Here is a 57,671-nt window from a genome sequence, read left to right on the forward strand (position 1 = left end):
GCGGAATCCTTCACCCCGATGATCGCCTGCGGGAAGGCGGCCTTCAGCCGGCCGATCAGGTCGATCGACAGCGGAACCGCGGTGACGGAGGGGATGTGGTACAGGATGATGCCGCGCGCTCGGTCGCCCAGCTTGGTGATCAGGCTGGAGAACCACGCGAACAGCCCGTCGTCCGACACGCCCTTGAAGTAGAAGGGCGGGGCGACCAGCAGGGCCCGTGCGTCGGCGTCGAGCAGCTGGTTGGCCTGATCGAGCGCGTCATGCAGCGACGCGGCGATGACGCCGCCGACCACATGGCTGCGGAAATCGATGCCGGCGCCCTTCAGCGCGCCGATCATCTGCTCGCGCGCCACCTGGCCGAGCAGCGGCCCCTCTCCCGTGGTGCCGAACAGGGTGACCGAGTCGCAGCCGCTGGCGAGGCACCAGGCGACATGCCGGGTCAGGCGGGCCAGATCCACACTGCCGTCCTCATGGTAGGGCGTGGTCAGCGCGCAGGACAGGCCGAAGCGGCCAGTAGATTGATTCACTTTATATTTCTCCCAGGAACGGCTGGACGAACGGCCGAGCGGCCACCGCGTTACTACTAACATGTTACTAGGATGTTTTTCGTTTGCAAGGGGGCTGCGCTGGATTTATACGTTGACCCAGCAATCAAATCGGTGGCGGTGCGGATCCGCGTCGCTCAAAGTGTCCGCCGGTCGAGGCCAATTCAGTCCAGGCAAGTCCGGGCGCCCAAGGCCCAGGCGATAACGGGGAGGAGTGCATGTCGATGTCGAACGGAATGTCTTTGTCGCGCCGCCGGCTTCTGGCGTCGGGCGCCACGGCCGGTGCGCTGGGCCTCAGCGGTATCAGCTTGCCGGCCTTCGCCCAGGCCAGTGGGGTCAACTGGCGCAAATATGCCGGCACCAAGATCGAGGTGAACCTGATCAAGAGCCCGCGCGGCGAGACGCTGACCAAGTATCAGAAGGAATTCGAGGAGCTGACCGGCATCACCGTGGTGTCGGAACAGACCCCGGAGCAGCAGCAGCGCCAGAAGGCGGTGATCGAGCTGACCTCCGGCCGGCCGAGCTTCGACGTCGTGCACATCAGCTATCACGTCCAGAAGCGCCAGTTCGAGAAGGGCAAGTGGCTTGCCGATCTGACGCCCTTCATCAAGGATCCGTCGCTGACCGATGCCGGATTCCTCGACGATTTCTCCGAAGCCGGCGTGACCTTCGCCCGCAGCCCGGAGGGCGGGATCGGCGCCTTGCCCTTCTCGGTCGATTACTGGATCGTCTATTGGAACAAGGATCTGTTCGCGAAGAAGAACCTGTCCTTCCCCAAGACCTTCGACGAGATGGTCGCCGCCGCAGCCGCGCTGACCGATCCGTCGAGCCAGACCTACGGCTTCGTCGCCCGCGGCATGAAGAACGCCAACACGCCGGTGTGGACCAGCCTGCTGCTGGGTTATGACCAGTACAGCGTCGATGCCAACCGCAACCTGCTGACCGACACGCCGGAAGCGATCGAGGCGGCCAAGCTCTACCAGACTCTGATTACCAAATCGGCGCCGCCGGGCGTCACCGGCTTCAACTGGGCGGAATGCCAGTCGGCTTTCCTCCAGGGCCGCGTCGGCATGTGGTTCGACGGCGTCGGCTTCGCCCCGCCGCTGGAGGATCCGGAGAAGTCGCGCGTCGTCGGCAAGGTCGGCTACGGCCTGATGCCGAAGGGGCCGAAGGCGCATGCGGCCGCCACCACCGGCGATGGTGTCGGCGTCACCGCGGCGTCGAAGAACAAGGAGGCTGCCTATCTCTATTGCCAATGGGCGACCGGCAAGCTGATGGGCGCCCGCCTTTTGCAGGCTGGGGCCGGCGTGCCGTTCCGCACCTCCGTCCTGTCGGATCCGGAGGTGCGCAAGGGCGTGAAGATGCCGGCCGCCTGGGTCGATGCCGTTGTTGAATCGGCGAAGATCAGTCGCCTCACCCTGCCGGTCATCATTCCGGTTACCGAGTTCCGCGACGTGCTGGGCGGGGCGCTGACCAACATGATCTCCGGCAGCGATCCAGCCGCGGAACTGAAGCGGGCGACCGCCGACTTCAAGCCGATCCTCGAGCGCAGCGAGAAGACGTGAGCATCCTGACCTCTTCCGACCGCGTGACCGGTGCCGCTTCCGTCGGCAGGACGAAGCGGCTTCGGCCCTCCTACTGGCCTTTTGTGGTGCCGGCGCTGATCGTCGTCGTCGGGGTCATCGTCTTTCCCTGGGTCTTCACCCTGTGGATGAGCGCCATGGAATGGCGCATCGGCGAGGAGCAGCGATTCGTCGGTTTGCAGAACTATGCCCGGCTGTTCACCGACGTGCGCTTCCTGGAGGCGATGGCCCACACGCTGGTCTATACCGCGCTGTCGGTCCTGGCACCGCTGGTGCTGGGCACCGCGGCGGCGCTGGCCTTCAACACCAAGCTGCCGGCCCGCGGCCTGCTGCGCGGCATCTTCGTCATGCCGATGATGGCGACCCCGGTCGCCATCGCGCTCGTGTGGACGATGATGTTCCACCCGCAACTGGGCGTGCTGAACTACCTGCTGTCGCTGGTCGGCATCGGGCCGCTGCAATGGGTCTATCACCCCAGCACGGTGATCCTGTCGCTGGTGCTGGTGGAGACCTGGCAGTGGACGCCACTTGTGATGCTGATCGTGCTGGGCGGTCTGGCGGCGCTGCCGACCGAGCCGTATGAGAGCGCGCAGATCGACGGCGCCACCGCCTGGCAGCGCTTCCGCTATCTGACACTGCCGATGATCAAGCCCTTCCTAATGGTGACGGTCATCATCCGCACCATCGACGCGCTGAAGAGCTTCGACATCCTCTACACCATCACCCAGGGCGGGCCGGGCACGGCGTCGGAGACGATCAACCTCTATCTCTACAGCGTCGCCTTCACCTACTACGACATCGGCTACGGCTCGGCCATCGCGGTGGTGTTCTTCGTGCTGATCATCCTGCTGTCGCTGATCCTGCTGCACCTGCGCCAGCGCAGCGCCTGGAATTCGGGAGACGGGAAATGAGCCGGCCGCTGAGAACGTTCTTGGACAAGATCGGCATGGCCGTCTGCGTCCTGCTGCTGGTCTCCCCGGCGCTGCTGTTCTTCCTGTGGATGCTGTCGCTATCGCTGAAGTTCGAGATCGACAACGGCGCCTATCCGCCGATCCTGATCCCGGACCGCTTCGCCTGGAAGAACTATACGACGATCTTCGAGGGCAACAGCTTCCTGCTGTATTTCTGGAACAGCCTGATCGTCACCGGGGCGGCCACCCTGTTCGCGTTGGTGGTGGGCGTGCCGGCCGGGTACGGCATCGCCCGGATGCGGGCGCACAAGTCGGCGGTGGTCATCATGATCGCCCGCATGACGCCCGGCCTGTCCTTCCTGATCCCGCTGTTCCTGCTGTTCCAGTGGCTGGGGCTGCTCGGCACGCTGTGGCCGCAGATCATCATCCATCTGGTCGTCACCGTGCCCATCGTGATCTGGATCATGATCGGCTATTTCGAGACGACACCGATGGAGCTGGAGGAAGCGGCGATGGTCGATGGCGCGACGCGCGGGCAGATCTTCGCCAAGGTGGCGCTGCCGATCGCCAAGCCCGGCATCGTCGTCGCCTTCATCCTGTCGGTGATCTTCTCCTGGAACAACTTCGTCTTCGGCATCGTGCTGGCAAGCCGCGAGACGCGGACCCTGCCGGTCGCCGTCTACAACATGCTGTCCTTCGAGCAGGTGAGCTGGGGGCCGCTGGCCGCCGCCGCGCTGGTGGTGACGCTGCCTGTGCTGATCCTGACCGTGGCCGCCCAGCGCCAGATCGTGGCCGGCCTGACCGCCGGCGCCGTCAAGGGCGGCTGATCCTTTTCAAGAAAGAGACGACCCCATGGCCTCCGTCAGCATTCGGAACGTCCGCAAATCCTACGGTCCGGTCGAGATCATCAAGGGCGTGTCGATCGACATCCAGGACGGCGAGTTCGTCATCCTGGTCGGCCCGTCGGGCTGCGGCAAATCCACCCTGCTGCGCATGATCGCCGGCCTGGAGGAGATCAGCGGCGGCACCATCGCGATCGACGACCGTGTCGTCAACGACATGCCGCCGAAGGACCGCGACATCGCGATGGTGTTCCAGAACTACGCGCTCTACCCGCACATGACCATTGCCGACAACATGAGCTTCGCGCTGCGGCTGAAGAACACCGCAAAGAGCGAGATCACGGCCAAGGTGGAGCGGGCGGCCGGCATCCTCGGCCTCGGGCCGCTGCTGGGCCGCTTCCCGCGCCAGCTCTCCGGCGGTCAGCGCCAGCGCGTCGCGATGGGCCGCGCCATCGTCCGCGACCCAAAGGTCTTCCTGTTCGACGAGCCGCTGTCAAACCTCGACGCCAAGCTGCGCGTGCAGATGCGCACCGAGATCAAGGAGATGCACCAGCGGCTGAAGACCACCACCGTCTATGTTACCCACGACCAGATCGAGGCCATGACCATGGCCGACAAGATCGTGGTCATGCATGACGGCATCATCGAGCAGATCGGCGCGCCGCTCGATCTCTACGACAACCCGGCCAACATGTTCGTTGCCGGCTTCATCGGTTCGCCCGCCATGAACTTCATCCCCGGCAGCATCGGCGGCGACGGCTTCACCACCGAGGCTGGCGACCGCCTGCCGCTGGGCGGGCGGGTGCCGTCGGCCTCGGACGGCAGTCCCGCCGTCTACGGCGTGCGGCCGGAGCATTTCCGCCTCGCCGACGAGGGGCTGGCGGCCGAGGTGGTGGTGGTGGAGCCGACCGGGTCGGAAACCCAGATGGTGCTGCGCCCGCTGGGGAAAGCCGGCCAAACGGGAACGGGCCGCGAGGATCGTCAGCGCGAACTGACCTGGGTCCTGCGCGAGCGCACCGGTGCCAAACCCGGCGAGGTGGTGCGGATCGCTCCGGACCCGGCGCTGGCCCACCTGTTCAACCCCGACACAGGGATGCGGCTGTGATGGCGCCGATAGCCGGACCATTGCCGACCAGATCCTTGGGCCGCACCGGCATTGCCGTCTCGGAAATCGGCTTCGGTGCCGCGCCGCTGGGTGACCTGTACGGCCATCTTGACGAGGCCACCGCCGTTGGCGCCGCGGTCGCCGCCCTGTCGTCTGGCGTCACGCTGCTCGACACCTCGCCGCTGTACGGCCATGGGCTGGCGGAGGCGCGCTGCGGTGCCGCCCTGCGTCAGGCCGGACGCGACGGCGTCGTGCTGTGCACCAAGGTCGGGCGCTGGATGGATCCGGCCAGCGGGAGGGGCGACGGCTCGGGCTATGCCGGCGGTTTTCCGCACCGGGCGGTGATCGACTATTCCTATGACGGCACGCTGCGGTCGGTAGAGCAGTCGCTGCTGCGGCTGGGCACCGACCACATCGACGTGCTGCTGATCCATGACGTCGACGTCTGGACCCACGGTGCCGACCGCATCGAGGCGCGCTTCGCCGAGGCGATGGACGGTGCCTATTGCGCGCTCGACCGGCTGCGCGCCGACAGCACGGTCAAGGCCATCGGCGTCGGCGTCAACGAAGCGGATATGTGCGTTCGCTTCGCCAAGGCCGGCGATTTCGATGCCATGCTGCTGGCGGGGCGCTATTCCCTGCTGGAGCAGCCGGCGCTGGACGAGTTCCTGCCGCTGGCGCAGGCCAAGGGCATCGGCGTGATGCTGGGGGGCGTGTTCAACTCCGGCATCCTCGCCAGCGGCGCAGTTCCCGGCGCCAAGTACAATTACGGCCCGGCCCCGACCCCTATCCTGGAGCGGGTGGCACGGATCGAGGAGGTCTGCCGCGCCCATGGCGTGCCGCTCGCCACCGCGGCGCTGCGTTTCTCGCTGGGGCATCCGGCGGTGTCGTCGGTGGTGCTGGGGGCGGTAACGGCCAAGGAGGTACGCCGCAACCTCGACGCGATGGCGGCGGAAATCCCGGCGGTGCTATGGTCCGACCTGAAGGGGGAAGGGCTGCTGGCGGCGGATGTGCCGGTGCCCGTCTGAGCGCCGGACGATGGCACAAACCAACAAAGGACAAGCGCCATGCTGAAAGGGCTCGACCCGCTTCTGTCTCCCGACCTGCTGTGGGTGCTGGCCGCCATGGGCCATGGCGATGATCTGGCGCTGGTCGACGCCAACCATCCGGCGGAGGCCATCGCCCGCGCCACCCTTTCCGGCCGTCTGATCGTGCTGCCGGGAGTGACGATGGCGCGTGCCGCCCGCGGCATCCTCAGCGTCTTCCCGCTTGACGGCTACGTACCCGACCCGGTTCGCCGGATGGAGGTGGTGGGCGATCCCGCCGCAATCCCCGCCGTCCAGGGTGAGGTGCAGGCCGAGATCGACCATGCCGAAGGCCGGCCGCTGCTCCTGCAGGGGATCGAGCGGTTCGCCTTCTATGATGCCGCACGCAAGGCTTTCGCCGTCGTGCAGGTCGGCGACCCGCGTCCCTATGGCTGCTTCCTGCTGCGCAAGGGCGTCATCGCCGGTGACGTGCCGTAACCCGACCCGACTTCAAACTCCGGATTCCGACATGACCCAGTTTCCTGTGGATGTGACCCGCACCCTTCCCACCGACGGTTATGCCGGCACCCTGGCCGGGCGCGTCTGGCGGCCGGGCATCGGCCCCTCGGTGGCGGCGGTGCGCGCCGACGGCGTGTACGACGTGACGGCAAGCTTCCCGACCATGAGCGAACTGGCCGCCCGGCCTGATCCGGCGGCGGACCTTGCCATGGCAACGGGGGAGCGCATCGGCGCGCTGGCCGACATCCTTGCCAACACGCCGCCGGACAGCCGTGATGCTGATTCCCCCTGGCTGCTGGCGCCGACCGACCTTCAGGTGTTGAAGGCCGCCGGCGTCACCTTCGCCGTGTCGATGCTGGAGCGGGTCATCGAGGAGCGCGCCCGCGGCAATCCCGACGCCGCCGAGGCGATCCGCGCCGAGGTACAGCGGCTGGTCGGCGACGATCTGGCGGCGCTGAAGCCCGGCTCCGAGGCGGCGATGAGCCTGAAGGAGGTGCTCATTGCCCAGGGCGCCTGGAGCCAGTATCTGGAGGTCGGCATCGGCCCCGACGCGGAGGTCTTCACCAAGGCGCCCGTCCTGTCGTCGGTCGGCACGCTGATGGATGCCGGGCTGCACCCGAAATCGACCTGGAACAATCCGGAGCCGGAGGTGGTGCTGATCGTCGCCCCCGACGGCCGCATCACCGGAGCGACGCTGGGCAACGACGTGAACCTGCGCGATTTCGAGGGGCGCTCGGCTCTGCTGCTGTCGAAGGCGAAGGACAACAACGCGTCCTGCGCCGTCGGTCCCTTCATCCGCTTCTTCGACAAGACCTTCACGCTGGACGATGTGCGGACCACCGATGTCGCGCTGACGGTGGAGGGGCCGGAGGGCTTCCAGCTGGCCGGCCTGTCCTCCATCTCGCGGATCAGCCGCGATCCGGAAGACCTCGTCGCCCAGACCATTGGCCCGGTCCATCAATATCCCGACGGTTTCGCCCTGTTCCTCGGCACCATGTTCGCGCCAACCCAGGACCGTGACAATCCCGGCGGCGGCTTTACCCACAAGGAGGGCGACATCGTCACCATCGCCGCGCCCAAGCTGGGCGCGCTGGTCAACCGCATGCGGCCGAGCGACGCCTGCGAGCCCTGGACCACCGGCATCGTCGAGCTGATGCGCTCGCTGGTCCGGCGGGGGGCGCTGAAGGGGTAAGTTGCGCCCCCCGGTTGAGCGCCGTCACATGACGGCGCCGATCTGCCAGGGCACGAACTCGTTGTCGCCGATGCCGTTTTCCTCGCTGCGGGTGCGGTGGCCCGACGCGGTGTCCAGCATCAGGCGGAACAGGGCGGCACCCGCCTCCGCCACGCTGGTGCCGCCGTCAAGCACGGCGCCGCCGTTGAAGTCCATGTCGTCGCCCATGCGGGCATAGAGCGCGCTGTTGGTGGCGATCTTCAGCGACGGTGTCGGCTTGCATCCGTAGGTTGAGCCGCGCCCGGTGGTGAAGGCGATCAGGTTGGCGCCGCCCGCCACCTGCCCGGTTGCCGACACCGGGTCGTAGCCCGGCGTGTCCATGAAGACGAGGCCGTGGTCGGTCACCGGCTCGGCATAATCGACCACCGCGTTCAGGCGGGTGCCGCCGCCCTTGGCGACCGCGCCCAGCGACTTTTCCAGGATGGTGGTGATGCCGCCGGCCTTGTTGCCGGGCGACGGGTTGTTGTTCATGTTGCCCTTGTGCATCCGGGTGTAGTCCTCCCACCAGCGGATGCGGTCCATCAGCTTGTCGGCGACGGCGGGGGAGGCGGCGCGGGCGGTCAGCAGATGCTCGGCGCCGTAGATTTCCGGCGTTTCCGACAGGATGGCGGTGCCGCCATGGGCGACCAGCAGATCGACGGCGGCGCCCAGCACCGGGTTGGCGGTGATGCCGGAATACCCGTCCGATCCGCCGCATTGCAGCCCGACCGTCAGGTAACTCGCCGGCACCGGCTCGCGTCGGACGTCGTTGGCGATGGGCAGCATGGCACGGACCAGGGCGACTCCGCGCTCGATGGTCTCGCGGGTACCGCCTTCCTCCTGGATGGTCAGGGTGGCGATCAGCCCGTCTGGACGCGGGGCCAGCGTCTGTGCGAGCGGAGCGATCTGGTTCATCTCGCAGCCGAGACCGATCAGCAGAAGCCCGGCGAAGTTGGCGTGGTCGGCATAGCCGCGCAGCGTGCGGCGCAGGATCGCCATCCCCTCGCCGGTGCCGTTCATGCCGCAGCCACTGCCGTGGACGATGGCGACCACCCCGTCAACGTTCGGGTAATCGGCCAGCGCAGTGCCATTGAAGGCGTCGGCGATGCGCTTGCAGACGGTGGCGGAGCAGTTCACGCTGGCGATGACGCCGATGTAGTTGCGGGTGGCGACCTGCCCCGACGGCCGGCGGATGCCGAGGAAGGTGGCCTGCTCGCTGCCGCGGTCGGCTTCGACGATGCTGGTGGAGCCATGGTCGAGCCGCGCCTCCCCCATGCCGAGATTGTGGACGTGGACATGCTGGCCGGGTTCGATCGGCTGGGTGGCGGTGCCGATCACCTGTCCGTACTTGACCACAGGTTCACCCGGCGCCACGGCGCGGATGGCGATCTTGTGGCCGCTGGGGATGGTGGCGGCGGCGGTTCCGGTGAAGCTGCCGACGCTGACCGGGCTGCCCGCCGGGATCTCGCGGGTGGCGACCGCGACGCTGTCCGACGGGTTCAGCAGGAGAAGTTCGGGAACGGAAGACGGCATCGCTTTTGTCCTTGAGGAAAATCGTTGATGGCGGACTGCGTCAGTCCAGCCGGTAGAAGGTGGCGGCATTGCCGCCGAACACGGCGTCATGCGCCTCTGTGGGGATCAGCAGGCGGCACATCTCCAGCCAGCCGGCATAGTCGCCGGCCAGCCGCAGGACCGGCCAGTCGCTGCCCCAGATCAGCCGGTCGGTGCCGAACTGCGTGATCAGCCGCTGCACATAGGGGCCGATGTCGTCGATGCCGGTGCGCTCGCCCGCTTCGGTCAGCAGGCCGGACAGCTTGCACCAGACATTCGGCAGGCCGCCGAGGGCGGCCATATCCTCCGCCCAGCCGGCGATGCCGCCGTCGGCGATCTCCGGCTTGGCGGCGTGGTCGATGACGATGGCCAGCGCCGGATGCCGCCGGGCGAAGCGCAGCAGCGACGGCAGATGACGCGGCAGGACCAGCGCGTCGAAGCTCATCCCCACCTCCGACATTGCCAATGCGGCCGGGTTGATGGCGGGATCGTCCAGCCAGTCGGAAGCCTCCGCCTGCACCATCGGCCGCAGCCCTTTCAGCTTGGGGCGGGCGGCGAGCGCGCGAACCCGCTGCGATGCGTCCGGCGCCTTCAGGTCGGTCCAGCCGACCACGCCACGGATGAAGCCATGCCGCGCCGCCAGATCGAGCATGAAGTCGGTGTCGGCTGCGCTCGACAGGGTCTGGACCAGGACAGTGCCGTCGATGCCGTTCTCCAGCAGCAGCGGCAGCAGATCAGGCGGCAGAAAATCGCGGTAAATCGGCACAAGCTCCGGCGGCGGCCATTCGCCCTGGCGGGCGGCCATCAGCCAGAAATGCTGGTGGGCATCGATGCGCATCGCTTATCCCTCCACCGGAACAGGCGCCGTTTCATCCAGCAGGCCGCGTGACTTCAATGCCTGCCAGAAGGCGGCGGGAATCGACGCCCGGGCCCAGGCGAGGTTGGTCGCCAGCTGGTCGGCGTTGCGCACACCGGTGACGCAGGATGCCACCGCCGGATGGGCCAGCGGGAATTGCAGGGCTGCGGCCGGAAGCTCCACGTCGAACTCGCGGCAGGCGGTGGCGAGTGCCTTGACCCGCGCCACCATCTCCGGCGGAGCGTCGGCATAGTTGAACTTGCCGTTGCCGGCGAGGATTCCGGAATTGAACACTCCGGCGGCGACGATCCGCGTGCCGGACGCGAGGCAGCGCTCCAGAAACGGCGACAGGCTGGTCTGTTCCAGCAGGGTGTAGCGGCCGGCCAGCATGGTGCAGTCGAGATTGACCTCGTCCATCGCGTCCAGCGCCACCTCCCATTCATTGACCCCGAGGCCGATGGCGGCCACCGCGCCGTCGCGCCGCAACTCCTCCAGCGCACGGAAGCCGCCGCCACGGGTCAGCGCGTTCCAGTGATGGGCATGGGCATCACCATGGGTGACCCGGCCGATGTCGTGGACATAGAGGATGTCGATGCGGGCAAGGCCGAGGCGTTGGAGCGAATCCTCCACCGAGCGCAGGATGCCGTCGCGCGAGTAATCATAGACCGGATGAAAGGGCAGGGGATCGGCCCAGCCGTTTGCATCGACGCCTTGCACGCGTGCGCCGTCGGCATTGGGGCGGATCAGCCGACCGACCTTGGTTGACAGCACGAACCCGTCGCGCGGCCGGTCGCACAATGCTGCGCCCAGCCTCCGCTCCGACCGGCCATAACCGTAATAGGGAGCGGTGTCGAAATAGCGGATGCCGGCGCCCCAGGCCGCTGTGACGAGCTGGTCGGCTTCGACCGGGTCGGTGGGGCGGTAGAGCCCGCCCAGTTGCGCGCAGCCCAGCCCGATCACCGGGAGCGACAGGCCGGAGCGCGGCAGGATGCGGCGGTCGGTCATGGTCATGGGGAGATTGCCTCGGCTGCGGAGAACTCGATGGTGAAGAAAGTGGCGTGCGCGGCGAGGGACCGGGCGTCGCGCACGCCCAAGGCCAGGAGAAGGAGCTATGCAACCGGTCGGTGGGAAACCGGATCAGTACAGGACGTTCTGGGCTTCCGGCGTCGCCAGATTGGCCTTGGTCACCAGCACCACGCCGGTGTCGATCGCCTTTTCGACCTTCTCGCGCTTGGTCAGCTTGACCGCCGTCTGCACGCCCAGATAACCCATCTGGTAGGAGCCCTGGACGGCGATGGCCTCCAGCGTGGCGTCCTTGACGAAGCCCTGGAGATCCTGGTTGCCGTCGAAGCCGACCGCGGTGATGTGGCCGGCCTTGCCGCTCTGGGCGAGCGCGCGGCCCATGCCGATGGCAGTCGGCTCGTTGGCGCCGAAGATGCCCTTCAGGTCGGGGTTGGCGGCCAGCACGTCGGTGGTCTGGTTCAGCGCCGTCGCCATCTGCGACTGGGAATAGAAGGGGCCGACGATCTCCAGCTTGGAATGGTCCTTGATGTATTTGGTGAAGCCGCCGACCCGGCCGATCTCCGATCCGGCACCGGCGACATAGGACATGACGGCGATCTTGCCGCTGGTGCCGACCTTGTCGATCAGCGCCTTGGCGCACAGCTCGCCCGCCTTGACGTTGTCGGTGGACAGCATAGCCTGATAATACTGCTTGCCGGCGTCGGAAATCGCGGAGTCGATCAGCACGACCGGGATCTTCGCCTCCCACGCCTTCTTCAGGGCCGGGACCAGCGCATCGGGGTCGGAGGGGGCGAGCACGATGCCGGCGACCTTCCGGTTCACCGCATTCTCGACCATGTTGACCTGATCGGCGATGGCCGATTCCGACGCCGGACCCTGGAAGGTCATGGTGTAGCCGTCCGCCTCCTTCTGGGCGGTGGCCGCACCCTTCTGCACATTCTGCCAGAAGGTGGAGTTCACGGTCTTCACCACCACCGCAATTTCCTTATCCGCTGCCAGAGCGGAACCGGCGGCGAGCGCGATGGCGGACGCCAGACAGGCCGAAACGAAGCGCTTCATGGTTTCACTCCCTATTTGGTTCGTTCTTGGGCAGACGTTTGCTGGTCGATAACGCCGGTCAGCGCCGGTTGCGGATCTGGTCGATCCAGACGGTCAGCAGGATGACCAGACCGATGATGATCTGCTGGGTGAAGGCCGATACGCCGTTCATGTTCAGACCATTGCGCAGGATGCCGATCACGAAGGCGCCGATGGCGGTGCCGGAGATCGTGCCCACCCCGCCGATCAGCGAGGTTCCGCCGATGACGGCGCTGGCGATGGCGTCCAACTCGTACATCACGCCCTCGTTCGGCTGGGCGGTGACGAGGCGGGACATCAGCACGCAGCCGGTCAGGCCGGCCAGTGTGCCGGACAGCACATAAGTGAACAGGGTGACGCCGGCGACGTTGACGCCGGACAGCCGGGCGGCTTCCGCATTCGACCCGACAGCGTATATGTGGCGGCCCAGCGTGGTGCGGCTCAGCATGATGGCCACGGCGATGGCGATCACCACCATCAGCACCACCGGATAGGGGATGCCGGGGAAGACCACGTCGGGAAAGCCGTCCTCGCCGATGCGGACGATGCGGAACATTGCGCCGTTGCCAAGTTCGCCGAAGGATTCGCCCAGGCCCGACACGGCGCGGGCACCGGTGATCTGCAACGCGACGCCGCGCGCCACCATCATCATGCCCAGCGTGGCGATGAAGGGCGGCAGCTTCAGCCGCGTGACGCACAGCCCGTTCAGCAGGCCGCAGAAGGCGCCGACCAGGATGCCCAGCCCCATGCCCAAGGGCACCGGCGCACCCGCCTTGACCGCCAGCGCCGCCACCACGCCGGCCAGCGCCAGGACGGAGCCCACCGACAGGTCGATTCCGCCGGTGATGATGACGCAGGTCGCCGCGATGCCGAGATAGGCGATGGAGGTCACCTGCAAGGCGATCGTCATGCCGTTGCCGACGCTGAGGAAGGCGTCGCTGGTCGTGGAGAAGACGGCTACCAGCACCAGGAGTCCGGCGAGTGCCGCGAATTTCTGGATCAGATCCTTGCGCCGGTCGTTCATCATCCGGCCGTTCATCGCTTGCGGGCCATCGCTCGTCGGCTGATGCGGGGAAACGGCTGTTTCAAGAACCTTCGTCGTAGGGTTGCTCATGTCGTTTCGGCTCCCGGTGCCACCGGGCGGCCGTGGCCCGAGGCGAAATGCATGATTTCTTCCTGGCTGGTTGCGCGCGTGTTCAGCACGGCGGTGATCCGGCCTTCGTGAAAGACGGCGACGCGGTCGGTCAGGCCGAGGATCTCCGGCAATTCGGAGCTGATCAGCACGACGCCGATCCCCTCGGCGGCCAGCCGGTCGAGAAGCTGGTAGATGGCGAACTTGGCGCCGACATCGATGCCGCGTGTCGGCTCGTCGAAGAACAGGATGCGCGACTGGCGGAACAGCCACTTGGCGATGACGATCTTCTGCTGGTTGCCGCCGGACAGCAGACGGGCCACCTGGTGCGGCGACGGCGTGCGGATCGACAGCATCTGGATGTAGCGCCACGCCGCCTGCTCTTCCGCCTTGCGGTCGATGAAGCCGAGCGCGTTCGACACCGCCTCCATGTTGGCCAGCGTCAGGTTCTGGGTGACCGACATTTTGACCGCCAGACCCTGGCTCTTGCGGTCTTCGGACAGGTAGGCGATGCCGTGGGCGATGGCGTCGCGCGGGGTCTTCACCTCGATCTCGCCGTCGCCCAGCCGGATGGTTCCGGCGTCCAGCGGGTCGGCGCCGAAGATCGCCCGCGCCACCTCGGTGCGGCCGGCGCCCATCAGCCCGGCGAAGCCGAGGATCTCGCCGCGCCGCAACTCGAACCCGACATCGTGGAAGACGCCGCGACGGGTCAGCCCGCGCACCTCCATCAGCACGTCGGCGGTGGGGACGGATGTCCGCTCCGGGAACTTGTCGTCGAGTGAGCGGCCGACCATCAGCGCTACGATCTCGTCGACGCAGGTGTCGGCGAAATTGCGGGTGTCGACGTAACGCCCGTCGCGCAGAACCGTGACGCGGTCGACGATCAGCGCCATCTCGTCCAACCTGTGCGAGATGTAGACGATCCCCACCCCTTGCTCCTTCAGTTCCCGGATCACCTGGAACAGCAGGGCGGTTTCGGATTCGGTGAGGGACGAGGTCGGCTCGTCCATGATGACGATCTCGGCGTTCAGCGACAGCGCCTTGGCGATTTCCACCATCTGGCACTGTGCGACCGACAGCGATTTCACCGGCGCGTCGGGACGGATGTCGACGCCGAGCCGGTCGAGACAGCACTGGGCCTGCCGGCGCAATGCGCTCCGGTCGATGAACCAGCCGCGTTTCGGCTCCCGTGCCAGGAAGATGTTCTCGGCCACGCTCAGATGCGGGACGAGGTTCAGTTCCTGGTGGATGATGGCAATGCCGGCCCGTTCGGCGTCGAGCGAGGAGGTGAAGCGCCGGATCTCGCCCTTGTAGGTGATGCCGCCCTCGTCCGGCTGATATTGGCCGCTGATGATCTTCATCAGCGTTGATTTGCCGGCGCCGTTCTCACCGCACAGCGCATGGACCTCGCCGCGCCGCAGGTCGAAGCCGACGCCAGCCAGCGCCAGCACGCCGGGGAACCGCTTGGTGATGTTGTCCAGCCTCAGCAGCTCGGTTCCCGCCCACGGATGGGGGAACCGCTCGGGGGCTGTGTCGAGCGACGCTTGCTGCATGGCTCCTTCCCATCCAGTGCGATTGGCACTGCCGTTTTTTGTCGTCCTTGCGGAGCAGCCGAACCGACCGGGGCCCGGTCAGGTGTTGGTCCAGCCGCCGTCGATGGCAATGGCCTGTCCGGTCATGAAGGAGGACTCGTCGGATGCAAGGTAGACGGCCAGCTTCGCCACCTCCTCCGCCGTGCCCAGCCGGCCCATCGGCTGGCGGGCGATGAAGGCGGCCCGCGCGGTGTCGTAATCCCCCAGCGCCCGCATGCGGTCATGCAGCGACGGGCTGTCCACAGTACCTGGGCAGATGGCGTTAACGCGGATACCGCGGGTGACGTAATCGGCGGCGACCGACTTGGTCAGGCCGATCACCGCGGCCTTGGTGGTGCCGTAGACGAAGCGGTTCGGCGCGCCGATGATCGAGGAGGCGACCGACGACATGTTGACGATGGACCCGCCGCCGGATTCCAGCATTCCTGGCAGGAAGGCCCGGATCATCCGGTACATCGACCGGACGTTCAGGGTCACGGCGAAATCGAAATCCTCCTCGGGGCAGTCGAGCACCGTACCGGCATGGACATAGCCGGCACAGTTGAACAGCACCGAAGGTGCCGGAACCTCTGCCGCGAAAGCGCGGATCGCCGCGGGATCGCAGACGTCCAGCCGGCGGATGGTGATACCGGGTGTGCCGTCCAGTTCGGCCAGCAGGCCGTCGTTGATGTCGGTCGCCACCACGCTGGCGCCCTCCTCCGCGAAGGCCAGTGCGGCAGCCCGGCCCATTCCCTGTGCCGCGGCGGTGACGATGGCGGTCTTGCCCTGCAGTCTGGCGGTCATGGCGGTGTGTTTCCCCCCAACTCGATGTCCGGTCTGTTTCGATTTCGCCGGGATCATCGTGGTTGCCACAATCCGTGCTGCGGATCGTCTGTTTTATATACACATCGCCATTGCGCCTGTAAATCTATCTGTCAGTCCAACGAAAAGATTTCCGATATACGCCGGGTGGCTTCGTCCAGCGCGGCCAGGATCTCTTCCGGCTCCTTCGGAACCTGCCGGGTGCGCAGATAGGGGCAGGTCAGGGCGGCAACCGCCCCCCCCTCCCGACGGTCGATCACCGGGCAGGACAGATCGACCACCGCCTCCGTGATTCCGCTTGGGCGGGCGACATGGCCGGCGGCGCGGATGGCGTCCAGGTTGCGGGTCAGCGCATCCAGGTCGATCCACGGATCCTCCCGCCGCAACTCTTCATACAGGGCATGGCGGCGCCGGGCGCTTGTGAAGGCCATCAGGCAATGGCCGGAGCCAGTGAGGACCAGCGGCTGGCGGTAGCCGATGCGAACAGTGAAGCCGATGTGGCTGGTGCTCTCCACCCGCGCCACCACGGCGATCTGGGTGCCCGACATCACGGCAAGATGACAGGAATAGCCGGTCTTCTCGGCAAAGGCGTTCATGAAGGGTAGGGCGATCTCGATCAGCGAGCGATTCACCGGCCGGTTCATGCCCAGCCGGAACAGCCGGTCGGTGACCCGGAAACGGTCGTCACCCTCCAGCCGCTCGATATAGCCGCGCTGCGCCAGCACCGAAACCATGCGGAAGATCTCGCCCTTGGTCCGGCCCACCCCGTCGCCGATCTGCTGCAACGACTGCGGATCGCGGCATTCGGATAGGAATTCCAGGATGTCCAACCCCTTTTCCAGTGCCGGGGCTGAATATCGCCGCTCCCGGTCCGGAGTTTCGGGCGTATCGGCAGACATGTCGGTCGGATCGGTATCGGTCCCGTTCACAATGGCGTCCCCTCTTTTGCCGATGCGGCTCCGTTTTACCTATGATTCTCCGGATTCACGGGAAAAACAATGGAGGACTGCCGGCATGCGGGTGAGGTTCTCCTCCAACCAGGGGAAGATCCGACGGATTTCAAAGAGGGCGGGGGAAAATACGGGCCGGCCGGGGCGCGGCGACCGAACGGCCGCGCCCCGATGGCGATCGGTCAGAATGTTTCGTAGGCCAGCTTGGAGTCGGTGGCGATGACCCGGCAGATTTCGCGCTGGCCGAACAGTTCGAACAGCAGTGGCGTGGTGAAGGTGTCGAGCAGGGTGGAACTGATCAGCCCGCCGAAGATCGCCACAGCCACCGGCTGAAGGATCTCGGTGCCGGCCCGGTCGTTGACGAACAGCAGCGGAATCAATGCCAATCCCGCCGCCATCGCGGTCATCAGCACCGGCGTCAGCCGTTCCGCACAGCCGCGCAGAATCAGCTCCCGCCCGATCGGCATGCCTTCATGCAGGTTGAGGTTGATGAAGTGGCTGACCTTCAGAAGGCTGTTGCGCACGGCGACACCCGTCACGGCGATGAAGCCGATCAGTGCCGCCAGACTCAAATCCTGCCCGGAAATCCACAGGGCGGCGATGCTGCCCGCCACCGCCAGCGGGATATTCCCCATGACGATCAGGCATAGCCGCCAGGACCGGAAGCGCTGGTGCAGAACCAGGAAGATCAGGGCGATGGAGATGGGCGTCAGGATCGCCATCATCATTCGGCCGGTTTCACCTTCGCGGAAACTGCCTTCCAGGCTGGTGCGATAGCCGACGGGCAGGGGGGTGGAGGCGATGAGCTCTCGCATCTCGGCGACGATCTTGGCAGTATCCGACCCGTCGGTGTTCGCCATCACCGCGATGCGCCGCACCGCATCCTCGCGCAGGATCAGGCTGGGGCCAGGCGTGACCGAGACGGTGGCGAAGGACGACAGCGCGACGGAGCCCGACGGTGTGTCGATCCGCAGCAGCCCCAGCTTTTCCGGGGCACGGTCGCCGTCGTTCAGGCGCATGACCACGTCATAGCGGCGCAGGCCGTCGATGATCTGCGACACTGTCCGCCCACCGGAGAAGCTCTCCAGCGCCTGGGTGATCACGGCCGGCGTGATGCCGAACATCTCCGCCCGCTCATAATCGACTGTAACGCGCAGCTGCGGTGTGAATTGCTGCTGCTCGACCAGAAGGTCGACCAGTCCCGGAATGTTGGAGAATTTCTCGCGGAACTTTTCCGCCAGCATCCGCAACGTGGTCAGATTCTGTCCGTAGATCTTCAGAATGATGGCGCCGCGGACACCGCTGTCCTCCGACTGCATGCGCTCGGTCAGAAACTGGGTCACAGACAGGTCGGCGGAGAAGATCGACAGCCGGCGGCGGATGTCGGCCATCACCTCCTGCCGGGTGCGGCCGTGATCCAGCACGATCTTGATCGGCATCTCGTTGTCGTTGACCGGATCGCCGTCGGCATCCTGCTCGTATCGGCCGGCACGGCGCGACATCGCCTTCACCTCCGGCACCTGCATGATGATCTGCTCGGCCATATGGCCGATCCGGTTGGACTCCTCCAATGAAGTTCCCGGGTTCAGCAGAAGGGTGACATAGATGTTGCCTTCATTGAAATCCGGCAGGAAGGAGCGCGGCAGCAGCGGGACCGAGGCCGCGGCCAGTGCCACGGTGATGCCGACCCCGATCAGTACCTGGCGCGGCCGGTCGAACACCCACATCAGGCCACGGCGGTTCAGCTGTTTCAGCCAGCAAATGAACCGGCCTTCATGCGAATGCTCAAGGCCGCGCATGCGCGGGAACAAGTAGGAGGCCAGCACCGGCGTGATCGTGATCGAGACCACCAGGCTGGCGAAGATCGACACGATGTAGGCCATCGCCAGCGGACCGAACATCCGGCCGGGTTGGCCCGGCATGGCGAACAGCGGGATGAAGACCAGCAGGATGATGGCGGTCGCATAGACGATGCCCGACCGCACCTCTTGCGAGGCGCGGGCGATGACGGTCATGACCGGCTCCGGCTTCGGCCGTTTCCGATTCTCGCCCAGCCGGCGCAGGATGTTCTCCACGTCGACCACCGAATCATCGACCAGTTCACCCAGTGCGATGGCGATGCCGCCCAGCGTCATGGTGTTCAGGGTCACGCCGATCATGTGGAAGACCAGCACGCTGACCACCAGCGAAATCGGAATGGCGAGCAGCGAGATCGCCGTCGAGCGGACATTCGCCAGGAATAGCATGAGCACGACCGCAACGATGATCATGCCGTCGCGCAGGATGTCGCCGACATTGCCGATCGCCTCGTTGATCATGTCGGCTTGGCTGTAGGAGATCTGGCCCAGCACGATTCCCGGTGGTGCCGTGGCCTGCATATCGGCCAGCAGTTGCCGGACCGCCGCATCCACCTGCACGGTGTTCGCCGACGGATGCTTGACGATGGCGACATTCACCGACGGAATGCCGTTGAAGGCGCCTTCGCCGCGCTTCAGCCTTGCCGAGAACTCCACGCTGCCGATCTGGCTCAGCAGCACCGGCGTGCCGTCGCGGTAGGCGACGACCAGCTTGCGCATGTCCTCCAGCCGGCTGGACTTGCCGATGTTGCGGATCGGGAATTCCTGGCCGCGCGCCTCGGCGAAGCCGCCGCTGCTGTTGGTGCCGAAGGCGGTCAGCGCCTGTTCCACCTGTTGCAGCGTGATGCCGAGGTCATTCATCGCGACCGGGTCGGGCGTGAAGCGGAAGGTCTTCACCTGACCGCCGATCAGGAAGGCCTGGGCCACGCCCTCCTGCGCCAGGATGCGGGGGCGGAGCACGAGCTCGACATAGTCCCGCAGCGCCATCGGGTCCGCCCCGCCGGTGACGCCCATATGCATGATCAGCCCGGTCGCCGCCGACATCGGCGCCAACTGCGGCTGAAGCCCGGCCGGCAGACGGTCGCGCACCTGCGCAAGGCGCTCCATCACCAGCTGGCGGTTCAGCTGCGGATTGGTTCCCCAGGCAAAAACCGCCAGCACCCGCGAGAAGGAGGCGCTGGAGGTGCTGCGCACGCGCGTCACCCCGGCGATACCGCTCAGCGCCGATTCGATGGGCAGGGTGACCAGCTGTTCCACCTCCTCCGCCGCGAGGCTGCCTGCTTCGGTGACGACGTTGACCGTCGGCTGGCGCAATTCCGGCAGCAGGTCGATGGGCACGTCCCGCGCGACGAACAATCCCCAGGCGACGAGGACGGCCGATGCGACGAGGACGAAGACGCGCTGGCGCAGGCTGAAGGCGACGATCGCCTGAAACATCGATGGGGCCTCAGCGGGTGGAGGGCGGAGCGGATGAGGTCAGGTGGCTTTGGCGAGCGGGATGGCGACCGCCGAGCGGCGGGCCCGCCGCTGCATCAGCAGAATCGTGACCGCCGACCCGATCAGGCCGGACACCAGCGCAATGGTCAGCAGGCGGCCGAAGCCTACGCCACGGACGGGCACCGGCGGTGCCGATTCCAGAACCAGCTTCGTCTTGGCTTCACAACTGCCGGCGGATGTGCCGACCGCCACGGTGAGGTTGTCCTCCCGCAGGCCGCGGCCGGGTTTGTAGGGTGCGGTGAACAGGCCGTCCGCCACTTTCTGCATCGCCAGCGGCGAGCGGCTGTGGGCGCGGGTGACGGTGATCACTGCATCTTCGGCCGGCGCATTGTCGGCGATCCGGTCGACATAGGCCTGCAGGCTGTCGTCGGCGACCACCAGGACGACGCCAAGGTCGCACATCTCCATAGCCGAGCGTGGGGCCCGGTTGGACGCCCCGTCGCCACCGTCGTCGGCAAGGGCCGGCGCGGCAAGGACAGTCAGGCCGCTTGTCAGCCCCCCGATGAGGGCGGCGGCTATGGCCTGTCGGAGGCGGCCCATCCTGCATCCGGTCTGGTGCATCGTTCGCATCCTCCCCTTATTGCAGCTGTGTCATGAGGCCGGTGCCGCGGACGACGATCCGGGCTCCCTCGGTCACGCCGTTCAGGACGAGGACGGTCTGGGCGTCGATGTCCTGTGTCTGCACCACGCGCGGAACGAACGTCTCAGGCTCGGTCTGTTCCCACACCTGCTGGATGCCGTCGCTTCCGACCGCGACGGCGGCGCGGCGGACCGGCATGCCGCGCGTGGCGGCCTGTTCGCCCGGCATCAGCACGGCAACCGGCCGGCCGACCCGCAGGCCCTTCGGCGGGTTGTCGATACGGAACAGCATCGGGATCGATTGCTGACGGACCGAAGGGCCGCTGCCCATGTAGGTGACGGCCATGCTCTGCCCTTCCGGGGTCCGTGCGCTTGCACGCGAACCGGGCGAGGCTTCGGCGGCGATGGTCGGATCGGGCACAGTGACCTCGACCCACAGTTGCTTCGGGTTCACGATGTCGAACACCATCTCTCCCGGCTGCGTGACGCGTCCGGTCACCGCGGTGGAGGACGCGATCACCCCGTCGACGGGTGCCCGCAGATATTCCTGGGTCTTCAGCAGCGGCAGCAACGCCTCGCGTTCCTGTCGCAGGCCCTGGAGGCGGGTTTCCAACTGGATCACCTTGCCTTCGCGGAAGGGTACGAAGCTGAACTGCTTGGTGATCTCCAAGCTTTCCGCGGTGATGCGGATCTCGTTGGTCAGGCGGGCGATCTCGCGCCGGACGCTGCTGCGGTCGACGACGCCGACCACCGGCACCACCATGCCGAGGATCTGGCCCTTGCGCACCTCGTCGCCGACGACCGGGATACCGGTTTCCGGCGCCTCGAACCGGCCGAGCAGCCCGGCTTCCACGCGGCCATGCGCCTTGGGATCGGGCACCACCCGGCCGTTCAGCTTGCGGACGGCGCGCACCTCCGAGACGGCGGCGCGTTCGGTGCGCACCTCGAACATGCGTTGCAGGCCCTTCGGAACGAAATAGGAGCCGTCGGCATTCCGGGCGGAGCGGTCATAGACCAGATTCGCCAGCAAGCCGGCCGGAATGGGTTGGAGTGGCGCACGCACCTGCTCCTCCGCCGGTTCAGGCGGCGGAGCCGCGGCGGTCTCCGCAGCGGAATCGGGTACGGCGGCCGTCTCCTGGGCTGGCGAGGCGGCGGTGGGCTGCGCCGTCTCCTGGACCGGCGCCGGCGCTGTCGTCGGGACCACGGGAGCCGCCGACTCCATGACGGGAGCCTGGGCGTGATCGGTCGCGGTGTCGACGAACTCCGGCCGCGGCAGGGGTGTCTTGTTGACACCCATCATGTAGGCGGTTTCGTAGAGTGCCTGCCCGATGCCGGTATAGGCCGACGACAGCATGTCGCCCGCCGACCACAGCAGCCCCGTGGAGCCTTGGTAGAGATAGCCGGCCGCGGCCCCTGCCGTCTGTGTGATCGATTCGAGCCCGCCGGCGGGTGTCGGCGGCTGTGCGGTCGGTTTGGCGGGGCCGGCGGCACCCGCGGCCGACGCGTTCGCCGTTGCCGCCTGCGGCTGCACTGCCTGCGGTTGTTCGGCGCCGCCGGCGTGCGCGGCAACGGGCGATGCCGCGGCAATCGCTATGGAAAGAGCGACAGCGGCCCGCTTCGAACGGCGGGCGAAACGGCGGGCCGGACGATTGATGACCATAAATGCGAACCCTCGGACACACTCTGAAAGAGAGTCTGTCAAAGGTTATAAAGAAATAGCAAGCGCGGCGATGCGGATTCGTCCGGCAATCGGTGCCGCTTCTGAGCGTGGATGACCGGGGCGCGATCGGGGCTGGCTGTGCCCCTGTAGCCTATGCCCTGCTGGAGCCCCTTCACCTCCGCGAAAAAGTATCCTTAGCGCCAACCGTGTCACCCACGGGGCACGGACGAGCAATCCCGACGCCTCCCCGGCGGTACGTCGCGAATGCGCCGGCGGCACCGGATGCGTCATCGACGCACCGGCGAGGCGGCCAAATTTATGGAGTCGTGCAACCCATCGAGGGAGATCGCGAGATGCCCATCCGGCCGATCGGGCAAGGCGTGGCGGCTGTCATGGCCGCCAGCATGATCATCGCGGCATCGGTGGCGGCCTCGCCGGCATTGGCCGCCGCGGCTGCCGGTTCCGGCAGCGGGAACGGTTCCTGGCCGGCGCTCGCGGAGATCGCCACACCATCAGGGGAGCGGGAGGTCGCCGAACGGCAGGCCGCAGGCTGTGCGCTGCTCGGACTGGGGGTCACCGGTCTGGCGGTTGCATCCGGGGCGCTGACGGCGGCGGGAACCGGCGGTGCCGGGGCGGCGCCGGTCGGGGCAGCTCTGGGGGAGGTGGTCGCGTATTTTGGGGCGGGCTGCACCATCGGCGCTTTCCTCTCCGCCCTCCCGCTATTCGGATATGCGCCGGCGGATGCGTCGGGTGAATCGGGTACGGCGGTGAAAGGCGGTCCGCCGCCGCGGCTGGACGGGGATCGGATCCTGACCGATGCACAGCCCGCCGCACTGCGATGACGCTCACGTCCGGGCGATCGGGGCGAATGGCGGTGGCCGCATTTTCGTGGTAGCTTGGTACCGGTTCCCCAATGTCCGGAGTAGATCCCATGCGCATGCTGTCGCCAATGGTGTTCGCCGCGTTCCTGGCAATCGCGCCGTTGAGCGCGGGTGCTCAGACGGTTCCGGCCCCTGTCCCTGTCCCCCCGCCCGCGTCGTCGACGATTCTCGGCATGTCGCCCAATCAGGCGCTGGCGATCGGTGTCGGCATGATCGCCGGCGGCGTGGGCATGAGCGCGCTGGCGGAAGGGCCGTTCACGACGGTGGTCGGCAGCATTGCCGGCGCCCTGATCGGCAACTGGTGGTATGCGACGCAGCCGATGCCTTCGCGTGCCACGCCGATGCGCTATCAGACGTCGGTCGCCGAAGCCAACTGAGGGTGCGCCTGGGTGGTTTCCAAAGCGGACGGCTCTGCTCGCCACATCGTTTTCTCATAATCCTTTTTCAGGCTCCTTGTGCCGGCCGCCCATAGCGTCCGGCCTAGGCGCCAATCCCGTTATTGCGCTTCCTGCACATGGATGGTCGCACCCTTGCGTGCGCTGGGCCAGCGGGGGACCCGTGCGACCACATGTGCAATCAATGGCTTGGCCGATTGCGGCGGCACGACGGCGGCCATTCGAGGATTGCCAAATATAATCAGACGTTGTGCTGCAAATGGTGACGAAGTCCGGGATCGAAACGTCCCCGTCATGCAGGCGATCATTCCGGCGTGACTGGCCGTACGCTGCTGAAAGTGAGGAAGTCCTTTCGGTTAGAGAGCGTAGAGGGCTTTCTCAAGCCCCTCTTTTGAGGTACCTTTGCGGTATATGGCCTTCAGATTATCTCCGTGGCCAACCCTATGAATTTCAGCAGAACCCTTTGGTGTCTGGCGGCCCTGCCGCCGGAACCATCGATTGAAACTGAAGGTGATCGCCAGCCGTCACCGCCATGTCAGGGAATCGGAACATGACGACCAGCAATCTGGCCGGCGAACAGGATGTCGCCAATCCGCCGCCGCATCTGTCGCAGTCGGCGGATAGGGCCCCTCCATCCGCGGCGGGCTCTGCGGGCGGGCAAGGTGCTGCGGTGGCATTCCAGGACCCACCGGGCCGCGGTTCGGGCAAGACCATGCCCATCCTGGCCGCGGTCGTCGGCATCGCGGCGATCGGCGGCGTGCTGCTGTCCTTGCAGTCACATGGCACGGCGCTGAAGGATTTGTCTGCCCGCATCGATTCATTGGAACGCAGGCTGGATACGGCAGCCGCCGCCACGGCTCCGTTGCCCGACCGGATCGCCGGGATCGAGAAGGCGGTTGCCGGGCTGGAGGGGCGCGTTGCCCAGGCTGCGAAGGCATCGTCCGACCTGTCCGGCATCTCCCCGGTCATCCACGTGATGGCGGCGAGGCAGTTGCGCGCCGCCTTGTCGCGCCCTACGCCATTCCATGCCGAACTGGCGCTGGCGCGTCTGGCGGGCATCGTGGATGGGGAATTGGCGAAGCTTTTGGACGGGTTGGCGCCGCGCGCCGTGGAGGGCGTGCCGACGCGTGACGATCTGGTGGCGCGCTTCGCCCTTCTGGTGCCCTCCGTGCTCGGATCCGAGCTGGGCGGTGGGCCGAGCGGTGTCGGGAACGCGATGTGGGGCTGGGTCACCGGCGTGACGACGGTGCTGCGACCGCCGGCCGAAGAGGCGACCGGCGATGAGAACCGTCCGTCCGCGCTGTTGGCCCGGGCCGGCATCCTGCTGGAGGCCGGCGACCTTCCCGGCGCCGCCGAGCGCATCGCCCTGCTGGAGGGTGCGCAGGCGGAAGCCGCGGCGCCGTGGCTGACCGATGCGCGGGCACGCGTGGCCGCCGACCAGGCATCGCTGCAACTGACCCGCCGCATGGATGAACTGCTTACGGCGGAAAAGCGCTGAAAAGAAACGGGAAACTCGGAGGGGGCGAGAAGCATGGATTTCGGATTGTTATCGCTTCCGGTGCTCGCCTTGTCGGCGCTTCTCGGCTACGCGGTCGTCTTCGACACCAGCGCGGTGATGTTCCACGATATCGGGGTTCCCAACGCCATCGAATCCCAGGGATACACGCCAAAGGTCATGGCGGCCCGCCTTGCAAACGAGGTGCGCTCGATCGATCAGAAGGCGCGTACCGTCAAGGACATCCGTGACTTCTCGCTGCCCGACGACGATTCCGCGGTCAATGCGCTGAGCGACTATTTCCAGTTCGCCGAACCGGTCCGCGCGACGCAGGAAATGCTGGGGCTGATCCGTTTCACCTTCAACGGTGACATGGTCACCCGCGGCGACGACCTGCAACTGTCGGTGCGCGGCTACGGCTACAATGGCCGCAAGCCGTTCAATCGCAGCATTTCCGGCAAGGATCCCGACCAGATCCTGCACGAAATGGCGGTCGATATCGTCCGCTTCATCGATCCGTACGTCGTCGCCTCCTACATGTACGAGACGACGCGCGACGCCAATTCGAAGGATTTTGCCAGCACGATTCGTGAGGTGCGCTATTGCATGGTCCATCTGCCGAAGAGCGACCTGCATTGGGCGTACAACCTGCATGGCCTGGTTCTGACCCAGCAGGGCAAGCCGCAGGAGGCCATCGAGCGCTTCAACGAGGCTTTGAAGCTGAAGCCCGATTTCCTGCTGCCGGTCTACAACACCGGCAACGCGCTGCTTGACATGAAGCAGTACGATCAGGCCATCGCCAAGTTCAAGGAAGTGCTGAACCGTGATGTAAAGGGCGACATCCGTACGCCGCATGCTTACACCCAATGGGGTGTAGCGTTGATGCGGCAGGGCCGGATGGACGAGGCCGCGCAGATGATGCGGAAGGCGATCGCGGTCGATCCGATGTATGCCGACGCCTACTACCAGCTCGGTCAGCTTCTTCGGCAGCAGGGCAAAGCCGAGGAAGGGCGGGAGATGATTCAGCGCGCCATCGACCGGGCTCCGCAGCGTATGCTCTATGCTGCGGAGCTGAATCAGGTGCTGACCAACTGACCCGGCTTCGGCGCGATCGACATAAAGAGGCCCCCACTTTCGGGGGCTTTTTTTTGGATCACTGTTTTTAGGCTTATTGGGCAGTGCCGAGAGTGCCTGCAATCAAGGCACCGGCCATCGGTGAGACGATCCCCGACAGTTCCTGGTGGTATCGGTTCAGCGCGCTATGCGCCTCTTCCTCCAGTGCTTCGCGCTCGGTCGATTCCCAAAGCTTGAGCGCTACCAACTCGATAGCCAGACCGGCACCCAGCACCGTCGCTCCGGCTGCCGCGCTGATCAGGAAGGGCGCGGTTTCCGCCAGCGACACCGGAGCCACCGCCAGGACTGTCGGCTCGACGACGACACCAACACCGCGCCGCGCTGCCTGTCGGCCCGCCATGACCAGCGCCTCACGCTGCCCCAGCCAACCGACCTCGTCATTGGGGTCTGACACCGGCAGCGCCGGACGGACGGAAGACATGGGAGGGAGGCCGAGTGCGTCGGCCTCGGACACCATGACGGCGACCGGCGCGCCGGTTGATGCCCCGCCGCGCTCTTGAGCCAGCCGGTCCAGCGCGATCCGGCGTTCGGCGATGAAGGCCTCCCGTTGCCTTGTGGCGTTCAGCGTCACCTCGTCCATCGCCTGGGTAAGCCGCGTGCGCACCATGACCGGCTTCAGGACCATCTCGCGGAAACGCTCGGCTACCGCGACCTTAACGGCCGATTCAGGATCGGTGCCGCTGACGACGCCGCTGACCGCGGTAAATGTCAGGCGATAGGTGGTGAAAAAGGAAAAGCGCCATCCGACGAAGGCCGGGATCTCCGCCCGCATGACGGCGGTCGTCTCGTCGATGGCAGTCCGCAGCCGCGCCTCGGCATCCTCGGTGGCGGTCACCGTCGCGCGGACACGGGCAAAACGCGTTTCGGCGAGGAATGCCTCCCAGTCGGATCTGGCCATCACAACCGGCGGCGCCGGGTCTCCGGTCCGCCCGCTGCGCACGATTGCGACCGGTTCGTCCAGCACCCTACCGGGGCTGGCCGAGTCCAGCTTGGCGGATTGGGCCATCGCTGGTGCACAGACAGCACTTGCCGTGGCGATCGCAGCCAGCAGCCCAAGTCCGACGATGCGCCTCACGGCTGTCACCATGGGGCGGTGCCGCGGCAACAGGAGATCGAGCATCCGAACGCCATGGATACCGGTCAGGTCCGGTTCAGGAAGCGGCCAAGGGTGGTGGCGACATACTCGGCGATGATGTCGTCGGCCTGATTGGCCGCCAGCCGTGCTTGCGCCTGTCCAAGCCATGGCCGCACCGCTGCCGCCGCGTCGCCTTCCAGTGCAGCGAGGATCTCTACGGCACCATGCAGGTCGTTTTCCGCCAGCCGGGCCTGCGCCCGTGCCGCGATGCTGGACGGCCGTTCCGGATGCGCCGCTTCCTCCGCCGGGGCCGGGTCCTTCGACCAGCCCGTGAAGTTGGTCAGCCAATGCACCATGGATGGCCGGGTTTCGGTATAGGCCAGCATATCGGCCAGCCCGGCGAACTCGCGGCGCAATTGGAGTTCCAGCGGAATGCCGATACTGGAATAGGATTCGACGCTCTCCAGCAGCGGAGCCAGCGTGTCGAAGGTTCCACCGAAGGCCTTCACCACCTTCAGCTCGGCGTCGAAGGGCACCGGCCGCCGCATCATCCCGCGCAGCTGCAGCAGGGCAATGACGCGAACCTGCGTCTCCATGCCCGCCTCGGTAGCCTTGAAACCGGCCGTCTGTTTGTTGGTCTTTGCCACGGCGTCGGTCAGCTCGGCCAAACGGCGGTCCAGTTCGGACAGCGACTGCACCAGCCTGCCGGTTTCCACATCCTGCCGGGCCTGCCATTCGACCCCCGGCGGACGCAGATGCAGGAAGCGGTAAACCGGCGGCGTCCAGTAAGGGGCGGTCACCGTCGCCGCCAGTGCCGCCAGCGCCACGAGCATGGCCGGGCGGCTGCTGCCGTCAGGACGGCGGGGCGGCAGGTCATCATGGCCATGATGGTGAGCAGGGGATGCCGGGGTGGCGCCGGCGTTGGAATCACTGTCGCTCGTCATGACCACGGCTCTCAGTTGTATAATGCGCTCATACTGTACCGCATATATCCATCGCGCGCACCACACGAAAGCGCTTGCGAATGAGTGTCGGAATTACAGTGTCAGAACCGAGATCACGGCGTGGACCAGCAGCGTCAGGGTGACGCCGACGATGATCGACCGCGCGATGGCGGCATTGATCTCCAGCACCGACTCCTTGCGGCCGCCGCCGATGACGATGGCCGCCGCACCGGCCAGCAGGGCGCTGAGCCCGACCTTCAGCAGGACCCATCCCATCCGGGGGGTCACATGGTCGCCTTCCAGGATCAGCTTCTGGAAGAACTGCTCGCGCCACAGCTCGAAATTCTGCTGTGGGAACTGGATGTGCCATGTCTGCATCGAACTCCAGCTCGCCACACCCAGCGACAGCACCAGCAGCATCAGCGCCCCCATCACCATGTTGATGAGGATGGCCGAATAGATGTAGGTGCGCGCGGTGATCCCCAGATTGTCCATCGCCTTGAACTGCGAGGACAGCACGCGGTTGCCGATGTCGGCGGCGATGATGGCGTTGTTGCGCGCCACGAACAGGATGCTGGAGATCAACGGCACCGCCACCGTGCCCTGGACCAGACCCAGCCCGACCAGTGTTTCGTCATGCAGCAGTGATTTCAGGTAACCGCCGAAGGAGTTGTAGTGAAAGCCGAACCACATCGAGACGAATCCCATGATGAGCGCCCCCGCTCCCATGTAGATCAGCATCAGTGGCGACACGCACAATTCCCAGAAATACTCTGCCATGTAGCGGCCGAACCAGTAGAGCCGCGACCGGTGGCCAATGGAGGATGGCCACGGGTTGCGTTGTTCCTCGCCGTTTTGGGGGGCGACCATCGCCGCTGGCGCCGCGCTGTCGGTGTCGAGCTTCATCAGCTCGGCCTCGATCGCGTCGGCGTCCTTCGGCACTTCCACCAGCCGTCTCGTGCGGGTGTCGAGCAGGAGCACCCGGTCCGCCACCGGTAGCAGATCCTTGACATGATGGGCGACGATCAGTGCCGGCTTTCCCATGCCGACGCACAGGTCGCGGATCAGTTCGCCAAGCCGCCGCGCCATCCGCACGTCGAGGCCGGAATTGGGCTCGTCGAACAGCAGAACCGGACGGTCGGCCAGCAGGGTCCGCGCGATGGCCAGACGCTGGCGCTGTCCGCCACTGCACGACGCGACGGTCTTATGGACGCCGATGTCGCCCAGCAGCGCCGTCGCATCGGCCAGCAGAGCCGGGGCGGGCGGCCGGCCGGCATGATCGGCGGCGATCCGCAGATTCTCCAGTGCGCTCAGGTCGTTGAACAGCGCATGGTCCTGAAAGACGATGCCGCCGACCTGGCTGCGTTCGGTCTCAAGGTTGAGCGTGCGGTCGCCGCAGGTCAGCCGGCCGGTGACCCCCCAGCCGCCGGGCCCCGTTTCCAGCAGGCCGCCCAGCAGCTTGACGATGGTGGATTTTCCCGAACCGCTTGGCCCCACCAGCAGGACGATCTCCGCCGGCTTGATGGTGAATGTGGCGTCGCGCACCAGGACCGCACCGGTCGGGCGGCGGATGCCGAGCCCGGCGATTTCGAGCGCGTTGTTCGTGGTGGTCATTGCGGCACGCCATACAAGAGAGGCCGGGGGGCGAAGCGGTCGAGCGCGAGGATCTGGTCGCGCTGGCGCGGGCTGGTCAGGATGACCAGCCGGCCGGGCCGGCCGGTGATGAAGCTGCGGAAGATATAGGCGGCCAGCGCGTTCAGGTCCGACTGCGGATGGACGCCGAACAGGACCTGAGGCGCCAGCCGGGCCAGTTCGCTCGCCGGCTGGGAGGCCGGGGTCAGGTAGGCGCCGAGCCGCTGGTCGGTCAGCAGCCGGTGCACCGCATCGCGCATCCGCGGATCCCGGACCATGGCATCCATCGCATTGTTGGCGAAGGTCTGCATGAAGGCCTTGGCCTGCCAGCTGTCCAGGATGCGCTGTGTCGTCTTCTCGACCAGCCCCTGTTCTCGCACATCGCGCTGGATGCTCTCCAGCGCCTGTTCGACCGGCGTGAGGTTCCACGGCTGGTCCTGAAACAGCTTGAACACCGAACCGACATTGGCCGATAGCATGTCCCACACCATCGGCTCGGCCCGTTTCATCACGATGCCCCGCAGGTCGCGGCCGATCGCCTCGCGCAGGACAGGCTCGGCGCTGCGCACCAAGTCGTCATAGGCGGCCCTGGTGCCGGGATGGCGCCAAGCGGTGTCGATGGCCTGCCGGCCGACATCCTTCAGCACGGAGCGGTATTCGTCGTTGAATTCCGGCGAGCGCAGCACCGCGTCGATGGCGTCGCGCAGGCCCACCCCCAGCTTTTCGATGCCCTGCCGCAGCGCGGTGCGCTCCTCGTCCGATGCCAGAAGCCACAGGACCCTGAGGTCGGCGTTGAACAGCAACCCCTCGCTTTCCTGGGTCAGTTCCGGGTCCGACGGGTCGTAGAGCGTGACGTCGATCCGTCCGCCCATCCGCATCCGGGCGACGCCGGCGCGCAGCGTCGAATGGTCGGGGCGCAGGACGAAGACCGGCATGGCTTCGTCCCCCGCGGCAGGGTCGCCGTCCGGCAGGCGGTAGGCCAGGGTGGATGGGGCGTGCCGTGTCGGCAGCGCGGTCCAGCCCGCGGAGAGGAACAGAATCGCAAGGCCGATGCTGGCGGCCATCGCCGCCGGTCGGCCGAACATGACGGTTAAGGCGCGCACGGACCCGGATAACCTCTTGCAGTGTGGACCTTCCGATGCGCGGACGGACGCAGCGATAACACGTGTCCGGCGTCGGATTGTAAAGCAGCTTTGTCACGCAAACGGACCGGCAAGAGGGCTGGCCGGCGGAGGCCCGGTCCGGTAGAGTGGCGATCCAGGCCTTCCCCTTGCCTTCGCAGGCTTTCCGATGCTGACGACCGCGGGATTCATCGTCAGGATGCTGCTGACCTTGCTTACGGTTTTCGGCACCTACAACCCCTCTGGCTATTCCTATTACCACTGGATCGGCATGGAGGACACCGGGCACTGGACGCTGAAGCTGTTCGTCGGCACCGTCATGATCTTCCTGATCTATACTCATGTGCTGGCGACCTACCGGTCGATGAAGCTGATCGGGATGCTGCTGGTCGCCGTCATCTATGGCGTGTCGGTGTGGATGCTGTGGGATTACGGTCTGCTCGATCTGGACAACCCAACCACCCTGACGCTGACCCTGCTGACCGGGGTGGCGACGCTCCTGGGCACCGGCTTCAGCTGGTCCCTGGTTCGCTACCGGCTGTCCGGACAGGTCGATTCGCAGAACGTCATTCCGCCTTGACCCAATTCGCCACGGGCGCTGGCTGCAAAAAAGCTGGCCTCCGAAACGCTGGTTGAGGAGCCGGCCTCGTGAAGTTCTATGGCTACATCGTCCGCACGCTCAGCTGCTTCCTGCTGCTGTTCGCCACCTGGAACCCGGCGGGGTACTCGTACCTCGCCTGGATCGGCGAGGATGACGGCACGCGCCTGTCGGCGAAGGCCGCGGTCGGGGTGCTGCTGTTCGCCATCTATGTCGTCTATCTACGCATTGCGTGGCTGGCATTGGGCGTGCTCGGCATCGGAATTTCGGCGGCGATCCTGCTGAGCGGCTACATGACCTTGCGCCATTTCGACGTGTTCGACGGTCAGGCGCCGTTCTGGACCGGCTATCTGATGCTGACGCTGGCGTCGGTCACGCTGGCCGCCGGCCTGTGCTGGGCGCATTTCAAGCGGCGGGTCATCGGCACCTCGCAGGTCATCTACCCGCCGCCGTAAGCCATGCCGGCCGCGCCACCCGATGCCGGCCTATTGCGGCAGGCGGAAGCGGGGCAGGCGGAAGTGGCGATGGCGGGGGAACAGGCCAAACAGATTGTAGCGGTATTCCTGGATCGCCAGGATGCCAACGAGGAAAATCCAGAAATTCAGCCGGTTACACAGCCATAGGCCCAGCATCGCGGCATAGAGCGTCAGGATAGCGGTCATCGCAGCCACGATCTGATCGAAGACGACAGTCGCAACCGCCCGCCGCCAGCGCAGCCGGAGAAATCCGCCGATGGCATGACCGACCAGCAGAGCGCCGGCGGCGGCGACGCCCAGGGTCAGGTTCAGCCGCTCGTCGTCCAGGATCAGCCGGTCAAGCAGCAGCACGGGTGCCGCGGCCATCCGGTCGAGCACCAGATCGCCGAAGGCGTCCATGTCGATATCCCAGGGGCCGCCGCGGTTGAAGATGCTGTCGAAGCTCAGCGGCTGACCCGGCAGGGGTGTCACCGCGACGAGGCAGATGCCCATCAGAAAGCCGGCGATCGCCGCCTTGTCCTTCCTCATCGTGCCATAGGCAGGCCAATGGGCGACGCTATCCGTCAGCCAGCGGTAAAGCAGCAGCGGAACGACGATCAGCAGCACCCCGACGGCGTCGGACGCGGCAGACGAAAGGAGGTTCAGAACGTCCATCGCTCATTGCCCGAAGCCTTGAGAACAGCGCGCCTACGCCAGCCCGGTCTCCTAGACCTCGATGCCCTTGTACCAGCGCTGGGTCGGCAGGATACCGGCGCGGCGCGGCTTCCAGCCATTCTCGATCATGATGCGCTTGACCTGGCGCCGCGCTTCCTGCTCGCCGATGGAGCTGTTGGTGAAGTCGCGCAAGATCGAAGCGGTCTGATCGAACTGCTTCTTGCTGATCTTGCCCTTCTTGCCGGCCTGCTTGTCGAGGATCTGGCGAACACGGCGTTCGGTCTCGCTCTCGAAGACATAGTCATTGTCGTCCGCGACGGCCCGCATCATGCCGCGCGCCTCGTCCAGCGACAGACCGCAGCGGATCACGCCTTCCTCAAGGACACGGCGCTCCGCATCACGATCGATGAACTTGCTGGTCAGGCCGCTCAGCTTGACAAGGTCGGCAAATCTGCGGCGCGGATCTTCGGTATCGGCCATTGCGGATCCTGGATTTGGAAACGGCGAGTTGAAACAGCGAACTTGCGACGACGGAAAGCACGGGTGCCCTTACCCGGACAGGCGCTGGGGCCCCTATCCGGGTAACATATCCCTATGAGAGTAATTCGAAAGGCGGAGGCGAAGGCAACAACTTTTCACGGCACCCGTTGCTTGTCACGCCCGCACGTTGATCGGATACAGTTAACAAAACTTTTACGCCGGCATGCCGGCGCGTTCGTCGGATGCGGTCGATCGGCAACACGCACCTTCAACTTACTGCCGATCCGGGGTACAGTCCGTGGAAGAAATCTAATTCGCGTAAGGGACAACGGATGGCCCGGGGAGTTGCCGAGCCTTGGACGGAACCGCCTGACCATCCGCTGGCCACCGCTCCTGACGGCACGCTCGGCGCCGAAACGTCGGCGGACACCCTGACCATCAGGGACGGCGGGGTGGAATGGACTCTTGCTGCCGATGACGTGCTGTTCGTCGCCGAGCCTTCGGTCAGCCTGACGCCCATTCCCCATGCTCCCGCGACGGTTCGCGGGCTTGCCTGCATCGAAGGCCGGCCCTTTGCTGTCGTGGACTGCGCCGTGGAGCCCGCCGCTGATTCGGGAGCGCGGAGGCCAGGCGGCGCCCTGCTCGTGGTTGCCTCCGGTGACGGCGGTGTCGCGCTGCGCGTCGATGCGGTGACGCGCAAGGGCGGGGCTGTGCCGGCGACGGGTGCCGGTCCGGATGTCCTTGCTCATCTGGCTCCCTGGGTGTCGCCGGCCGCCGGGCGCAGGACCCTCGTGGCGCCTCTCCCGATAATGACAGCGGTTTCCCTGCTTTTCGTCAGTTGCGGTTCCGTGACCGCCGCGCTCTCCGTGACCACTCCCGATGCCGGACCATTTGACGCGCGATCGGGAGTGACCATCGAGCGTGTCGGGCTTGTTGCGTGTCGGCTGCCTTTGCGGGCGGATGGCGTCGATGCGCTGGTGAGGGTTGACGATTTTCTGCTGCCGGCCCGCAGCCTGGCCGACGTCCTTCCGATTCCGCCGCTAGAGCGGAAGGAGGGGACTGGCGAACGCTGGGCGGTGGTGCTGGCCTTCAGCGGGCAGCGCGCCGCGGTGCTGGTCGACCGGGTTGTCGAGGTGACGCCCTGCGATCCGCGGCAGATCGTCGCGATAACTCTGCCGGGAGGCGCGTCGCAGCTGTGGCTCGACCGGCCCGGCATGCCGCCCGTGCCGATGATCGACGCAGCCGCCCTGTTCGGCTGGCCGGCCGGCGACGCTGCCGCGATATCATGCGCGCCGTCCGCTGTGACGGATGATGGACAGGTGGAGCCGGTGCTGACCGTCCAGGCGGCGGATGTCGGGCTGGCTCTGCCGCTGGCCCTGATCGACCGGGTGCTGGAGCCCGACAGCGCGCCGGTTTCGGAGCGGACACCGGGTGCCCTTCCCGTTTTCGATGCCGCCGTAGCGCTGGGGCGGCGGTCCGCGGTGCAATGCGGGAGGCTGATCCGGGTGAGGCCGGAGGGTGCTCCCCCCTTCGTCCTGTCCGTCGACCGGACGTCGGTGATCGCGGAACCGGAAGCGCCCTGGCTTGAGGCGCATCCGCTGCCGCCGCTGGCCACATTGATCTTCGACGCCGTCGGCCTTGCCGCCGGGCTGCAGGAGGAGAGCAGCCGCTGGCTCTACCGCCTGCGCAGCCACCTGCCACCGCCCTCGGCTTTGCCCATGCCGGTGCGACGATGTCTCGCCGCCTCTCGTCTGGGTTGGGTCGTCCCCGACACGATGCCCGAAACCGGTTCCGTCTGAGTCCGTCATTTTCGAACCACATCAGGATGCTTGCCGATCATGAGCATTAAAACCAAACTTCGGCTGGCTTTCGCATTCCTCATCGGCATCTTCATCGCCTTCGGATTCATCGTGCTTCAGGTCCTGTCTGCGGTTTCGGCCGACAGCAGCCTGATCGCAAACGACATCCTGACCGCGGTCCGGACGACCTATGCCATCGACGTCGCCACAAGCGATTACCGCGCCGCGGAATTGTTGCATGTGCTGAGCAAGGACTCAGGCAGCATGGACGCCTATGAGAAGACGATGGAGCACCTGAAGGGTGAAATCGCTGCCCGTCGTGCCGAGTACGAGGCGCTGGTCGACACTCCCGAAGAGCGTCAGCGCTATGACAGCTTCGCCCGCAGCTATGCCGCCTATCTGGCCGGCAGTGAAAAGATGATCGCCCTGTCGCGGCAGGATCAGGTCGCCGATGCGACGGCAATGGTCAAACAATCGGCCCTTCTCTTCGAGTCGCTGAGCAAGGATCTGGAGGAGCTTGTCCATCTCGCGACCGCGCAGGCGGCCCAGGCCAACGGCAACAGCGATAAGCTGATCGGCAACAGCCGCACCCTGATCCTGGCGGGGCTGGCGCTCGTCCTCGTCTTCGGTGGCATCTGCCTGTGGGCGGTGGACAATGGCATCGGCCGCCCCATTGCCGCCATGACCGGAACGTTGAACCGGTTGTCGGAAGGCGATTTCACGCCGACCGCGGCACCGGTGGAGCGGGCCGACGACATCGGACAGATGGCCCGCGCGGTGGAATCGACGGGCATGGCTGTGCGGGCGCTCGCCAGCGATCTCGGCGAACTTGTCGAGGCGGCGCATGGCGGCATGCTGTCCACCCGGGTCGACGTGATCGGCCATGGCGGCGACTACGCTACCCTGGTCAAGGGCATGAACGAGTTGATCGAGGGGCTGACCCGTCCGCTGTTCGAGGTGGTGGAGGTCATGCAGATGCTGGCCGCCGGCGACCTGCGCGGCCGGATGACCGGCGCCTATGAAGGCGACCTGCGTGCGCTGAAGGCCAATCTGAACCGCAGCCTGGACACGCTGGTGACCCTTTTGAGCGAGGTCGGGGCGATCAGCGCCGCAGTGGCCCAGGGCGACCTGACCCGCACGGTGGCCGGAACCTATCAGGGCGAGTATGCGCGGCTGAAATCCGACCTGAACCAGGCGGTGGAACATCTGCGCGCCCTTGTCGGCGACATCGCCGGCGACACCGAACAGACCGCCGCCGCGGTCACCCAGACCATCGCCGCCGCCCGGCAGGTGGCCGACCTGTCGGCCAACCAACTCGGCACGCTGACCACCGTCGCCGCCGGGATCGGTCAGACCGCGATGGCAGTCGACACCATCGCTCACAATGCCGAACGTGGCAGCGAGCTGGCCACGCGGACGACCGCCTTTGCCGAGGACGGGCGGACGCGCCTCGTCCGGCTTGCCGAATCGGTGGAGCGGATCGCCGGCGCGCATGAGCGCATCGAGCAGATAACCGGCAAGATCGCCCGCATTTCCGACAAGACGCATATCCTCTCACTGAATGCCGGCATCGAGGCTGCACGGGCCGGGCAGGAGGGACGGGGCTTCGGCATCGTCGCCCAGCAGATCGGCCGTCTTGCCGAAGAAGCCGCCGTCGCCGCCCAGGATATCGAGCTGATCATCGCCGAATCGACGCAGTTGGTCCGCTCCGGCGTCGCCGTGACCGGCGAAGCCCGCACCGCCATCGAACGGATCGCCGAGGCGGCGCAGGATAGCAGCGGTGTGGTGCAGGCGATCTCCGCCGCGATCACCCAGCAGTCGGCGGCGGTCAAGGACCTGCACGAGCGCGTGTCGTCGCTGCGCGCCAGCAGCCAGGGCAATGCCAGTGCCGCCGAAGAGATTTGCGCCACCATGGAGGATCTGGCGCGCATGATCCACCGGACCCGCGACCAGATCAGCCGCTTTGTCCTCGTTTCCTCGGAGTCGCGCGCCTCATGCCCGCCCCTTTCCTCCGCAAGCTCAGCAAACTCCTGACGCCGCTCGCCGGCAGCCTCGCGCTGGCCGGTGCGCTGTATCTGGCGGGCAACACCTATCAGAAGGCCGGTGCAGAAGCGCTGGAGATGGTGTTCCGGGTTCTGGCCTACGCGCTGAACATCGGCCTGATCCTGTTCGCCGCCCAGTTCGTGCACCGGCTGGTCCAGATCGTGCTGCTGGAAGGGCTGGTCGGCTCGGCGCTGGGCGAGCCGGTGCCACGGCTTCTGGTGCAGCTTTCCGGTCTGGTGGTCTTCTCCATCGCCTTCGCCGCCATCGCCGGCTATGTCTTCAAGCAGGATCTGACCGTGCTGTGGGCGGCGTCGGGCGTGCTCGGCGTGGTGCTGGGCATGGCGGTGCGCGAACCGCTGCTGGACATCTGCAGCGGTCTGGCGCTGAACCTCGACCGGCCGATCCGCATCGGCGAGCATATCCGCCTGCATAAGGTCGGCGATAACACCATCGAGGGGCGCGTTCAGGAGATCAGCTGGCGCAGCACGCGTCTTAAGGACGATTGCGGCAATATCGTCGTGGTGCCGAACAGCCGGATCGCCGCCTCCACCATCACCAACCATTCCCGCCCCAGTCCCTTCCTGGAATTCATGACCTCCATCGTCATGGATGCCACCGTACCGGCCGAGCGTGTGCTGCGCATCCTGGAGGCGGCGGCGCTGGAGGCATCGGCGGCGTTCACGGTGGCGGGCGCCGGCAAACCGTACGCGCGTGTACGTTCCGTTACCCTCAATGGTGTTGAGTATGGGATCTTTTTCGACACTCCGGTCGAATTGCGGTTCCGTGCCCGCAGCATGGTGCTGCAAAAGGTGCTGGAGCATCTGAACGCAGCCGGCCTGCGACCCGCTTGGCCGAAGGGGGAGCGCGCACCGGGCGATCCGGCGGCTGCGGAATGGCGGACTGTGGAACTGCCCGTGATCATGCAGGCAATGGCGGCGACGCCGCTGCTTGGCGACATGCCGGCCGACGATCTGGAGGTTCTGGCGGAAGAGACCCGCCTGCGCCGGATGACCGCGGGCACCACGCTGGTCCAGGCTGGCGAGGCCGCGATGGCCGCCTATGTCGTGCTGGAGGGGCTCCTGGCGGCCGAGCCGGCGCGCGGTCGGAGTGGCCAGCAGGAGACCGCCCGCAACATCGGCCCGGGCGGGGTGATCGGGGCGACGGCTCTGCTCCAGGGCGCCATTCATGGCGAGACGGTGCGCTGCAGCACCGGCGTGCTGCTGGTCGAGGTGACCTTGGATGCGGTCCGCGCGATGGCGATGCACCGGCCCGAATCGGCGGAACTGCTGAGCCGGCGCGTTGCGGCGCAGGTGGTCTCGGACCTGCGCGCCCGCAATGGCGGACGGGCGAGTTTCGCCGATGAGGCGGATCTCGCCGCCGATGTGCTCGCCCACATCCGCCGTGCCGCCGGGCTGCTCCACGTTGGTACGACCTGAGGCTTCAGCGGTTCGGGCGACAGAGTGCCGTGTGGGGCAGGAGTGACGCCCGCCCAGGGCGAGCGCTTTCTGTCCAGCTGTTCGCGCGATAGGCATAAGAGTGAATTATCAATGGCTTAACGCTGTGCTGCGAGTCCCCGCGTTGGTCCCGTATATGCGAATCTGCTAAAACCTCAGGCTGTGGCAACAAATGGCAAAGAGGAATATTGTTATCTACCACTTTCTGGTATCGTCCTTTCGGTATGCGTTGTGGTTCGTCAGTTCAGAAGAGGCTTCATGAAACCGAAAGGTCGGTGGGCTGCTGCCCTGCTGCATGCTTTGGCGCTCCTGACCGGCGCCGTAATGATGCCGTCGGCGGCATCCGCCCTGGCTGTCGGGGATACCGTTTCCGGCCGGTTCGAGCTGGGTGAGAAACAGATCCCGTTGCCTGCGGGCAAATGGACGGTCGCCGGCCTCGGAAACCAGAATTTCTCGATGCCGGAGGTCGGCGCCTTCGGCACCATCCGTTCGGCGGTCCTGATGATGACGCGCGACAGCAGCGTCGTCGCGGTGCTGGAGGTCAACGCCAATGCGTTGCCCAGCACAGATGGCTGGGGGCGCACCAAGGCCTGTGCTCCGGCGGAAAACCAGCTGATGCTGATCGACCGCTACCGCACGGGCTGGGAAACCTCCTGCCAGTTCCTGCGCGCGACCCGGTTCGATGCCGGCACCGCCGGACCGGAGGCATGGGAGAAGGCCCGCGCCTTTGCCGGAAAGGAAAAGCTGACCATGCCGCAGGTCTGGCTAACCGCCGGTTTCCGGGTCAGCGACCGCCATGACCTGATCGACGCGCGCTATCACATCAACCCCACTCTGCTGCTGGGGCCCGCCGCCTTGCAGTTGACCCAGCTGAGCGACTGGACCGGCGAGGCTGCCAAGGCTGATCCGCTGCGCCAGGGGGCGGTGCGGGCGGTTGCCGCCTGGGGATCGGGCTTCGATGCCTGGATTGAGCGCGGCCTGCGCAACCGCATGGCCGAGGATCCCGGTCCGCTCCCCGAACTGGTGGCGGCCACGCCATCCTATGCCGACCTGAAGCTGCGGGAACTCGACCGTCTCCATCAGGAGGGCCGCATCGACGACGCCACCTACAAGGCGCAGGTCGATCGGGCAAAGGCCGAGGTGCCGGAGTTCAAGCCGAACACCTCACTGCTCTCGAATTCCGTCCGCAAGAACATTTCGTTCCGGTCGATCGGCACCATCGTCGACTATGGCATCGCCTATCTGGTGACGGCCAACAATGCCGTGTCCTGGGGCATCGCGCTGACGCTGAATGCCACCGATTCGGTCTGGTTCGTTCTGAATGATCAATATTGGGATGATTATTACGCCCGGCTGAATACGCATGATGCCGAGCGGTTGGTCGATTTCACCTATATTGGCGATTATGTGGCTGCGGAGGCGCGACTCTAATGGCTGGCCTTTCGATGCTTTCGGGGCTGAAGGCCCGCACCCTGCTGTTGCTGCTGGGCATTGCCTTGACTGGGACCATGGCCGGAGCGGCGCATGCCGGGGGGGTGCTGAAGCCGGGAACCGCGGTCGAGCGTATTCTGGAGGTCGACGGCAAACGGCTGCCGCTGCCCGAGGGGCGCTGGGTGGTCGCCGGTGACGGCGACAGCGGGTGGGATGATCCCCGCATGGGTGCCTATGGCTATCTGCGCTCGCTGGTCCTGTTCCGGATCGTCGAGAACAAGCTGGACGCCGTGCTGGAGCTGAACACCAACGTTCTGCCGGCGACCGATGGATGGGGCATGGCGGCCAACTGTGCCCGCACCGATCTGGTGCTGGCGGTTTCCCGCTACCGCGCCGGCTGGGACGGCTCCTGCTTCTTCGTCACCCACACGCTGGCCAACAAGGACGAGAATCCGGTCTGGGCCAAGGCACGCAGTTTCGCCGCCACCCAGGGCTGGAAGATTCCGGGCGTGCTGGTCACCGCCGGATTCCGCGCCGCCAACCGGTCGGATGTCATCGACGCCCGCTTCCATTTCGTGCCGGAAACCCGCGGCCTGCCGGCCGAGATCGCCGGACGCTGGAAGGATTCCGGCTGGATGTCCAGCAAGCTTGACGAGAGCCGCGACCGGTCGGCCTTCGCGCAGGGCGTCAGCAATTGGGCGGTCGGCTATGCCGGCGTCGTCGATGCCGCCCTGAAGGGCCGCGTAGACGGCACCGTCGCGATCCCGATGCCGGATCCGACCCGCAAGAGCGCCACCGACGACAGCATCGCCCGTCACATGGCGGCGCTGGAACTGATGCGCCAGTCCGGTCAGATCTCGCAGAAGGAGTTCGAGGCGCAGTCGGAAACCCTGCTGGAGAATGGCACGGGGTCGAGCAGCACCGCCCCCGACCTGTCGGTGATCACGGCGGTGAAGGCCTTCTCGTATCGGGTGATCGTGTCGGTTTCCCACATCTTCGTCGATTACTATTGGACCGGCAGCTATGTTGCGACCGGCGCGTTGGAGGTTCTCCAGATCACCATCAACAGCGCGAAGTTTTACATGCATGAGCTGGGCTGGGCCAAGCTGATGGGCGTGCCGCGGACCGACGCCGCGCGCATCGTCGATTTCCGATATCTCGGGTCCAACGTCTGAGGGCCTCGACACGAAGGCTTAAGGCTTTCAACGCAAAACTGTCCAAACGCAGGCCGCATCCGACGCACTGACGGATGCGGCACAGAGGCAAGGAAAGGAAACCGGTTCATGAGGGCACGCACGCTCGCCATCGTCGCCATGTCGCTGACCCTTGCCACCGCCCCGGTGTTGTCCGGTTCGGCCTTTGCGCAGACGCAGACCCAGCCGCCGATCAAGGGGCAGGTGCAGGCCCAGCCAGCCAGCGTCAGCGGTACCATTGCGGCCCTGCTGCCGGTGTCGCTGTGGACCATCACCGGTGCCGTCATCGGCGCCGTCGCTTGGCCTGGCTTGGCGGCCGGGACCCTCACCATCACCCCGATCACCTCGACCGCCGCGCTGTGGAACACCGGTGCCGCGGTTGGTGCGGTGGCCGGTGGCGCCGGTTATCTGGCGACCCGATAGGAGTTCCTGCCATGATGATGGCCCGCTGTATCCGACGCCTGACCGTTGCGGCAGTCTTGGCGTCCGCGGCGATCTCGTTCGAGGCCGCCGCGGCTCCGCCGGCACCCCCACCGCCGCCGGAAACGCCCCTCGTCGCGCAGATCCTGCCGGTGGCTGCCGGGGCTCTGGTGGGTACGGCCGTGGGCTTCTTCATCGTGCCGGTCCTGGTGCCGAGCGTGGCCGTGGTCGCCACCGCCGGGCCGCCGACCAGCCCCATGTTCGGTGCCATCGGCGCCGGGTTGGGTGCGCTGATCGGGGTGACGCAGGCACCGAAGTAAAGTGCGACGTAAACTGTAAAGTAACCCGGTTCCGCCTATTCTGCCGATCCAAGCCCGCGATAAGGGAGCTTCGAACATCATGGAACCCACGACCTTGACGGTGCTTGTCGTCACGGCTTCGATCCTGGGCAGTGTGGCGGTGGACGTGGGAGTGAACACGGTCCAGAACTGGTACGACACCTTTTACCAGGATGCCTTCTGGGGCAATCGGAAGAACAGCCCGGAACTGGAGGCCCAGCTTGCCAAGGAAGAGGCGGAGATCAACCGCCTGATCCGCGAGAGCGATGCCGTGAATGGCGCGGTCCCCCGGCTATGAGTGTTCGCGTGCTTTCCCGTCCGGTTGTGGTCGCCGTTACCCTGATGGCTGCTCTGCCAGTCGTTGCCGTGTCTCTCACGACCACGGCCTTGGCGCAGGAGGCGTTGCGCATCACGCCGCTGGATGCCGAATTCCAGGTGGTCGGCCGCACCAATGTGCGGGAACAGCCGTCGACGAGATCGGCCCGGATCGATCTGATCGACGGCGGCACGCGTCTGCGTGTCAGCGGCAAGGTTGCCGATTCCCCCTGGTATGCGGTGACCACCGCCAGCGGGCGCGTGGGGTTCATAGCAGCGGAGCAGTTGCGTCCGGTGGCATCTCCTTCCCCTGCCGCTTCCCCATCCCCCGTTTCATCTCCCGCCGCTGCTTCGGCGCCTGATCCGGCTGCTCCGTCGACTCCTCCGTTGCCGGAGCTTCTGGAGCGGCTTGACCGCATGCAGGCGACGCTGAACGCCATCGACCAGCGCCTCGCCGCGGCGAAGACCGAAGCAGCGCCGGATGCCCCGACCGCAGGCCTGCTGGACGGGCTGGCGAAGCTGCAGGAGGAGTTGGCCGCTCAAATCCGTGAACAGCGTGACGGGTTCGGTCAGCTCGGCTCCCGTATTGATAGCATGGAGATGTCGGTGCAGCCGGCGGTGGACTGGGCCAAGCAGGTGCGCGACAAGGCGGCGCCGGTGGCCGAGGAGGCGCAGGGATGGATGGCCTCGACCTGGGGCACGGTCTACAACTGGGTCACCAGCTGGTGGCCCTGGACCACGCGTCCGGCAGCCGCGCCGCCCCCGGCGTAACGACGCGCCGCACTGTCAGTCCGCCGGAACCGGATTGGCAATCAGGCTGCGGCGGGTGAGGACCAGCCAGAGAGGGTACCCGAGCAAGGCCAGTGTCAACGCCTGCTTCAGCCACATCTGGGTGGGTCGGTAAAGCCAGCCGCCGTAAAAATGCAGCCCCAGTCCCGCCACCGCGAGGCCGAGCAGCATCGGCACGGCGCCGGCACGCGGGCGGCGATGCTCAACCAGAGCGGCCAGTGTGGTCAGCACGGCGATGCTGAGGTAGGAGCCCTCCTCCGTCCGCGGGTTGAACAGCACCAGGTACCAGGCGCCCAGCATCAGCGTGACGATCATGCCCGTTACGTGATCGAGCCGCCGTACCGCCATCCAGGCGATTCCGACAACCATAAGGGCGACGGAAAGGCGCAGCGCCGTCATGGTGGCGTAGGCGGGCTGCACCCCGGCTTCAACCAGCAGGCGGGTCAGGTCGAACCAGCGCCCGCTGTCGGGAGCGGCGGCGGTGAAGAGCTTGCCGAACATCGCCGCGTATTGCCCGGCGACATAGGCGGGATCAGGGTGCAGGAATGGTGCGGCGGCGGCGATCAGCAGGCCGATGCCCAACGGCCGGCGCACACCCGGCCGCACCGCGGCGAACAGCAGGGCCGGCACCAGCGCCAGGGGCTTAAGAGCCACCGCCAGCGCCAGCATCATCGCACCGCGCCGGTCGCGCCCGCGCGCCAGATCGACCGCAGCGTGCAGGACCACCGACATCATCATCAGTTCGCACTGGCCGCGCAGGACGTTGATCGAGGCGGTTGGGATCGCCGCCACCAGCACCCAGCCAGCCAGTGTCCGTCCCATATTGGGATGCAGCAGCAGTGCCACCCGGTAAACGGCACCGGAAAACACCCCGACCATCGCCAGCCGCCAGATCTGGTCGCCCAACCCGAGCGGCAGCGCGGCGAGCGGACCCAGCAGAACCGCGCTCGACGGGAAATACAGGAAACCGTGGATGCCCTCGGTGTAGACGGGAACCGCTGACCACCAGTCGATCACGGCGTTCCGATAGATGTGGGTGATCGGACGCTCCGGCCGGATGATGGCCAGCACCGCCATTGCGACCACGAACAGACACCAGATCACAACCGCCCAGGCGCTGGCATCGCCACGCCGCCTCTCTCCGCCGTGCAAGACGCGCGACAGAAGAATTCCATTCGAGTTCATAAAATTACCGGACCCCAATCCAACGCCCGGCGTCGCTGTTTATCCGGATTTGCCGAAACTTAGAAATTAAAAGGAATTCATTATGGAGTATGAATTGTTCAGGGCTTTTGCATTTACCGTCGGCGCTCGCCAAAAAAAAGCCCGCTCTCCATAGGGAGAGCGGGCTTCCCGTAGACTGCGGTCCTTCATAGTCTGCGGGTCAAGCGGTGGCCAGCAGGGAGTCTTCCGGCATGGGGGCCGCGTCGCAGGCGGTCCATTGCAGGGATTGCACATAGCGGCTTGCAATGCGGCCCTGCTCGTTCAGCCGGAACAGGTGCAGCCATCCATTGTCGAACAGCGCGCGGAGATCGGGATGGCGGGCCAGGACGTCGTTGATCGCCTCCTGCGGCGCCTCGACCACAACGGAAAGCCGCAGCGGTTCGTGCATGTAACGTTCGCCGTCATGGACCGATTGCCAGGGCAGGCCGACACGCAGGAGCCCGCCGTTGCCTTCCACCACGCCGATGCCACCGGTGACGTTGTGCAGCAGCTTGTTCCCGGCGCCGAACACCGTCGGCGCGACGGTGGAGCCGTAATATTGCAGGCTGATCCAGCTTGCCACAACCACCGGCGCTGTCAGGATCAGTTCCAGTACCCGGAAGCCGTCGTCCTGCCGCCAGTCGTAGCTGTGCAGGAAACTGGTGCCGTGCAGGTCCCGGCCAGCGGTGCGGCTCCGCGGCGCCGCGACGAAGGCCCGGCAGCCGGCAAGGCCCCATTCCGGCCGGACTTCTGCCCAGTCGCGGCTGCGCCGGGTGATGTCGTCCACTCCTTCGGCCCGCGGCAGGCGCAGCGCCCGTTCGCCGCGGGTGATGGCTCCGGCCGCGGCGAGCCAGCCCCGTACCTGCTCCAACTCGGCGGCATGGGCGGGGGATGGAAGGTCGGCGTCGTACAGCGTCACCGCGTCGGTGGTGGTGTCGTGCAGGGCGCCGATGAACAGCGTGTCGGGCGGGATAATGATGCCCTGGTCGGCAAGGGCGCTCCGCACCTCCGGATCGTTCAGCAGGCCGGCGAGCAGCCGGGCGTTGACTTCTCCCGAATAGCCGCCGCAGGCACCGCATTGCAGAGCGCTGGCGTGCGGGTTGTTGACGGTGGTGGCGCCATGGCCGGCCAGCATGACAATCCGGGCGAAGCCATCGGTCAGCGACATGGCCCGCAGGATGGTCGCGGCCATCGCCGTTCTGTCGACCAGCGGCAGCGCCGGGTCGAGGCGCGGGGCAGGATCCTGCGGCGCCTTGTGGCCGCCCAGCGCGAAGGCGTCGCGCAGCAGCTTGCCGGCATAGACCGGCCCCATCGCTTCGACAAAGGCGAAGGACGACACGGCGGCGAGCTTGAACCGACCCCAGGCCCGCTTCGCCCTTGCGGTCAGGCGGGCCTTGGCATCGTCCGAGCTGTGGTCGTGCCCGCAGTCATGCGCATGCTGATGATGGTGATCGCAATCGGTGGTCCGCGAGGTGGCGGCCGGGTTCAGCAGGACCGGGCAGCGGGCCTCGTCGACATCCGAGGCGAAGCGCCGGTGCGACAGGGCAAGGCCGAAGAAGCCAGCGAAGCCGATGGTCTCGATGCCGGAGCCGGTGGATTCCAGGGCGCGCCGGAACACCTCGGACCGCACGTCGATGCAGAAGGCGGCCTGGAGGATGGGGCGGTCGGCCTGCGGCCTGGCTGCCGGCATCTGCGTGAACTTGTCGGCCAGTACCCGTTGGGCGGCGCGGTCGGCGGCGTCCTGCAGGATGGCGTCGACGATCTGGTCGGGGGTGGGCGTCACCGGCTCGGCATGGGCGGCGCAGACCGCCCGCCAGCGGTCGGCGATCTGCGGTTCATGACGATCGTAGAGTGCCTGTTCCCAGACAAGCCGGATCGCCAGGAAGTCGGTCAGTGTCGTGTCGGAGCCGCCGGCCAGTTCGGCCTGCCACAGCCGGTAGCGGGCGAACTGGGCCCAGCCGCCGAGGCCGGTCAGCAGTTGGTGGAAATAGGTCTCGCAGGCGGCGGCCGGCATGTCGAGCCGGGCGATGGCGGCGGCCAGCGCCTGTCCTGCCGTCTCCGGTCCTTCGGCGACCTGGGTGGCGAAGCCGGTCAGGCCGATGATCTCCGGCGTCAGATCGTGGGTGGCGACGGCCCGCCACGCGCCGTAGGCGGATTTCCCCCGCGGGGCTGCCCAGAGTGCTTGCCCGGCGTCGAAGTAGCCGGCGGCCCAGCCGCCGAACCGTTCGGCGATCAGCCCCGGCCAGTCGGTGCCGGCGGCTTCCGCCGCCAGATCGGCGACGGTCGGGAGCGCCTTGGGCGGCGGTTCGGCAGTGATGGCGGCGGCCTTCAGGGCCGCCAGCGAGGCCGGACGCCGGGCATGCGGAGACGCGGACAGTGCGCCGGCGAGGTCGTCGTCGGTGATGGCGCCGGACGCGATCCGCTCCTGATACCACGACCGCGGCATGGTCACCGCGATGCCGGCGACCCGGCCGAGGCGGGCGGCGGTATGGGCAAGGCTTTCGCCGCTCTGTCCGAGGAATGGATTGACGGCGACGCTGGAGGCGAGCGGCCAGACCGGCGGGATCGCATGCACCGCGGCGGCGGCGACAGCGGCAAGGGCGGGGGTGCGGGCCGCGGCTGCGTCGATGGGCTGGGTGATCATGTGGATCGTCCTTCCGGGATCAGGAAATCTTGCGAGCCGACCAGCCACCGAGCAGCCGGTCGAAAACCGCGTTGGCGTAGAGGCCGTTGGACAGATGGACCCGCAGACCGGCGGCGGCCGGGTGATAGGCCCACAGCGGGAACATCGACTGGGCGACGGCGACGAGGCCGAAGCTGACCACCACCAGAACCAGCAGCGCCCATTCCAGCGGGCCGGGGGCCGGCGTTTTCGGCAGCGGGCCGGTCAGTGTCCATTCGGCGACGGTCTGGAGTGCGAAGTAGGCGGTGGAGGCGGCGATGGCGTAGAGCGCGGTGCGCCGGGTCAGAAAGGCCGGAGCGGCGCCGGCCAGACCCTGGGCCAGCAGATAGGCGACGCCGAAGATCAGGATGGCGCCGAGGGCGACGGCTTGCGGCGGCTTGGCGGCGAAGCCGAAGATGGCGCCCACCACCGCGTAGATCGCCAGGGCGGCGACGAAGGCGCGGCCGACGGCGACGCCGTTGGGAATGGCGACCGGACCGGGCCGCCGGATCGCGGCGACACCCTCAACCGCACCGCCGGCCGCCAGAAAGGCATGGGCCTTATAGAAGGAGTGCGCCACGATGTGGAGCAGGGCGAGCGGGAACAGCGCCAGACCGCATTGCAGGACCATGAAGCCCATCTGAGCAACCGTGGACCAGGCGAGCGAGGTCTTGACCGCCGGCTGGGTCAGCATCACCAGACTGCCGAACAGGGCGGTGAAGCCGCCAATCATCACCAGCACCGACAGGACGCCGGGTGACAGCAGCATCACGTCGGCGAAGCGGATCAGCAGGAAACCGCCGCCGTTGATGACGCCGGCATGCAGCAGGGCCGACACTGGCGTCGGCGTCTCCATCACCTCGGTCACCCAGCCATGGGTAGGGAACTGCGCCGACTTCAGGAGGGCGGCCAGAGCGATCAGGCCGGCGGCCCAGGCCGCGACCGAGACCTCCTGGCCGGCACGGGCCATCTCCGTGATGGTGGCGATGTCGGAGCTGCCGTAGCCTACGAGCAGCAGGATCGCGGCGCCGATCAGGGAGGCGTCGCCGATCCGTGCGGTGATCGCCTTCTTGCGCGCTGCCCGCTGTGCGGTTGGCCGGTTCGGGTAGAACAGCAGCAGCCGGTGCAGGAGCAGGCTGGTGGCGATCCAGGCCAGCACGAAATGGGCGAGGTTGCCGGCCTGCACCAGCAGCAGGACCGAGGCCAACGTGGCGCACAGCCAGCCGGTGAAGGTGCCCTGACGGTCCTCGCCATCCAGGTAGGTGGCAGTGTAGCGGACCACGGTCCAGCCGACGAAGGACACCAGGACCAGCATCGTCGCACTCACGGCATCCAGCCGCACGGACAGGCCGATACCCTTCGCGCCGAGCAGCGGGCTGGTGCCGGCACCGGCGACGGCGAGCAGGCCGGCCGACAGCAGGGCGATGACGAAGGCGCTCAGCGCCGCCGCCTCCGCCAGTCGCGGTACGGAACCGGGGCGTCGTCCAGGGGTGTGGAAGCCGGCGAAGGCGGCCAGCAGCAGGGCCACGGGGGCGAGGAGCGGCAGGAGATGAGTGGACAACGCGGTCTCTCCGGAAATGCGTAAGGAGCCTGTCCAGTCGATCTAGCAGCGCCGCCGATCTAAAAAAAATTCATTGTTCTTGGGATATCGTTCGGTAAAATCGAATGATGCGGGATCTGAACTACCATCACCTCTTCTATTTCCGAGCGGTCGCCCATGACGGGAACCTGACCCGCACCGCGGCGCGGCTGAACCTGACCCAGTCGGCGCTGTCGGTGCAGATCCGCAAGCTGGAGGAGCGTCTGGGCCATGATCTGTTCGAGCGGGAGGGCCGGCAGCTCCGCCTGACCGAGGCCGGACGGATCGCGCTCGACCATGCCGATTCGATCTTCGCGCTGGGCGAGGAGCTGGTTGGAACGCTGAAGGACGCCGGCCGGACGCGACGGGCCTTACGGGTGGGGGCGCAGGCGACGCTGTCGCGAAATTTCCAGATCGGCTTTCTGCGTCCGGTGCTGGGGCAGGAGGATGTCGACGTCATCCTGCGTTCGGGCAGTCCGGCGGAGCTGTTGCAGGCTTTGGAGGCGCTCAATCTGGATGTCGTGCTGATGAACCGGGCGCCGGCCGGTGACGCGGCGTCGCCCTTCGTCGCCCACCGTCTGGCGGAACAGCCGGTCAATCTGGTGGGAACGCCGCACCGTGTCGCCGGCGGCGGCACCATCGCGGAACTGCTGACCGGACATCCGGTGATTCTGCCAACCGCAGACAGCAGCGTGCGCACCGCCTTCGATGCGCTTGCCGACCGCATCGGCATCCGCCCGCAGATCGCCGCCGAGGTTGACGACATGGCGATGATGCGTCTGTTGGCCCGCGAGGATGTCGGGCTGGCGGTGCTGCCGCCGATCGTCGTCAAGGATGAGCTGGCCTCCGGCCTGCTGCACGCCGCCGACGTGCTGCCCGGCATCACCGAGACCTTCTATGCCGTCACCGTGCGGCGCCGGTTCCCAAATGCGCTGCTGCGTGCCCTGTTGCAAGCCGGCGGTCCGGCGATGGAGCCGGAGTGACGACCGGTTGGCTTTCCCTGATATGCGATGCGATCCTGGGTCGGATGCCCTGTTCGGGGACCAGGTTTTGTTCATCACGTGGTGCCGTGCGGCGGACTCCGAAGCGGACCTTCCCGTGAGGTTCGGAGAGGCGATGCCGAAAGCGCTGGCCGCGACCGTACCGGAAGCCGGGGATCCCGAGTGTGTCGCCGACACCGCCGTCGGCGTGGTGGTTGATCCGGCCGACGACGGCTCAGCGGTTCGTCACTGTGCCGCCCAGCGCTCCAGAGCGGCGCGGACACGAAGGATGATGGCGGGCCAGTCGCCCGGCCGGTCCTGGCGGAACAGGCGCATGGTCGGATACCAGGGGCTGTCCGACCGGTCGCGCAGCCAGCGCCAGCAGGCATCGTAGCGTGACAGCATCCAGACCGGCCGGCCCAGCGCGCCGGCCAGATGGCACACCGAGGTGTCGACGCTGATGACGAGGTCGAGCTCCGCGACAAAGGCGGCGGTATCCGCGAAATCGCCAACCGCATCCATCCAGTCGACGATGTCGAGGCCGGCCGGTGGCGATTCGGCTGCCGCAGGCCCCTTTTGCAGGCTGTAGAAGCTGACGTTCGGAATGCCGGCCAGCGGAGCCAGCGCGGCAAGCGGCAGGCTTCTCCGCCGGTCGACCATATGAGCCAGGAACTGGTCGTCATGCGCCGAACCGGCCCAGACCAGGCCGACCTTAAGGCGCGGCTCCCCGTCGAGCCTCCGTTTCCAGTTGCCACGATCCTGCGGGGAAGCAAACAGATATGGCACGGCGGCCGGGATGGTCGCCAACGTGGTGCCGAACACCAATGGCAGGCTCAGCAGCGGAATACAGGCATCGCAGACCGGTGGCGGTTCCGTGAGCGACCGGACCGAGGCGATGCCGGGAAGCGCCGACAGCAACCGGACCAGCGATGGTTGCACCATCAGATGGACTTGAGCACCGAGGGCCGCCAGCATCGGGGCATAGCGGACGAAATGCAGCGTATCGCCCTGCCCCTGTTCGGCCACCAGAAGGAATGAGCGTCCCGCCGGGTCGCCGCCCTGCCAGCCTGGAGCGTGGGCGGGATAGATCACGCGCTCCATCCGCCAGCGGGATTCGTAGAGACGCCAGCCATTGGCGAAGTCGCCGTCTGCCAGCAGCACCATGGACAGGTTGAAGCGTGCGACATCGCTTTCGGGGTGGAGCACGATCGCGCGCTCGTTGCCGCGGCGTGCCCGTTCCGCCTGTCCGCTGTCATGTTCGGCCAGCGACAGGTTGATGAGGGCGGTCGGGGAAGCCGGTTGCAGGACCAGAGACCGTCGGGCCAGCGACACCGCCGCAGCGAAATCGCCGCGCAGGGTTGCCAGCAGACTGTCGCCGGCCTCGGCATGTCCTTCCAGCGGAGCCAGCCGGCGCAACCGGTCATGCATCGCCTTGGCCGCGTCGAGCCTGCCCCGCCTGACCAGGAGCCCGGCATGGTTCACATAGCCGGCCGGCCGGTCGGGCGACAGCGCAACCGCGCGCCGCGCACAGGCGAGCGGCAGAGCCGGATCCACCGTTTCATCGAGCCCGCCGGCCAGCGCAAGCCATGCCGGCATATTGTCCGGCGTCAGCCGCACCACCCGATGGAGGATGATCGGCAGCCGTTCCATCGCCCGCCGTTCCAGCAGGATCAAACCAACGATCGACCAGCCTTCGGCAAAGCCCGGATCGAGAGCCAGCGCCCGCATCGATGCCCGCGCTGCCGCCTTGGGGCGGTGGCTTTTGTGCAGCAGAGAGGCCAGTCCGGCCCAGGCCTTCGGATAGGCGGGACGCAGCCGCAGGGCATGATGGTAGGCCCCCGCCGCACCAGTTGCTTGGCCCAAGGCACGCCGCGCTTCGCCGAGGTTGTGCCAGATACTGGCCCGATGCGGTGCCAGTATGGCCGCCGTGGTGAAACAGGATATGGCAAACGCCTCCTGCCCGTCGGCCAGAGCGGCGGCACCCCGGTGGGTGAGGGCAACAGCTTGATCAGCGAAACCAGACGCTGGGGCGGGCATGAAAGAACGTCCTTCGGAAGGCGGCAGGCCGGTGCGGTGTGGCTGTCAAGAGAACTGATGGGTGAGGTCAGGCATCGGCCCGATTCGACGGTACGAAATACAGGATCATCCTAAGGCACGCTACCTCTGGTGGTTTGTTTGCCGATTTTCCTTCAATTATCTTCCATCTTTGGATGTGGGGAAATCGTATGTTTAGGCAAATGTCCCATTTCTTTAATAATTTAACATTACCTTATAACGCATGCTAAGGATTCATCGAGGATGGTGAGCGGCAGACGAGGGAGAGCGTTCGGATGGCAGCCGATGAACAATCCCGGCCTACGCCGGCCCAACCCATGCTGCAAGGCACGCCGAACCTGCCCGACTGGCTGGAAACGGCCGGCTGCGCGATCGCATTTTCCACTTACGAGACGCACAGGCTGTTCTTCCTCGGGCTGGGCGAGGATGGGCGTCTGAAGGCCCATGAGCGGATGGTGCAGCGTTGCCAGGGCCTGTGTGCCGACGGATCCGCGCTGTGGGTCGGCGGACAGTCCCACCTTTGGCGCTTCGCCGACACGCTGCCGCCGTCCGGCCGCACGCCATCGGGCGCGGACCGGCTTTATGTGCCGCGGCTGGGCTACATGACCGGCGATGTCGACATCCACGACATCGCGGTCGGGCAGGATGGCGTGCCGGTCTTCGTCAACACGCGCTTCAGCTGCCTTGCCGTTCCCGACGCCGACCGGGGATTCCGTCCGGTCTGGAAGCCCGCGTTCATTTCCGCCCTGCGCAACGAGGACCGCTGCCATCTGAACGGGCTGGCGCTCGGCAAGGATGGCCGGCCGATCTTCGCGACCGCATTGGGCCGCTGTGACGTCATCGAAGGCTGGCGGGAGCGCCGGATCGACGGCGGCGTGCTGATCGACGTTCCATCGGGCGAGGTCGCCTGCGCCGGGCTGTCGATGCCCCATTCCCCGCGCTGGCACCGCGGCCGGCTGTGGCTGCTCAATTCCGGCAGCGGCGAGCTTGGAACGGTGGACGCGAGCGGCCGATTCGAGCCGGCCTGCTTCTGCCCCGGCTTCGCGCGCGGACTGGCCTTCCATGGCAAATGGGCGGTCGTCGGGCTGTCGCGACCGCGGGGCGACCACGGAACGCTGAGCGCGCTGCCGCTTGAGGCGGCACTGGAACGGGCGGGGGTGTCCGCGCAATGCGGACTGGCCGTGGTGGACATCGACAGCGGAACCGTGGCGCACATGCTGTGGCTCCACCACACCGTGAATGAGCTGTACGACGTCGCCATCCTTCCCGGCGTGCGCCGTGCGGAGGCGGTGGGGCTGCTCGACGCGCGGGCGCTGGCCGAAGCGGTGGCCATTCCAACAGAGATTCCGAATTGACCGGACGCCTGATGGCGGCCGGTAAGCGAGTGCGGTGTCGACAGGTATATCCGAGGGACTGAAAGATCGTGACCACTCCAACCTTTACTCTTGTCGGCACCAATTCTTTCGGCCTCAGCGGCGTCGGCACTTATTCCGCCCCCACGCTCAAGGATCTCGACGGCGACGGCGACCTGGATCTTCTGGTCGGCAACGGTCTTGGCGATACGGTGTATTTCGCCAATGTCGGAACGTCGCTGGCGCCGACATATTCCCTTCAGGGTACGAACCTGTTCGGACTTTCCGGGTTCAATACCTATGCAAGGCCAAGCCTCGTCGATATCGACGGCGATGGCGACCTCGATCTGTTCATCGGCAGCAAGAGCGGCGGTACGGAGTTCTACCGCAACAACGGAACGTCGTCGTCTCCAACCTTCTCGCTGGAGGGGACCAACCTCTTCGGCATCGTCACCGGCAGCTACATGGTACCGACCTTCGCCGACCTGGACGGTGACGGCGACGCCGATCTGCTGATGGGGGACCGGTCCAACGGCATCCTTTTCTACCGCAACAACGGAACGTCGTCCTCGCCGACCTTTTCGCTGGAGGGAACCAACCTCTTCGGCATGACGGCGGGTGTCAGTTTCAATTCGCCGGTCCTCGTCGACCTCGATGGAGACGGCGATCTCGACCTCGTGAACAAGGATGTCGTTTCCCTCAACATCGGGACGACATCGTCCCCCACCTTCACGCTTGTCGGCACGGCGGTTTACGGCCTCGTCACGGGAACCTATCCGAGTCCGGCCCTGGCCGACCTCGACGGCGACGGCGACCTCGACGCGATCTACGGCGCCGGCAACGGCACCCTGCTGTATCTCAGGAACGTCACGCCGGTCGTCAGGACACTGGCCGATTCCGGCAACACGCTGACGCTGTCGCAGATCAACACGCTGACGGGCGGCGCCGGGACCGACGTCATCACGCTGGGCGACATTGGCGCGACCTTCGGCGTCAGCGGCGTCGAGACCTTGACGGGCGGCACCGGCAGCGATGCCATCACCCTCGGCACCGCCGGCAACACGATGCTGGTTTCGCGGCTGGAAACCGTGATCGGCGGCAGCGGCACCGACGTCATCCTGCTCGGCACGACGGCCACCCTTATCCTGGTCTCCGCGATCGAGACGCTGACCGGTGGGGTCGGCACCGATGTCGTGGTCCTTGGCAACGCCGGGAATTCGCTGCTCGTCGGCGCGATCGAGACGCTGATCGGCGGCACCGGCTCCGACGTCGCGACGCTCGCCTCCGAAGGCAGCACGATCGTGGTTTCGCGCCTCGAAACTCTGACGGGTGGTGCCGGCACCGACATCGTGACGCTCGCCTCCGGCGGCAACACCACGTCGGTGTCGGGGATCGAAACGCTGACCGGCGGCGCCAACGCCGACTTTGCCGTCCTCGGCACCAGCGGTAGCACGATCCTGCTCTCGCGCATGGAAACGGTGACGGGAGACAGCGGCACCGACGTCGTCATCCTGGGGAGCGGCGGCACGACGGTGCGGATGCAGGGCATCGAGACGCTGACCGGCGGGGCCGGCGTCGATTCCGTGACGCTTGGCACCGTGGGCAACACGATGCTGATCAGCGCTCTGGAAAGCCTCATCGGCTCGTCCGGCACCGATGTCTTGACCCTTGGATCGGCCGGCAGCACGGTTTTGATCTCCGCGCTTGAAACGATCGTCGGCGGCGCAGGCACCGATGTCATCACGGTGAGTGCCAGTGGCGTCACTCTTGCGGCTTCCCAACTCGAAACGCTGATCGGCAATTCGGGGCGCGAGGTCATCGCGTTGGATGGATCGGGCAATACCATCCTGCTGTCGAGGATCGAAACGCTGATGGGAGGGACCGGCACCGATGTCGTGACGCTCGGTTCCGCCGGAAACACGGCCGCGATCTCCGGCGTCGAAACCCTGACGGGCGCCGCCGGTCTCGACGTCGTGACGCTTGGCACCGCCGGGACCACGTTGCTGCTCTCGTCCATCGAAACGGTGATCGGTGGATCCGGCACCGACGTCGTGACGCTCGGCACGGCCGGAAACACCCTGCTGATCCTCGGTCTCGAAACGCTGACGGGTGGTGCCGGAACCGATGTCGTGACGCTCGGCACCGGCGGCAACATGGTGCTGGCCTCCGACATCGAGACGTTGACCGGCGGGTCTGGCTTGGATCGCGTCATGCTCGGCACCGCCGGCAGCACGATTCAGGTTTGGCGCATCGAAACGCTGACCGGCGGGATCGGCACCGATGTCGTGACGTTTGCCTCCGCCGGCAGCACGATACTTTTTTCCGGCATCGAGACCTTGACCGGTGGGACCGGCATAGACGTCGTCATCCTCGGCACCGCCGGCAACACGATACAGATCTCCCGCCTGGAGACGGTGACGGGAGGCAGCGGCACCGATGTCGTGACCTTGGGCACCAGCGGCGCATCGGTGATGGTACAAGGCCTTGAGACCTTGTTCGGTGAGACCGGCACCGACGTCATCACACTGGGCGATGCCGGCAACACGATGCTGGTCTCGGTCGTCGAGACCTTGACCGGCGGGACCGGCACCGATGTCATCACGCTTGGCGCGGCCGGCAACACCCTGGCGGCAACCGGCATCGAGACACTTGTCGGCGGTGCCGGGATCGATGTCATCACCTTCGGCACTTCCGGCAACACCCTGTTGACCTCGGCCATCGAAACGCTGACCGGCGGGGCTGGCGCCGACATCATCACGCTTGGCACCACCGGCAGCACAATGCTGGTGATCGATATCGAGACGGTGACGGGAGACAGCGGGATTGACGCCGTCACCCTGGGTACGGCTGGAGCAACCTTGACTGCACAAGGTCTTGAGACCTTGATCGGTGCGGTCGGCACCGACGTCATTACGCTTGGCACCAGCGGTAGCACGATGCTGATCTCGCTGGTCGAGACGTTGACGGGTGGGGCCGGCACCGACGCCGTCACCCTCGGCACCGGCGGCAACACCGTGATGGTCTCGGCTTTCGAAACGCTGACGGGCGGCGCTGGTGTTGACGTCGCCACGCTGAGCACCTCCGGCAGCACGATACTGGTTTCGGGTCTGGAAACCGTGGTCGGCGGCAGCGGCACCGACGTCATCCTGCTCGGCACTTCGGGCAACTCTCTTACGATCTCGGCGATCGAGACGCTGACAGGTGGTACCGGCACCGACATCCTCACGTTGGGCACCGGCGGCAACACGCTGAACGTCATCGGCATCGAGAGCCTGAGCGGTGGTGGCGGCACCGATGTCGTGACGCTCGGGACTGCCGGCAGCACAATGCTGGTCTCGGCCGTCGAGACATTGACGGGTGGCGCCGGCACCGATGTCGTGACGTTCGCCTCCGGTGGCGGCACTTTGCTGGTGTCCGACATCGAGACAGTGACCGGCGGGGTTGGGAGCGACGTTCTGACATTCGCCGGCAACGGAAACACTCTGCTGGTGTCCGGAATCGAGACGCTCGTTGGTGGTTCCGGGACCGATGCCGTGATGTTCGGCACCGGCGGCAACACGCTGATGGCCTTGGCTATTGAAACTGTTACCGGCGGAACCGGAACCGACGTTATCGTCCTCGGCACTGCCGGGAACACTCTGCTGGTGGCAGGTGTCGAGACCTTGGCCGGTTGGGCTGGCACCGATGTGATTACGCTCGGCGCCGGTGGCAACACCGTGCTGACAACCGGCATCGAGACACTCGTCGGCGGTGCCGGGATCGATGCCGTCGCCCTTGGCACTTCCGGCAACAGCATGGTGGTGTCGGGGGTCGAAACTCTGACCGGCGGCAGCGGCACCGACGTCATCACGCTTGGCACCGCCGGCAGCACAATGCTGGTGTCCGACATCGAGACCGTGATGGGAGGCAGTGGCACCGACGCCGTCACCCTCGGCACCGGCGGCAACACCGTGATGTTCTCGGCTGTCGAAACGCTGACGGGTGGCGCTGGCGTTGACGTCGCCACGCTGAGCACCTCCGGCAGCACGATACTGGTTTCGGGTCTGGAAACCGTGGTCGGCGGCAGTGGCACCGACGTCATCCTGCTCGGCACTGCGGGCAACTCTCTTACGATCTCGGCGATCGAGACGCTGACAGGTGGTACCGGCACCGACATCCTCACGTTGGGCACCGGCGGCAACACGCTGAACGTCATCGGCATCGAGAGCCTGAGCGGTGGTGGCGGCACCGATGTCGTGACGCTCGGGACTGCCGGCAGCACAATGCTGGTCTCGGCCGTCGAGACATTGACGGGTGGCGCCGGCACCGATGTCGTGACGTTCGCCTCCGGTGGCGGCACTTTGCTGGTGTCCGACATCGAGACAGTGACCGGCGGGGTTGGGAGCGACGTTCTGACATTCGCCGGCAACGGAAACACTCTGCTGGTGTCCGGAATCGAGACGCTCGTTGGTGGTTCCGGGACCGATGCCGTGATGTTCGGCACCGGCGGCAACACGCTGATGGCCTTGGCTATTGAAACTGTTACCGGCGGAACCGGAACCGACGTTATCGTCCTCGGCACTGCCGGGAACACTCTGCTGGTGGCAGGTGTCGAGACCTTGGCCGGTTGGGCTGGCACCGATGTGATTACGCTCGGCGCCGGTGGCAACACCGTGCTGACAACCGGCATCGAGACACTCGTCGGCGGTGCCGGGATCGATGCCGTCGCCCTTGGCACTTCCGGCAACAGCATGGTGGTGTCGGGGGTCGAAACTCTGACCGGCGGCAGCGGCACCGACGTCATCACGCTTGGCACCGCCGGCAGCACAATGCTGGTGTCCGACATCGAGACCGTGATGGGAGGCAGTGGCACCGACGCC

47 protein-coding genes (2 of these 47 running past the window's edge) are annotated in these 57,671 nt (G+C 66.4%); 25 read left to right on the plus strand and 22 right to left on the minus strand.

The genetic code is table 11. The features are described from left to right. Nucleotides 1-527, minus strand: partial view of a dihydrodipicolinate synthase family protein gene (locus E6C72_RS22910; protein WP_109084469.1) — the 5' portion only. Its footprint begins 373 nt before the window's first position; 527 of the gene's 900 nt are visible here — the first part of the coding sequence; the start codon lies at nt 525-527; its stop codon lies off the left edge, out of view. A gap of 242 nt (nt 528-769) precedes the next feature. On the opposite strand from E6C72_RS22910, the gene E6C72_RS22915 reads away from it, so the two are divergent. Genes E6C72_RS22915 through E6C72_RS22945 form a run of 7 tightly spaced genes read left to right on the plus strand, consistent with a single transcriptional unit; the run spans nt 770 to nt 7,722 of the window. Then, nucleotides 770-2,110 (plus strand): ABC transporter substrate-binding protein, encoded by a 1,341-nt coding sequence (locus E6C72_RS22915; RefSeq protein ID WP_109084511.1) that lies wholly within the window; start codon nt 770-772, stop codon nt 2,108-2,110. Next, complete coding sequence (locus E6C72_RS22920; RefSeq protein ID WP_109084470.1) at nt 2,107-3,039, plus strand: carbohydrate ABC transporter permease; 933 nt, start codon at nt 2,107-2,109, stop codon at nt 3,037-3,039. The genes E6C72_RS22915 and E6C72_RS22920 overlap by 4 nt, the downstream gene beginning before the upstream one ends. 35 nt (nt 3,040-3,074) lie before the next feature. Beyond that, on the plus strand, nt 3,075-3,866 hold the full coding sequence (locus E6C72_RS22925; protein WP_247882173.1) for a carbohydrate ABC transporter permease: 792 nt from the start codon (nt 3,075-3,077) through the stop codon (nt 3,864-3,866). A 25-nt stretch (nt 3,867-3,891) separates the two neighbouring features. Continuing rightward, nucleotides 3,892-4,986 (plus strand): ABC transporter ATP-binding protein, encoded by a 1,095-nt coding sequence (locus tag E6C72_RS22930; protein WP_109084472.1) that lies wholly within the window; start codon nt 3,892-3,894, stop codon nt 4,984-4,986. Nucleotides 4,987-5,006: 20 nt separating this feature from the next. After that, entirely contained in the window at nt 5,007-6,014 is a 1,008-nt protein-coding gene (locus E6C72_RS22935; protein ID WP_247882174.1) for an aldo/keto reductase, read from the plus strand. A gap of 39 nt (nt 6,015-6,053) precedes the next feature. Beyond that, nucleotides 6,054-6,509 carry an RbsD/FucU family protein gene (locus E6C72_RS22940; RefSeq protein ID WP_109084474.1) on the plus strand — a complete coding sequence of 152 codons (456 nt, stop codon included), beginning with the start codon at nt 6,054-6,056 and terminating at the stop codon, nt 6,507-6,509. A gap of 31 nt (nt 6,510-6,540) precedes the next feature. Next, nucleotides 6,541-7,722, plus strand: a complete 1,182-nt coding sequence (locus tag E6C72_RS22945) for a fumarylacetoacetate hydrolase family protein (protein ID WP_109084475.1) — start codon at nt 6,541-6,543, stop codon at nt 7,720-7,722. Between the two features lie 24 nt (nt 7,723-7,746). Here the strand turns inward: E6C72_RS22945 and E6C72_RS22950 are convergent, their stop codons facing one another. From E6C72_RS22950 to E6C72_RS23000, 11 genes are all read right to left on the minus strand, one after another. Next, nucleotides 7,747-9,273, minus strand: coding sequence for a UxaA family hydrolase (locus E6C72_RS22950; RefSeq protein ID WP_109084476.1), 1,527 nt, complete (start codon nt 9,271-9,273; stop codon nt 7,747-7,749). Between the two features lie 40 nt (nt 9,274-9,313). Then, complete coding sequence (locus E6C72_RS22955; protein WP_109084477.1) at nt 9,314-10,129, minus strand: amidohydrolase; 816 nt, start codon at nt 10,127-10,129, stop codon at nt 9,314-9,316. 3 nt (nt 10,130-10,132) lie between these two features. Then, entirely contained in the window at nt 10,133-11,158 is a 1,026-nt protein-coding gene (locus E6C72_RS22960; protein ID WP_109084478.1) for an aldo/keto reductase, read from the minus strand. A 126-nt stretch (nt 11,159-11,284) separates the two neighbouring features. Further along, nucleotides 11,285-12,229 (minus strand): ABC transporter substrate-binding protein, encoded by a 945-nt coding sequence (locus tag E6C72_RS22965; RefSeq protein ID WP_109084479.1) that lies wholly within the window; start codon nt 12,227-12,229, stop codon nt 11,285-11,287. Nucleotides 12,230-12,287: 58 nt separating this feature from the next. After that, nucleotides 12,288-13,361, minus strand: a complete 1,074-nt coding sequence (locus tag E6C72_RS22970; RefSeq protein ID WP_247875509.1) for an ABC transporter permease — start codon at nt 13,359-13,361, stop codon at nt 12,288-12,290. Beyond that, on the minus strand, nt 13,358-14,932 hold the full coding sequence (locus E6C72_RS22975; RefSeq protein ID WP_109084481.1) for a sugar ABC transporter ATP-binding protein: 1,575 nt from the start codon (nt 14,930-14,932) through the stop codon (nt 13,358-13,360). Before E6C72_RS22975 ends, E6C72_RS22970 begins: the two co-directional genes overlap by 4 nt. Before the next feature lie 78 nt (nt 14,933-15,010). Beyond that, complete coding sequence (locus E6C72_RS22980) at nt 15,011-15,754, minus strand: SDR family oxidoreductase (protein ID WP_109084482.1); 744 nt, start codon at nt 15,752-15,754, stop codon at nt 15,011-15,013. A 131-nt stretch (nt 15,755-15,885) separates the two neighbouring features. Next, the gene (locus tag E6C72_RS22985; RefSeq protein ID WP_199228686.1) at nt 15,886-16,701 is read right to left on the minus strand and encodes an IclR family transcriptional regulator; all 816 of its coding nucleotides are present in this window, start codon (nt 16,699-16,701) and stop codon (nt 15,886-15,888) included. Nucleotides 16,702-16,904: 203 nt separating this feature from the next. Continuing rightward, a complete protein-coding gene (locus tag E6C72_RS22990; protein ID WP_109084483.1) occupies nt 16,905-20,015 on the minus strand; it encodes an efflux RND transporter permease subunit in 3,111 nt (1,036 codons plus the stop codon). 39 nt (nt 20,016-20,054) lie between these two features. Further along, the gene (locus tag E6C72_RS22995; RefSeq protein ID WP_109084484.1) at nt 20,055-20,615 is read right to left on the minus strand and encodes a hypothetical protein; all 561 of its coding nucleotides are present in this window, start codon (nt 20,613-20,615) and stop codon (nt 20,055-20,057) included. A 37-nt stretch (nt 20,616-20,652) separates the two neighbouring features. Beyond that, nucleotides 20,653-22,314, minus strand: a complete 1,662-nt coding sequence (locus E6C72_RS23000; protein WP_109084485.1) for an efflux RND transporter periplasmic adaptor subunit — start codon at nt 22,312-22,314, stop codon at nt 20,653-20,655. Between the two features lie 353 nt (nt 22,315-22,667). Here E6C72_RS23000 and E6C72_RS23005 point away from each other — a divergent pair, with 353 nt between their 5' ends. The 4 genes from E6C72_RS23005 (at nt 22,668) to E6C72_RS23020 (ending at nt 26,180) form a co-directional block, all read left to right on the plus strand. Then, complete coding sequence (locus E6C72_RS23005) at nt 22,668-23,156, plus strand: hypothetical protein (RefSeq protein WP_109084486.1); 489 nt, start codon at nt 22,668-22,670, stop codon at nt 23,154-23,156. An 89-nt stretch (nt 23,157-23,245) separates the two neighbouring features. Beyond that, nucleotides 23,246-23,572 carry a hypothetical protein gene (locus E6C72_RS23010; protein ID WP_199228687.1) on the plus strand — a complete coding sequence of 109 codons (327 nt, stop codon included), beginning with the start codon at nt 23,246-23,248 and terminating at the stop codon, nt 23,570-23,572. A gap of 568 nt (nt 23,573-24,140) precedes the next feature. Continuing rightward, the gene (locus E6C72_RS23015) at nt 24,141-25,088 is read left to right on the plus strand and encodes a COG4223 family protein (protein ID WP_158280117.1); all 948 of its coding nucleotides are present in this window, start codon (nt 24,141-24,143) and stop codon (nt 25,086-25,088) included. Nucleotides 25,089-25,121: 33 nt separating this feature from the next. Beyond that, a complete protein-coding gene (locus E6C72_RS23020) occupies nt 25,122-26,180 on the plus strand; it encodes a tetratricopeptide repeat protein (protein WP_109084488.1) in 1,059 nt (352 codons plus the stop codon). 73 nt (nt 26,181-26,253) lie between these two features. On the opposite strand, the gene E6C72_RS23025 is transcribed toward E6C72_RS23020, so the two are convergent. The 4 genes from E6C72_RS23025 to E6C72_RS23040 all read right to left on the minus strand — a co-directional run bounded on the left by E6C72_RS23025 (nt 26,254) and on the right by E6C72_RS23040 (nt 30,973). Beyond that, complete coding sequence (locus tag E6C72_RS23025; protein ID WP_109084489.1) at nt 26,254-27,339, minus strand: hypothetical protein; 1,086 nt, start codon at nt 27,337-27,339, stop codon at nt 26,254-26,256. Between the two features lie 20 nt (nt 27,340-27,359). Further along, the gene (locus E6C72_RS23030) at nt 27,360-28,238 is read right to left on the minus strand and encodes a COG4223 family protein (RefSeq protein WP_247875510.1); all 879 of its coding nucleotides are present in this window, start codon (nt 28,236-28,238) and stop codon (nt 27,360-27,362) included. A 93-nt stretch (nt 28,239-28,331) separates the two neighbouring features. Beyond that, complete coding sequence (locus tag E6C72_RS23035) at nt 28,332-29,852, minus strand: ATP-binding cassette domain-containing protein (RefSeq protein WP_109084490.1); 1,521 nt, start codon at nt 29,850-29,852, stop codon at nt 28,332-28,334. After that, nucleotides 29,849-30,973 carry a hypothetical protein gene (locus E6C72_RS23040; protein WP_109084491.1) on the minus strand — a complete coding sequence of 375 codons (1,125 nt, stop codon included), beginning with the start codon at nt 30,971-30,973 and terminating at the stop codon, nt 29,849-29,851. The genes E6C72_RS23035 and E6C72_RS23040 overlap by 4 nt, the downstream gene beginning before the upstream one ends. A 187-nt stretch (nt 30,974-31,160) precedes the next feature. Between E6C72_RS23040 and E6C72_RS23045 the strand changes: the two genes are divergently transcribed. Then, nucleotides 31,161-31,571: a DUF6524 family protein gene (locus tag E6C72_RS23045; protein WP_109084492.1), complete on the plus strand. Its 411-nt coding sequence runs from the start codon at nt 31,161-31,163 to the stop codon at nt 31,569-31,571. A 68-nt stretch (nt 31,572-31,639) separates the two neighbouring features. Continuing rightward, a complete protein-coding gene (locus tag E6C72_RS23050; RefSeq protein ID WP_109084493.1) occupies nt 31,640-32,044 on the plus strand; it encodes a DUF6524 family protein in 405 nt (134 codons plus the stop codon). Nucleotides 32,045-32,074: 30 nt separating this feature from the next. On the opposite strand, the gene E6C72_RS23055 is transcribed toward E6C72_RS23050, so the two are convergent. After that, nucleotides 32,075-32,719 (minus strand): hypothetical protein, encoded by a 645-nt coding sequence (locus tag E6C72_RS23055; protein WP_109084494.1) that lies wholly within the window; start codon nt 32,717-32,719, stop codon nt 32,075-32,077. Nucleotides 32,720-32,770: 51 nt separating this feature from the next. Then, nucleotides 32,771-33,199, minus strand: a complete 429-nt coding sequence (locus E6C72_RS23060) for a hypothetical protein (RefSeq protein WP_109084495.1) — start codon at nt 33,197-33,199, stop codon at nt 32,771-32,773. Between the two features lie 332 nt (nt 33,200-33,531). Here E6C72_RS23060 and E6C72_RS23065 point away from each other — a divergent pair, with 332 nt between their 5' ends. From E6C72_RS23065 to E6C72_RS23105, 9 genes are all read left to right on the plus strand, one after another. Next, a complete protein-coding gene (locus E6C72_RS23065) occupies nt 33,532-34,998 on the plus strand; it encodes a chemotaxis protein CheW (RefSeq protein WP_109084496.1) in 1,467 nt (488 codons plus the stop codon). Nucleotides 34,999-35,037: 39 nt separating this feature from the next. Continuing rightward, on the plus strand, nt 35,038-37,032 hold the full coding sequence (locus tag E6C72_RS23070) for a methyl-accepting chemotaxis protein (RefSeq protein WP_109084497.1): 1,995 nt from the start codon (nt 35,038-35,040) through the stop codon (nt 37,030-37,032). Then, nucleotides 36,993-38,477: a mechanosensitive ion channel domain-containing protein gene (locus E6C72_RS23075; RefSeq protein ID WP_109084498.1), complete on the plus strand. Its 1,485-nt coding sequence runs from the start codon at nt 36,993-36,995 to the stop codon at nt 38,475-38,477. Before E6C72_RS23070 ends, E6C72_RS23075 begins: the two co-directional genes overlap by 40 nt. A gap of 276 nt (nt 38,478-38,753) precedes the next feature. Next, entirely contained in the window at nt 38,754-39,926 is a 1,173-nt protein-coding gene (locus E6C72_RS23080) for a DUF2061 domain-containing protein (protein ID WP_109084499.1), read from the plus strand. Further along, nucleotides 39,926-41,101 carry a DUF2061 domain-containing protein gene (locus E6C72_RS23085; RefSeq protein WP_109084500.1) on the plus strand — a complete coding sequence of 392 codons (1,176 nt, stop codon included), beginning with the start codon at nt 39,926-39,928 and terminating at the stop codon, nt 41,099-41,101. Before E6C72_RS23080 ends, E6C72_RS23085 begins: the two co-directional genes overlap by 1 nt. Nucleotides 41,102-41,209: 108 nt before the next feature. Continuing rightward, complete coding sequence (locus tag E6C72_RS23090; protein WP_109084501.1) at nt 41,210-41,542, plus strand: hypothetical protein; 333 nt, start codon at nt 41,210-41,212, stop codon at nt 41,540-41,542. Between the two features lie 11 nt (nt 41,543-41,553). After that, nucleotides 41,554-41,859, plus strand: coding sequence for a hypothetical protein (locus E6C72_RS23095; RefSeq protein ID WP_109084502.1), 306 nt, complete (start codon nt 41,554-41,556; stop codon nt 41,857-41,859). A 79-nt stretch (nt 41,860-41,938) separates the two neighbouring features. Further along, nucleotides 41,939-42,175: a hypothetical protein gene (locus E6C72_RS23100; protein WP_109084503.1), complete on the plus strand. Its 237-nt coding sequence runs from the start codon at nt 41,939-41,941 to the stop codon at nt 42,173-42,175. 68 nt (nt 42,176-42,243) lie between these two features. Beyond that, a complete protein-coding gene (locus E6C72_RS23105) occupies nt 42,244-42,963 on the plus strand; it encodes an SH3 domain-containing protein (protein ID WP_158280118.1) in 720 nt (239 codons plus the stop codon). A gap of 15 nt (nt 42,964-42,978) precedes the next feature. On the opposite strand, the gene E6C72_RS23110 is transcribed toward E6C72_RS23105, so the two are convergent. The 3 genes from E6C72_RS23110 to E6C72_RS23120 all read right to left on the minus strand — a co-directional run bounded on the left by E6C72_RS23110 (nt 42,979) and on the right by E6C72_RS23120 (nt 48,407). Continuing rightward, on the minus strand, nt 42,979-44,166 hold the full coding sequence (locus E6C72_RS23110) for a glycosyltransferase 87 family protein (RefSeq protein WP_109084505.1): 1,188 nt from the start codon (nt 44,164-44,166) through the stop codon (nt 42,979-42,981). Nucleotides 44,167-44,365: 199 nt separating this feature from the next. Beyond that, nucleotides 44,366-46,825 (minus strand): YbcC family protein, encoded by a 2,460-nt coding sequence (locus E6C72_RS23115; RefSeq protein ID WP_371298452.1) that lies wholly within the window; start codon nt 46,823-46,825, stop codon nt 44,366-44,368. A 22-nt stretch (nt 46,826-46,847) separates the two neighbouring features. Continuing rightward, the gene (locus E6C72_RS23120; protein ID WP_109084507.1) at nt 46,848-48,407 is read right to left on the minus strand and encodes a proton-conducting transporter membrane subunit; all 1,560 of its coding nucleotides are present in this window, start codon (nt 48,405-48,407) and stop codon (nt 46,848-46,850) included. 107 nt (nt 48,408-48,514) lie between these two features. Between E6C72_RS23120 and E6C72_RS23125 the strand changes: the two genes are divergently transcribed. After that, nucleotides 48,515-49,408: a LysR family transcriptional regulator gene (locus E6C72_RS23125; RefSeq protein ID WP_109084514.1), complete on the plus strand. Its 894-nt coding sequence runs from the start codon at nt 48,515-48,517 to the stop codon at nt 49,406-49,408. Nucleotides 49,409-49,651: 243 nt separating this feature from the next. Here the strand turns inward: E6C72_RS23125 and E6C72_RS23130 are convergent, their stop codons facing one another. Then, nucleotides 49,652-51,268, minus strand: a complete 1,617-nt coding sequence (locus E6C72_RS23130; protein WP_109084508.1) for a hypothetical protein — start codon at nt 51,266-51,268, stop codon at nt 49,652-49,654. Between the two features lie 467 nt (nt 51,269-51,735). Between E6C72_RS23130 and E6C72_RS23135 the strand changes: the two genes are divergently transcribed. Both E6C72_RS23135 and E6C72_RS23140 read left to right on the plus strand, forming a co-directional pair. Next, a complete protein-coding gene (locus E6C72_RS23135) occupies nt 51,736-52,815 on the plus strand; it encodes a TIGR03032 family protein (protein ID WP_109084509.1) in 1,080 nt (359 codons plus the stop codon). Nucleotides 52,816-52,883: 68 nt separating this feature from the next. Next, nucleotides 52,884-57,671: the start of a calcium-binding protein gene (locus E6C72_RS23140; RefSeq protein WP_169055279.1), read on the plus strand. 7,500 nt of this gene lie beyond the right edge of the window; 4,788 of the gene's 12,288 nt are visible here — the first part of the coding sequence; it begins with the start codon at nt 52,884-52,886; its stop codon lies off the right edge, out of view.

The sequence above is a fragment of the Azospirillum sp. TSH100 genome, assembly GCF_004923295.1.
Lineage (GTDB): Bacteria > Pseudomonadota > Alphaproteobacteria > Azospirillales > Azospirillaceae > Azospirillum.

Bases quoted from the DNA above. Each gene is read 5' to 3' on its own strand.
- E6C72_RS22915 (WP_109084511.1), top strand. From the start codon at position 770: ATGTCGAACGGAATGTCTTTGTCGCGCCGCCGGCTTCTGGCGTCGGGC.
- E6C72_RS22925 (WP_247882173.1), top strand. From the start codon at position 3,075: ATGGCCGTCTGCGTCCTGCTGCTGGTCTCCCCGGCGCTGCTGTTCTTC.
- E6C72_RS22930 (WP_109084472.1), top strand. From the start codon at position 3,892: ATGGCCTCCGTCAGCATTCGGAACGTCCGCAAATCCTACGGTCCGGTC.
- E6C72_RS22940 (WP_109084474.1), top strand. From the start codon at position 6,054: ATGCTGAAAGGGCTCGACCCGCTTCTGTCTCCCGACCTGCTGTGGGTG.
- E6C72_RS22945 (WP_109084475.1), top strand. From the start codon at position 6,541: ATGACCCAGTTTCCTGTGGATGTGACCCGCACCCTTCCCACCGACGGT.
- E6C72_RS22950 (WP_109084476.1), bottom strand. From the start codon at position 9,273: ATGCCGTCTTCCGTTCCCGAACTTCTCCTGCTGAACCCGTCGGACAGC.
- E6C72_RS22955 (WP_109084477.1), bottom strand. From the start codon at position 10,129: ATGCGCATCGATGCCCACCAGCATTTCTGGCTGATGGCCGCCCGCCAG.
- E6C72_RS22960 (WP_109084478.1), bottom strand. From the start codon at position 11,158: ATGACCATGACCGACCGCCGCATCCTGCCGCGCTCCGGCCTGTCGCTC.
- E6C72_RS22965 (WP_109084479.1), bottom strand. From the start codon at position 12,229: ATGAAGCGCTTCGTTTCGGCCTGTCTGGCGTCCGCCATCGCGCTCGCC.
- E6C72_RS22970 (WP_247875509.1), bottom strand. From the start codon at position 13,361: ATGAGCAACCCTACGACGAAGGTTCTTGAAACAGCCGTTTCCCCGCAT.
- E6C72_RS22975 (WP_109084481.1), bottom strand. From the start codon at position 14,932: ATGCAGCAAGCGTCGCTCGACACAGCCCCCGAGCGGTTCCCCCATCCG.
- E6C72_RS22980 (WP_109084482.1), bottom strand. From the start codon at position 15,754: ATGACCGCCAGACTGCAGGGCAAGACCGCCATCGTCACCGCCGCGGCA.
- E6C72_RS22990 (WP_109084483.1), bottom strand. From the start codon at position 20,015: ATGTTTCAGGCGATCGTCGCCTTCAGCCTGCGCCAGCGCGTCTTCGTC.
- E6C72_RS22995 (WP_109084484.1), bottom strand. From the start codon at position 20,615: ATGGGCCGCCTCCGACAGGCCATAGCCGCCGCCCTCATCGGGGGGCTG.
- E6C72_RS23000 (WP_109084485.1), bottom strand. From the start codon at position 22,314: ATGGTCATCAATCGTCCGGCCCGCCGTTTCGCCCGCCGTTCGAAGCGG.
- E6C72_RS23005 (WP_109084486.1), top strand. From the start codon at position 22,668: ATGCCCATCCGGCCGATCGGGCAAGGCGTGGCGGCTGTCATGGCCGCC.
- E6C72_RS23010 (WP_199228687.1), top strand. From the start codon at position 23,246: ATGCGCATGCTGTCGCCAATGGTGTTCGCCGCGTTCCTGGCAATCGCG.
- E6C72_RS23015 (WP_158280117.1), top strand. From the start codon at position 24,141: ATGACGACCAGCAATCTGGCCGGCGAACAGGATGTCGCCAATCCGCCG.
- E6C72_RS23020 (WP_109084488.1), top strand. From the start codon at position 25,122: ATGGATTTCGGATTGTTATCGCTTCCGGTGCTCGCCTTGTCGGCGCTT.
- E6C72_RS23025 (WP_109084489.1), bottom strand. From the start codon at position 27,339: ATGCTCGATCTCCTGTTGCCGCGGCACCGCCCCATGGTGACAGCCGTG.
- E6C72_RS23030 (WP_247875510.1), bottom strand. From the start codon at position 28,238: ATGACGAGCGACAGTGATTCCAACGCCGGCGCCACCCCGGCATCCCCT.
- E6C72_RS23035 (WP_109084490.1), bottom strand. From the start codon at position 29,852: ATGACCACCACGAACAACGCGCTCGAAATCGCCGGGCTCGGCATCCGC.
- E6C72_RS23045 (WP_109084492.1), top strand. From the start codon at position 31,161: ATGCTGACGACCGCGGGATTCATCGTCAGGATGCTGCTGACCTTGCTT.
- E6C72_RS23055 (WP_109084494.1), bottom strand. From the start codon at position 32,719: ATGGACGTTCTGAACCTCCTTTCGTCTGCCGCGTCCGACGCCGTCGGG.
- E6C72_RS23060 (WP_109084495.1), bottom strand. From the start codon at position 33,199: ATGGCCGATACCGAAGATCCGCGCCGCAGATTTGCCGACCTTGTCAAG.
- E6C72_RS23065 (WP_109084496.1), top strand. From the start codon at position 33,532: ATGGCCCGGGGAGTTGCCGAGCCTTGGACGGAACCGCCTGACCATCCG.
- E6C72_RS23070 (WP_109084497.1), top strand. From the start codon at position 35,038: ATGAGCATTAAAACCAAACTTCGGCTGGCTTTCGCATTCCTCATCGGC.
- E6C72_RS23075 (WP_109084498.1), top strand. From the start codon at position 36,993: ATGCCCGCCCCTTTCCTCCGCAAGCTCAGCAAACTCCTGACGCCGCTC.
- E6C72_RS23080 (WP_109084499.1), top strand. From the start codon at position 38,754: ATGAAACCGAAAGGTCGGTGGGCTGCTGCCCTGCTGCATGCTTTGGCG.
- E6C72_RS23085 (WP_109084500.1), top strand. From the start codon at position 39,926: ATGGCTGGCCTTTCGATGCTTTCGGGGCTGAAGGCCCGCACCCTGCTG.
- E6C72_RS23090 (WP_109084501.1), top strand. From the start codon at position 41,210: ATGAGGGCACGCACGCTCGCCATCGTCGCCATGTCGCTGACCCTTGCC.
- E6C72_RS23095 (WP_109084502.1), top strand. From the start codon at position 41,554: ATGATGATGGCCCGCTGTATCCGACGCCTGACCGTTGCGGCAGTCTTG.
- E6C72_RS23100 (WP_109084503.1), top strand. From the start codon at position 41,939: ATGGAACCCACGACCTTGACGGTGCTTGTCGTCACGGCTTCGATCCTG.
- E6C72_RS23110 (WP_109084505.1), bottom strand. From the start codon at position 44,166: ATGAACTCGAATGGAATTCTTCTGTCGCGCGTCTTGCACGGCGGAGAG.
- E6C72_RS23125 (WP_109084514.1), top strand. From the start codon at position 48,515: ATGCGGGATCTGAACTACCATCACCTCTTCTATTTCCGAGCGGTCGCC.
- E6C72_RS23135 (WP_109084509.1), top strand. From the start codon at position 51,736: ATGGCAGCCGATGAACAATCCCGGCCTACGCCGGCCCAACCCATGCTG.